Here is a 57,125-nt window from a genome sequence, read left to right as displayed (position 1 = left end):
CAGCGAAGCAACCGTCAGCGCGATATGCCGGTCGCGGCCGCCGTGTTCCGGGCGTCCTGTGGTAGGGTCGGGATTGTCGAGTTCGAGCAGATGGATTTGCTGGATTCCGGACTCGCCGACTTGCAACCAGGCGCCTGGAAACGGCAACGGGGGGCGTTCGATTTGTTTGAGCCCGAGCACCTTGTTGTAGAATACCAATGATTTTTCGGTATTCGAAACAATGACGCTGGCATGATGTAAGTTTAAAAATTGGATTGGCATGAGAATGGGGAGAATAAAAAGGAAATGTCCAGAATTATACTTTTCCGGTAGGAATTTTAGAACCGGCATATTTTGTGCGTAGGTCAAAAATCGATAATCTGAACTGCTCCCACGCGAGAGCGTGGGGTTTTCGCGGAATAGTTAGGATGATGTTGGGTTGGCAGATATGAGTTCTATAAACCTCGGGCAATATCTTTCTTAATATCCTCAATATTCTCAAGTCCCACCGAAACCCTGACCAGTCCGTCCTTGATTCCGGCCGCGGTGCGGGCTTCGGGCGTCAGGCGGCCGTGCGTGGTGGTTGCGGGATGGGTGATCGTGGTCTTCACGTCGCCGAGATTCGCGGTGATCGAGATCATTTCAGTCGCATCGATCAGTCTCCAGGCGTGATCCTTGCCGCCGGTCAGTTCGAAGCTGACGATGCCACCGAAATGAGTCTGCTGCTTTTTTGCCAGTTCGTGCTGAGGATGAGACGAAAGGCCGGGATGATGGACTTTCGCGACACCGGGTTGCTGCTCCAGCCATTCGGCAAGCGCCAGCGCATTGTCGCAATGCGCCTTCATTCTGACCGCGAGCGATTCGAGTCCGGACAGGAAAGTCCATGCGTTGAACGGGCTCATTGTCGCGCCCCCGGTGCGGAGATAAGGATAGATGGATTTTTCGATGATTTCATGGTTCGCAACGACCGCGCCGCCGATGCAGCGGCCGTGGCCGTCCAGATATTTGGTCGCCGAATGCACGACGATGTCCGCGCCGAGGGTCAACGGTTTTTGCAGGGCAGGGGTGCAGAAACAGTTATCGACGACCAACAGGCAGCCGTGCCGGTGCGCGATGCCGGCAAGTTCGGCGATGTCGGCGATGTCGGTCAACGGGTTGGACGGCGTTTCGAGGAATAAAAAGCGCGTGTTAGGCCGGATCGCCGCCTCCCAGGCGGCGGGATCGGTCAGCTCGATAAAATCGGTCTCGACGCCGAATTTACCGAAATAATTCTGGAACAACAGCACCGTATTGCCGAACACGCCGCGCGAGCAGACCACGTGATCGCCGGTTTTAAGAAGCCCCATACCGACCGCCATGATCGCGGCCATGCCGGAAGCAAACGCGAGGCAGCGTTCGCCTTTTTCCATCAACGCCAGCCGTTCCTGAAATGCGGTAACGGTCGGATTCGTGAAGCGCGAATAGACGTTGCCGGGAAGTTGGCCGGTAAAACGAAGAGAGGCTTCTTCAGCGCTGTTGAAGACATAACTGGAGGTCGGGAAGATCGGGATGCTGTGCTCGCCTTCCTGCGTGCGGTGATGGCCGGCGCGGATGGCTTGGGTTTCGAGAGCGTAGTCGTTCCAGTCGATGTCTTTCATGGGATGTCCGTTATTCACAATTCTGCATTTCAATGATGAAATTTTCGGCATTGCGCTCGCTTTGCGCATGGTCATTACGCAAGCCTTCGATATGGTCGAGATAGGCATCGTCTATATCGCCGGTAATGTATTCCTTGCTGAAGCAGGATGTGTCGAAATGCTTGATGTGGGGATTGCCTTTGCGGACCGCATCGATCAAATCTTGTAGATCTTGATAAATCATTCGGTCCGCGCCGATTGCTTTGCCGACTTCTTCCTCGGACAGATTATGCGCGATTAACTCATGCGCGGCGGGCATGTCGATGCCGTAAACGTTCGGGTAGCGGACCGGCGGCGCGGCGGAAGCGAAGTAAACTTTTTTTGCGCCGGCGTCACGCGCCATCTGGATGATTTGTTCGGAGGTGGTGCCTCTGACCACAGAATCATCGACCAGCAACACGTTTTTACCCTCGAATTCCAGACCGATCGCATTCAATTTCTGCTTGACCGATTTCTGCCGCATTTTTTGGCCGGGCATGATGAAGGTGCGGCCAATGTAGCGGTTCTTGATGAAGCCTTCGCGGAATTTGACGCCGAGCCGGTTGGCCATTTGCAGCGCCGCAGTACGGCTGGTATCAGGAATAGGAATCACGACGTCGATGTCGTGATCGGGCCATTCGCGCTGAATTTTTTCGGCCAGTTTTTCGCCCATCCGTAGACGCGCTTTGTAGACCGAAATGTCGTCGATGATTGAGTCGGGGCGTGCGAAATAAACATATTCGAAGATGCAGGGACAATGATCGACCGTGTCGGAACATTGCCGGGTATGCAGTTCGCCGGATTCTTCGATGAAGACCGCTTCGCCGGGCTCGATATCGCGGATCAGTTCGAAGCCGAGCACATCGAGCGCGACGCTTTCGGAGGCGATCATGAATTCGGAGCCTTTATCGGTTTTGCGTTCGCCGTACACGACCGGCCGTATGCCGTGCGGGTCGCGGAAACCCAATATGCCGAAGCCGGTGATCATGATTACGACTGCATAGGCGCCCCGGCAGCGGCGATGTACGCCGCGTACCGCTGCGAAGACATCGTCGACAGTCAAATTTAGCTTGCCGAGGTTTTGCAGTTCGTGCGCGAACACGTTCAACAGCACTTCCGAATCGGAGTCGGTGTTGATATGACGCTGATCCTCGACGAATAATGCTTTTTTCAGCTCATCGGTGTTGGTCAGGTTACCGTTGTGCGCAAGCGTCAGGCCGAATGGCGAGTTTACATAAAACGGTTGCGCCTCGGCCGAGCTGGTGCAACCGGCGGTCGGATAGCGCACATGCGCGATGCCCATGTTGCCGCGCAGTTTCAACATTTGCGCATTGGTGAACACGTCGCGGGCCAAGCCGGTTTCTTTGCGTAAATGCAGGCGTCCGTTTTCGCAGGTTACGATCCCGGCGGCATCCTGTCCTCGGTGTTGCAGCACCGTGAGCGCGTCGAACAAATCCTGGTTGACGTATTGATGGGAAACGATTGCAGCAATACCACACATGATGATAAATCTTAGCCTTAGAAATTAACGGTAATGGAGATAACCGGAGAGTCCGGACGGAAAATGATGCATGAACCAGGTTGTGCTGATTTGAAAGGGCGGGATCATTCTGGATTCATGCCACCAGTTTTGATTCGGCAACGGCGTCAGGCCGGCGATGATCACGCCGAGATTGACCAGAATCAGCCCGCGCAGAAAGCCGACCGGAAAGCCCGCGATATGGCTGGCGAGCGAAATGCGGCTTTTCTTTTTTTCGTAAGCTATCAAAAAACACACTAAACCGCTTATCATCAGTGTGATCAAAAACATGATCACAAAGGCGGCGGCGATTTGGGCGTTCGGGTCGGCGATCGACGAAGCGATCAGCCGGGTAAAGTCGCCGGCAAAAAACCAGCCGATTGCGCTCGCCAACGACCAATTGAACAACGACAGCATTTCCGCCCCGGCGCCGCGCAACAGGCCGATCAATAAGCATATCGCCACTAGACTGGAGATCGCGTAGTCTATCCAGATCATTTGGGTGAAGAGTTGCTGCGCGAATTGGCCCGGCGTCATTATTCGGTAATGATGATCGACTTGATGTTCTGCTGGCTCAGGCGACTCTTGATATCGACCGCGCGTTGTTTACTCAATTCAGGGCCGACTCTCAGTCGGTAAATTGTGCCTTTGTCGGTGGCCTGGGTTTCCAGTGTCGCCGGCAGACCTTGCTTGCGCAGAGCTTCCCATTGCGACACGGCGTTTTCTTTCTTGGCGTAACTGCCGGCCTGTACATACCAGCGTTCGAATCCCGCAGCTGTTTTCGCCGCCGGTGTTTTCGACGTTACGGCCGGTTTAGTCGGAGCCGGCTTGGCTTTACTCGAATCAACCTGAGGTTTGATCGGCGCGGGCGTCGTCTTTACCGACGTTTTTTTTGTTGCAGCGACGGGGGGCGCACTTTTTATTTCAGTAACAGCGGCGGGTGGGGGCGCCTCCAGCACTGGGGCGTCTTCCACGGGTTCGTCTTGCGCGCCGGCGCTGTCGATAGCGCCAGCCTTTTCAAGGCTTTTTTGATCTTCGAGATCTGTCACCGGTTGACCCTCGGCCGCTTGATCGAGATGTTTTTCCAGGGTGGGGTCAACTTCCGCGGGAGGTTCGTAATCGACAGGGGGTTCTTGTAACCCAGGTTCGACGCGTTCAATATCTGCCGCATTGACAGGCGATGCGTTGGGTGTTGGGTTGTCGGTGGACGGATTTCCAGGGCCGGCGGCGTTATCGACGTCGGCCGCATTGGCCGGCAATTTGCTTTCGGGGCCATTCGGCGCGTTGGTCGGCGGTTCCGGAATCGTCATTTCGCTGACCGCCTGACCGCTTGTGTCGACCGGATCGTCGAACAGCATCGGGATAAAAATGGCGGCGAGCGCGGTGACGACAGCCGCTCCGATCAATCGTTGTTTCAGTTCTTGATCCATTTCGTCATTTACCTTTGTCTAGCGCAGAGAGGCAATCGGATACCAAAAAAAATGATCCAAAAACCAGGAGCAGATCGCCTTCTTGCAGCTGATTTTTTGCGGCGGCAAACGCCTCGTTAAAATTTTGAAAGCCAAAATGCGCAGTAGCGATGCCGCATTGTTCGAAAACGGCGCGCATCTGCGCCTCATTGGCCGCTCGGGGATTCGTCAGCGGCGCGAAAAACCAGTCGTAGACGAGAGGGCTCATCAGCTCGAGCACGCTTTTGATATCCTTGTCTTTCATCATCGAAAATAGCGCGCGTACTCGTTTCTGCTGACAATGTTCCCGCAGATATGCGACTAAGGTTTTTACGGCCTCAGGGTTATGCCCCACATCCAGCAAAAGAGGAATTTTACCATCAATTAATTGAAAACGGCCCGCCAGTTTTACATTTTCGAGGCCCTGGCGGATAGCTTCGATATCGACGGGCAGGGTCGCCGATAATTGCTTGACCGCAAGGATCGCCGATGATGCGTTCCGGTATTGGTGTTCGCCTTTCAGAGCCGGCGGCGGCAAGTTCTCCAGCCGCTGGTTTCCGAAACGCCAATTCCAACTGTTTGTGGTTTTTTGATAGCCGAACTCCTTGCCAATGCAAAACAGTCTGGCGTGTTTGTCTTGGGCGCATTGTATCAGCGAGACGGGCGGTTCCGGGTCACCGACGATCGCCGGCGTCGCGGCGCGGAAGATGCCGGCCTTTTCGGCGCCAATCGCTTCGCGGGTCTGGCCGAGCCAATCGACATGATCGATGCCTATGCTGCTGATCAATGCGACATCCGGATCGACGATATTCACCGCATCGAGCCGACCGCCCATGCCGACTTCCAAGATCTGAACATCGACAGCGCTACGCGAGAAGATATCGAGCGCGGCCAGCGTGCTGAATTCAAAATAGCTGAGTGAGATGTTTTGACGAACTGTTTCGATTCGGGCAAATGCTTCGCAAATCAATTCGTCGGCGGCCGGATTGCCGTCGATTTTTATGCGTTCGTTGTAGCGTAAAATATGCGGCGAGGTGTAGGCGCCGACCTTGTAGCCCTGCGTCCGGTAAATCGTTTCGAGATAGGCGACGCAGGAGCCTTTGCCGTTGGTGCCGGCCACGGTAATCGTGACCGGTTTCCGGTAATCGGGAGCGAGCGCATCAAAAACGCGCGCAACGCGCTCCAGGCCCAGGTCGATTGCTAAAGGATGCAGGCTTTCTTGCCAGTTCAGCCACTCTTTTAGCGTATTGAAACGCGGCATCAACGATCCGGCCGTAACCGATTACTCGTCTTGTTCCGTGATTTGGCTTTCTCCGGTTGCGTCATCAACGCTTTCCGGTTCGGGTTCCTGCAGATATTCCAGGCGCGCCAAGGGCTCGATTTTGACCGGTGACAACATGCTCAAGACACTAGCGATTTTATCGCGGATGTCGCGGCGATCGATGATCATGTCGACCGCGCCGTGTTCCTGCAAAAACTCGCTACGCTGAAAGCCTTCCGGCAGTTTTTCGCGCACGGTCTGCTCGATCACGCGGGGACCGGCAAAACCGATCAGCGCGTTCGGTTCGGCCGCGTTGATGTCGCCGAGCATCGCGAGGCTCGCCGATACGCCGCCCATGGTCGGGTCGGTCATGAACGAAATATAGGGAATGCCCGCATCGGACAATTTGGTCAGCGCGGCGCTGGTTTTTGCCATCTGGAACAGCGAATGCAGCGATTCCTGCATTCGGGCGCCGCCACTCGCGGTAAACACGATGAAAGGACAGCCGAGTTCCAGGCTTTTATTGACGCCGCGGATGAAGCGCTCGCCGACGACAGAACCCATCGAACCGCCCATGAAGTTGAAATCGAACGCGGCCGCGACGATGTCGGCACCCTTTAGCTTACCTTTCATCACCACCAACGCATCGCTTTCCTTAGTTTGTTTCTGTGCCTGGATGATGCGGTCCTTGTATTTTTTACTGTCTCGAAATTTCAACGGATCGGTCGGCTTGACGCCTTTGCCGATTTCCTCGCGGCCGTCCTCGTCCAGAAAAATCTCCAGGCGAGTTCTCGCCGAAATGCGCATATGGTGTTCGCACTTCGGGCAGACGTGCAGATTTCTTTCCAGTTCCAGATTGTAAAGAATCGCATTACAGTTCGGGCACTTATTCCATAACCCTTCCGGCACGGTGCCTTTCTTGTTGGAGGACTCCGTTCTGATCGTCGAAGGAACCAGTTTCTGAAACCAACTCATTAGTTATATGCCTCGTAGTTGCGTCGTGACGCGGTTGTCTTCTAATTATCCATCGCCTGGCGCATCGCGGCCAACATCTCGACGATTTCGTTTTTTGCTCGTTCGGGATTGTCCAGATTCGCCTCGATACGGCTGATCAGTGCGCTGCCGATCACTACGCCGTCGCCCAGGGCCGCAACGATTTTCGCGGTTGCGGCATCCTTCACGCCAAAGCCGATACCGACCGGTAGGATCGCATTTGCGCGGATTTCTTTCAGTTTTTGCGCCACGTCGGCGGCATTCAGATGGCCCGCACCGGTAACGCCTTTGAGCGACACATAATACAGATAGCCTGCGCCGATTTCGCCCATTTTTTTGATCCGCTCGGCGCTGCTGTTCGGCGCCAACAAAAATATCGGGTCTATGCCGCGCGCTTTCAGCAAGGCGCCGCATTCCTCGCCTTCCTCGGGCGGCAGATCGACGGTCAATATACCGTCGACTTCGGCGCGCTGAGCCGCATTTGCGAAGTCTTCGTAGCCCATCGCTTCAATCGGGTTCAAATAACCCATCAACACCAATGGCGTGGCCGAATCGGTTTTTCTAAACTCGATCGCCATCGCCAACGTGCGCCGGAGGCTCATCTTGTGCGCGAGCGCACGCTCGCTGGCGCGTTGAATCACCGGGCCGTCAGCCATCGGATCGGAAAACGGCACGCCCAGTTCGATGATGTCGGCGCCCGCCTTCACCATTGCGTGCATCATCGGCACCGTGAAATTGGGGTTCGGATCGCCCGCGGTAATGAAGGGGATCAGCGCCTTGCGGCCGTTTTTGGAAAGTTCTTCGAATTTGGCGGCTAATCGGCTCACAGTAAAATTCCCTCGCGTTTGGCCATCGTTTGCATGTCTTTATCGCCGCGGCCGGACAGGTTGACAATGATGGTCTGGTCTTTGTTCATCGTCGGCGCCAGTTTCATCGTATAGGCCATTGCATGGCTCGATTCGAGCGCCGGAATGATGCCTTCCATCCGGGTCAGCGCATAGAAGCCTTCGAGCGCTTCGTTATCGGTGATGCTGACATAATTGGCGCGGCCGGTGTCTTTCAGCCAGGCGTGTTCGGGGCCGACGCCCGGGTAATCGAGTCCTGCCGAAATCGAATGGGTTTCGATGATCTCGCCGTCGTCATCGGCCATCAGATAAGTGCGGTTGCCGTGCAACACGCCGGGTCGCCCCGCCGAGAGGGGGGCCGAATGGCGTCCGGTTTCGATGCCGTCGCCGGCCGCTTCGACACCATACATTTTGACCGTCTCATCATCGATGAAAGGATAGAAAAGGCCGATTGCATTTGAGCCGCCACCGACGCAGGCGACCAGAGCATCGGGTAGGCGACCGGTTGCATCGAGACATTGCTGCTTTGCTTCGCGGCCGATTACGGTCTGAAAGTCGCGGACCATCGCTGGATAGGGATGCGGTCCCGCGACCGTGCCGATGATGTAAAAGGTATTGTCGACATTGGTGACCCAGTCGCGCATCGCTTCGTTTAGCGCGTCTTTCAGCGTTTTCGAGCCGGATTCGACTGCGACGACTTTCGCGCCGAGCAGTTTCATCCGGTACACGTTCAGCGATTGGCGTGCGACATCGACCGCGCCCATATACACGACGCATTCGAGGCCCAGGCGAGCCGCGACGGTGGCGGTCGCGACACCGTGCTGACCGGCGCCGGTTTCGGCGATGATCCGGGTCTTGCCCATGCGCTTGGCCAACAAGGCTTGCCCGATCGTGTTGTTGATCTTGTGCGAGCCGGTGTGGTTCAGGTCTTCGCGTTTCAGATAAACCTGCGCGCCGCCGAGTTCGCGGCTCCAGCGTTCGGCATGATACAAAGGCGAAGGCCGGCCGACATAATGCTGCAGATCGGCATCCAGTTCGGACTGGAAGTCCGGGTCCTGCAAATAGCGATGATAGGCTTCATTGAGCTCTTGAATAGGCCTGATCAGCGTTTCCGCAACGAAGGTCCCGCCATAAGGGCCGAAATGGCCGCGGGCATCGGGCATGTTATATTTGTCTGTCATAATTCGTTCTGTCACCCTTATTAACTTCTGTCAAAAACGCCGCCATTTTGGCCGCATCCTTGATACCTTTGGCCGTTTCCACACCGCTGCTGACATCCAGCGCATAAGGTTTGACCGTCCGTACCGCATCGCCTGCGTTCTCCGCATGCAGTCCGCCCGCCAAAATGATCGGCAAGCCGCACTGCCCGGGAATCATTGTCCAATCGAACAGGCTGCCGGTGCCGCCTTTCGCATCGGGATGCCAGGCATCCAAAAGCAAACCTGCCGCATCGTGATAGCGCCGCGCGAGTTCCGCTATATCGGTTTCAGGTTTTACCCTGACCGCCTTGATATAGCGTTTGTTGTAAATCCGGCACGCTTCGGCCGGTTCATCGCCGTGAAACTGCAAACAATCGATCGGTACTTTCCGCAGAATTTCGCGTATCCTGGCTTCCTGCTCATCGACGAACAGCGCGACGACCGTCGTGAAAGCGGGCAGCGCGGCGGTTATCCGAAGCGCCTGGTCGATATCGATATTCCTGGGGCTTGGCGGATAAAACACCAAACCGATCGCATCGGCGCCGAGCCTGGCCGCTTGCACCGCGTCCACGGTGCGAGTAAAACCGCAAATTTTAACGCGAGTTCGCATAAAGTGATATGGCAATTTAAGAAAAAAACCAAGCCCTATAGGATAACATAAATTGGCGGATTGGCCGGGCTCGATTCTTGGGGAGGTGAGGACGGGCGGATTTTTTCAGTCCGGGCCGAAAATGCTCGGGTTTTTCGGCAGTGTTTGCCGGACTCAAAACGGCTAGCATCGATGACGATTTGCGCAAGAGCGCCATTTGCTTAAATCAACGCTTCCTTTACAATGGACGCTTTGTTGCGTCGGCAAAACGGCCTTGCTAATTACGTGCCGACGAGGATAGCCGGAAAAAAACAGATGAAAAAATTAAAATGCGCGGTGATCGGTACGGGTTATCTCGGCAAGTATCACGCGGAAAAATATGCCTCGCTGCCGGATGCGGAATTGATCGCGGTTGTCGATATCGATCAAACGGCCGCCCGCAACATTGCGGAAAAACACGGCGCACAAGCGTTGACCGATTATCGGGAACTCCTGGGGCAGATCGATGCGGTCAGCGTGGTCGTGCCGACGACGCTGCATCATCGGGTGTCGAAGGATTTTTTGCTTGCCGGGGCGCATGTGTTGGTCGAAAAGCCGATTACCGTCACGCTCGAAGAAGCCGACGAATTGATCGCGATCGCGCATGAAAAAAACCGGATTTTGCAGGTCGGTCATCTGGAACGCTTCAACCCAGCCGTACTCGGGCTCGACAAGGAAGAGAAGCCGCTGTTTATCGAATCGCACAGGCTGGCGCCATTCAATCCGCGCGCGAACGATGTCAGCGTAGTGCTCGATTTAATGATCCATGACATCGACATCATTCTAGCCTTGGTCGATTCGGAAGTCGAACGGATCGACGCGAGCGGTACCGCGGTGCTGACCCAGGGCACCGACATCGCGAACGCCCGTTTGCAGTTCAAGAACGGCTGCGTCGCAAACGTGACCGCGAGCCGGATCAGCATGAAACTGGAGCGCAAGATGCGGCTGTTCCGGCCGTCTTCGTATGTGTCGGTCGATTTCCAGAACCGCGTGCTGACCAAGCACCGCACCGGCGACAAAGAGATGTTTCCCGGCATTCCCGAAATCGTGACCGAAGAGTCGGTATTTGCGACCAGCGATGCCTTGCTCGAAGAAATCAGGCATTTTGTCGCCTGCATCCAAAACGGCGAAAAACCGTTGGTGCCGGGTGAGGCGGGCAGAAGAGCGCTGGCGACTGCGATAAAGATTACGGAACTGTTGAATTAAGATTATGCGTAGGGTGGATAAGCGAAGCGCATCCACCAACGCTGGCCTTTCCGTGGTGGATGCGCTTCGCTTATCCACCCTACTATTTATGAGACATTTAGGCAGATAACATGATACCAATGGTAAATCTGAAGGCGCAGTACGCCGAAATCAAGGATGAGGTCGAGCGCGGCCTGGCCGAAACGATAGCGAACTGCTCGTTCATCCTCGGGCCGAACGTGCAGGCTTTCGAGCAGGAATGCGCCGATTATCTGGGCGTCAAACATGCGATCGGCGTCGCCTCCGGCACCGATGCGCTGCACTTGGCGCTGATCGCGGAAGGCATCGGGCCCGGCGACGAAGTGATCACAACCGCGTTCACGTTCATCGCGACCGCCGAGGCGATCTGCTATGTCGGTGCGAAGCCGGTGTTTGTCGACATCGATCCGCTTACCTTCAACATTTCACCGGATGCGATCGAGCGGGCGATTACCCCTAAAACCCGGGCGGTGATGCCGGTGCATCTGTTCGGGCAGCCGGCAGATATGACGCGGATCGCCGATATCTGTAAACAGCATAATTTGATAGTGATCGAGGACTGCTGCCAGTCGTTCGGCGCCTCGATCGGCGGCAAACAGACCGGCGCGATTGGCGACGCGGGGGCTTACAGCTTTTTTCCAAGCAAAAACCTCGGCGCGTACGGCGACGGCGGCCTGGTCGTAACCAACTCGGACACGGCCGCAGAAACCATCAAGATGCTGCACAATCACGGCTCGAAAGTGCGCTATTATCACGACATCATCGGCTACAACAGCCGTCTCGATGAAATGCAGGCGGTGATTCTGCGCGCGAAGCTGAAACGTATCGATCGATACAATCAGGCTCGCCGCCGCGCCGCGCATCTGTATTCGGAACTGATGGCCGACCTGCCGTTGACCACGCCTTACGAGGACGGCGTCGGAGAGCATGTATACCATCAGTACACCTTGTTATGCGATCGCCGCGACGAGGTGATGAATGCCTTGCAGGAAAAGAAAATCGGTTGCGCGATTTATTATCCGGTGCCGCTGCATCGGCAAAACGTGTTCAAGGAAGAATGCGCCGGCGTCTGTCTGCCGGTGACCGAACAGGTTGCGGCAAAGTGTTTGTCCTTACCAATTTGTTCGGAACTGGATGATGAGACCGTCAGAATGATCGTGGCAGTGATACGCGGCGCATTGCAGGGTTGATTTGTTGGGTGCGTGCGGAGCTTGACCGCACTCAATCGAAGCGGGGTAGGTGGCGTCAAGTGCCAACTGTTCCCCATTGCCGCCAAAGAATTTTGAAGGTCGGCGTCAACAGCATGTCATCAGCCTGCACGCGGGCGTCGATCTCCTCCTGCGTAAACCAGTTGCCGTCGTCAATCTCATCGGCGGCCAAAACAAATGGACCATTATGAGTGACTCGGTAAACCTGGACGAACTCCATGCCGTTTTCAAGTGTCGGCGGAATTTTGAAAAGCAGTATCATCGGATCGCCGCGCTCTATACCGAGTTCTTCGCGCAACTCTCGTAGCGCGCTGGCATCATAATCTTCATGCGCATCGACATGGCCGGCGGCCGAGGTGTCCCAGAGCCCCGGATTCAGATCCTTGCGCATCGAGCGTTTTTGCAGGAACAGGCGGCCGGAATCGTCGAATACCAGGATATGCACCGCTCGGTGCATCATGCCCGAGGCGTGCACGATATGCCGGGCGCAAGTGCCGATTATGTTGTCGTCTTGATCGACGACCGCGAGGATTTCTTGATGGGGGAGCGGCTTCATGATCCTACACCTGCCGGACGTGCGCTTCTGGTAGGCCTTCACGACGGACGCGCGGCGCCATTTTGTTATTTCTGTCAGGCCGATCATGACGGAAAAAGAGTATTAAGGCAACAAAACTGCGTAAAGCCTCCGCCCGCACGACGGGCGGGGCGGAGGGCCGCCGGCCGCCGTTAATCGGCTCTGCCCGCTTCCGTTGCGGAGGGAACTTCGATCAAGCGCCCGCTTTTGCAGTCGTAAATATAGCCGTATACCGGAATGTCGCGCGGCACCAAAGGGTGATTCCTGATGCGGGTAACGTCTTCGAACACGCTTTGTTCCTGGTTCGGGATCGTCAGCCAGTCGATGTAATTGCCTTCGGCGGAGCCCGGACCCTGGCCGCTGTCATGCCAGCCGCTGGCGTCGATCGACGCGGTTTTCAGGCTGCTGTTCAGCAGGCGGCGCATGATGTCGTCGGTAAAGATCTCCATACCGCAATCGGTATGATGCACCACGAACCATTCGCGGGTGCCGAGCAGTTTGTAGGAGATGACCAGCGAGCGGATCGCATCGTCGCTGGCGCGGCCGCCGGCATTGCGGATCACGTGGGCGTCGCCTTCGGACAGGCCTGCATACTTGGCCGGATCGAGGCGGGCGTCCATGCAGGTCAGAATCGCGAAGTGCCGGCCCGGCGGCATCGGCAAATTGCCTTTATCGCCAAAATTGTTGGCATAGTCGCGGTTGGCGGCTAGAACTTCATTCAGTATTTTGCTCATGATTGCCTCTTATCGTTATTATGGGGGATCAAATACCAGTTGATACAAAAAAACCGCTTGGCCTCACCTCTTTCGAGGCGCAGGGCCAAGCGGCTTTAAACTATCTCCGGCACATAATATACTCGAATAAACCCAGGCTTTAAATAGCTATAAGAATTTATAGAATATAAACTTTTTGTTTACGGTTGGTGGCAATGGACAAATTGAACAACATGCAGGTCTTTTGTCGGATTGTCGAGCTTGGTACCTTCGCGGCAGTCGCGCGCGAAATGAACCTGTCCGCGATGATGATCAGCAAATACATGGCGCAACTGGAAGAATCGCTAGGCGTCGCCTTGCTGAACCGGACGACGCGCCAGATTAGCCTGACCGAAGCCGGTGAGATTTACTATCACCGCAGCAAGCAATTGCTCGACGACTTTCTGGAACTGGACGAATCGACCTCGCAACTTGCCAGGAAGGTCCGCGGCGTGCTGAAAATCAGCGCGCCGATCGATTTCGGCGGTTTATTCATGGTGCCGGCGATCGAGGCCTATCAGCGTGAATGCCCCGACGTGAAGATTCTGATGAGTCTGCATAACAGCCGCGTGAATCTGAGCGATGGCAATTTCGATCTGTCGATTCTGGTCACAGATACGCTCGACCTGGGCGTGGTCGCCCGTAAAATCGCCGAAACCCGATTGTGTACATATGCTTCGCCCGGTTATCTTGCACAGTACGGCAGGCCGGAACATATCGAAGAACTGAGCGAACACCGCTGCCTGCATTACATGGATACACCGCACCGGGATTACTGGATTTTCCGTATCGGTAACGAAGAGGTCAAGATCAAAACCAACTGGCATTTCGCCTCGAATAACGGCCGCGCCCTGTGCCAGGCCTCGGCGTTGGGCATGGGCATTACCCAGGCGCCGGAATTCGCGGTCGCGAATTATCTGGCGCAGGGCAAGCTGGTTGAAGTGTTAGAAAAGTTTCGGATTCCGACGCTGGCGATTTATGCGATTTATTTGCAGAGGCGCTTTTTGCCCGCCAAACTGACCACGTTTGTCGATTTTCTTGTCGGATACTTCGCGGAAAACAGTCCATCCGGCGCGATTTGAAAAGCGGGCGAGGCTCTTAAAGTCTCTTTCTCAGGTTTATTTTTTAATCTACAACCAACCCCGACATGGCAAGAAGAAGCCAACACACACTTGCGGAAATCAAGGCGATGGTGCTCCAGGCCGCCGAAGCGCTGGTCGCCGAGGAAGGCAGCAAGGCATTGACGATGCGCAATGTCGCGTTCGAAATCGGCTATACGGTCGGCAGCATTTACATGGTGTTCGAGAACATGAACGATCTGGTGCTGCATGTGAACGCCCGCACCCTCGATGCGCTAAGCGAACGGATCGATAAGCTGCCCTCCCAGCCGCCTGCAGAGGCGATCGAGGCGATCGCGGGTATTTATCTGGATTTTGCCAGCCATCACTTCAATTGCTGGAGCCTGATTTTCGAACATCGCCAGCCGGAAGGCGCGGAACTTCCGGATTGGTACCGCGAAAAGATCGAGTATGCGTTTTCCCGTTTCGAGACGGAGTTCAAGCAACTTGCCGGGGAGAGAACCGAGGTGCAGGCCAAGCAGGCCGCGCGGGCGTTATGGGGGGGTATCCACGGCATCTGCATGCTGTCGCTGACCGGTAAATTCACGGCCGTCGGCGCGGACGGCATGGATGCCAGCGTGCAGCTGCTGGTTAGGCATTTCCTCGCGAGCTGGCGTAATCAGGCCGAGCGGTTGTTGTTTTGATTTGCCGGGCTTTCGGACGGAACCGTGAAAAATCCCTCTCGATGATGACGCGTGTCAGGCATTCTACTATATAATGCGCGGCATTTTACCTCTCAATTTTACAGGAATTGAAACTATGAATCCGTCTGAATGGTTTACCGAACAAGCGCCGGGCGTGGCTTCGGCGTTTTCGTTGAAAATCACCAAAAAGCTGCATGAAGAACAATCGCAATTTCAACATTTGGAAATCTACGAAACCGAGAGTTTCGGCAATTTGATGGTGATCGATGGTTGTACGATGGTGTCGACGCGCGACAACTTTTTTTATCATGAGATGATAAGCCATCCGGCGCTCTATACCCATCCCGATCCGAAAAGGGTCTGGATCATCGGCGGCGGCGATTGCGGCACGTTGAAGGAAGTGTTGAAACATTCGGCGGTCGAAAAGGCGGTGCAGATCGACATTGACGAGCGAGTCACGCGCTTGGCCGAAATTTATTTCCCGGAATTGTGCGAGTCGAACAACGATCCGCGCGCGGATCTGAAGTTTATAGACGGCATTAAATGGGTCAAGGACGCCGCGCCGAATTCGGTCGATATCATCATCATCGATAGCACCGATCCGGCGGGTCCCGCCGAAGGGCTGTTCAGCGAGGCGTTTTACCGCGACTGCTTCAATTGTCTGTCCGAACACGGCATGATCGTGCAGCAAAGCGAATCGGCGCTGTATTATATGAAGCTGATCGGCGAAATGCGCGATGCGATGCAGGCCGCAGGCTTTGCGCATTTGCAGACCTTGTTCTTCCCGCAATGCATTTACCCGTCCGGTTGGTGGAGCGCGACGATCGCCGGCAAAAGCAGCCTGAAGCAATTCCGCGAACAGGATACGGCGAATAAGCCTTTCGATACGACTTTTTATAATGTCGATATACATAAGGCAGCTTTGGCCCAGCCGGAGTTTTTCAAAAAGGCGTTTGGCGGCTGATCGCCGGTTTTTATTGTTTTCGCCGGCGCCTATACTTAAGATATGACAGTATGGGAGCGGCTAAAGCCGCTCTATCCCGTCACAGCGATATTCCTACGGAGTTTACCTATGTTTTTTGATGCAAAGTCAATCGATGAAATTGCCGGCAAGCTGGCCAATACCATCCCGCCGGGTCTGAGTCATTTGAAAGAAGACCTCGAAAAAAACTTTCATGCGGTGCTGCAAGGCGCTTTGAGTAAGCTGGACCTGGTTACCCGCGAAGAATTTGAAGTGCAAAAACTGGTGTTGGCGAAAACCCGCGCCAACCTGGAAGCCTTGGAAAAACGCGTCGCCGCGCTCGAACAGCAAGTGCTGTCCAAGGAAGTGTTGTAATCTCGCAACAGGCACGCTACGATGGCTCTGGCGGTCGTTTACAGCCGAGGACGCACCGGTATCGAAGCGCCGTTGGTCACGGTCGAGGTCGATGTCGCGAACGGTCTCCCCGCGCTGAATATCGTCGGGCTTCCGGAAGCCGCGGTCAAGGAAAGCAAGGATAGGGTGCGCGGCGCGATTCAGAACTCGCGTTTCGAATTTCCGGCTCAGCGCATCACGGTCAATCTGGCACCGGCCGATTTGCCGAAGGAAGGCGGTCGCTTCGATCTGGCGATCGCGCTCGGCATTCTGGCGGCTACCGGTCAAATTCCCGGTGCGAAGCTTGCGGAGATCGAATGCATCGGCGAGCTTTCGCTCGGCGGCGAACTGCGTCCGGTCAACGGCGTGTTGCCGGTTGCAATTCAGGCGCGCAACAGCCAACGCAAGCTGATTTTGCCGAGAGACAACACTGCCGAGGCGGCGTTGGTCAAGGGTATCGAAATCATTCCAGCAATGCATTTGCTCGAGGTTTGCGCGCATCTGGCCGGGCAAAAAGCGATTGCGGCCGAGTATGAGCAAAGCGCTCCCGAGCGAACTTTCGACGATCTCGATTTTGCCGACGTGCACGGCCAGTATCATGTCAAACGCGCCTTCGAAATCGCCGCGGCCGGCGCGCACAATATCTTGATGCTCGGACCGCCGGGTACCGGCAAATCGATGCTGGCCTCGCGTCTGCCGACCATTCTGCCGCTGATGACCGAACAGCAGGCGCAGGAAACCGCGGCGATCGCCTCGGTCAGCGATCAAGGACTCGATGTCGCGAATTGGCGGAGGCCGCCTTATCGCGCGCCGCACCATACCGCATCGGCTGCGGCGTTGGTCGGCGGCGGCAGCAATCCTCGGCCGGGCGAAATCTCGCTCGCGCATAATGGGACTTTATTTCTGGACGAACTGCCCGAATTCGACCGGAAAGTGCTGGAAGTCTTGCGCGAACCACTCGAAACCGGCCACATCACGATCTCGCGCGCGAACCGCCAGGCCGATTTTCCAGCCCGTTTCCAGTTGGTCGCCGCGATGAACCCGTGTCCCTGCGGTTATCTCGGCGATGCGTCGGGGCGCTGCCATTGCACCGTCGAACAGGTGATGCGCTACCGGGCCCGGATTTCGGGGCCGCTGCTCGACCGGATCGACATGCATCTGGAAGTGCCGCGGGTTCCGCATGAAGTGTTGCGCAAAGGCTCGCCGGAAGGGGAGGAAAGCAGCGCGGTCATCCGAGCGCGCGTCGCCGCGGCGCGTAAGCTGGCAGTCGCAAGGAGCGGTAAGGCCAATTCGGCGATGACCGCGAAAGAAGTTAAACAGTTTTGTGTGTTGTCCGAGCCCGGCCATCGTTTGCTGGAGCAGGCGATGGACAAATTCGGCTTGTCGAATCGCGCTTATCATCGGATCTTGAAACTGGCGCGCACGATCGCCGATCTGGCCGCCTCGGATACGATTGAACTCGCCCATTTGAGCGAGGCGATCGGCTATCGGAAGCTGGACCGGCGGTCTTGACGATTCCGCCGGCCCGACATGCGGGTTATTTGATCTTGACCAGTTCCTTGCCGTCGCTGGAGAAATGACAAATGCCTGCCGCAAAATTGTTGCAATGTTCCGATTGTTCGATTTTCGCGCCGTTCGGGCTCAGTTGGATTTTCAGTTCGCAATAATCGGCCTGACCCTCGATATGCTTCTTCATCAGCAATTGGTTTTCACCGGTGCTTTTGGCTTCGCCTGAAACCTCTGCCGAACAGGCCTTGGCGTCTTTTTCATTCGCATTGGCCTCAAAGTCGACATCGGTGCTGACCCTGATTTCATCGTTCAATTTGGTGATTTTCAGGTGATGGACGTGATTGCCATCGCGCAGCAAATAATGATCGGTCGCCGCGAACGCCGAGCCAGAAACCAGCAGGGCTGTTGCCAGAAACAAATGTTTTTTCATAGTGTTATCTCTTTTTGAGTGAGTGGATTCGTAGATTGAGGGCCGGCAGAAACGGCATTTGGCCGGACTTTAGGCTGTCGTGTTTCCAACACGGCAGCGGTTAGCCGATCATTTTACCTCATACTGCGGGTTTGCCCAAAGCCTGCAGCCCCGTGGGTATGGCGTTATCCGGGCTTGTCGCCACAGAGGCCGTGTGGGTTCTACAGCAGGCCGCGGCGGGCTGGGTATCGGTATAAAATTCGACCTGCCCTGTTTCCACATCATACATCGCGCCGACGATGTCGATCTGGCCGGCCTTCGCCATGTCATCCAATAACGGGCTCTGCTTTCTGATTTGTTCGACAGTCAGCTGTACATTGTGTTCGGCGGTCTTCTGCACCAGCACGGACTGTTCAGGCGGATTTTCCGGGCTGAACTCCGCGCGGGCCGTTTTGACCGCCGGCTTGATTTTTTGCAGCAAGCCGGTCAAATGCTCGAGTTCCACATCGGCGCAGGCGCCCTTGATCGCGCCGCACAGGGTGTGGCCGAGCACCACGATCAATTTCGATCCAGCTAGCTTGCAGGCAAACTCCATGCTGCCGAGAATGTCATCATTCACGATATTGCCCGCGACCCGGGCACTGAACACGTCGCCGAGGCCCTGGTCGAAGATCAGCTCGACCGAAGTCCGAGAATCGATACAACTCAGGATGATCGCGATCGGGAATTGGCCCTTGCGGGTATCGTTGACCTGTTCGAGCAGATTGCGATTCGATTTCAGGTTGTTCACGAAACGCTCGTTGCCTTCCTTCAAGATGGTCAGCACCTCGGCCGGCGTCAGCGATTGCTGCGAGTCGTAGGTCTGCGCCCTGGCCGTTTCGAGCGGCGGCAGCACGCCGTAGCCGCGCAGATTTTCGGTCGTCAATTTGATGCCCTTGATTTGCGCTTCCGATCTGAAGTTTTGAATGATTTCAAAGATATCGTAATCGATGAACTTCGACCGGGTCGCATCGATCACGACCTCAGAATCGGCCGGCAACTGTTTCAGGATTCGTTGCACGTTGGCCTTGTTTAAGAACGAAACCTGCTCGGAAAGCCGCAACACGGTCTTATTGCCGATTTGAGCTTCACGCAGATAGAACGAGCCGCGATAATTTTCGATCAGGATCGCAATCAAAGCGAATGCCATGCCGATTGAAATGCCGGTCAACAGGTCGGTCAGGACGAGGCCGAGTACCGTCGCACAAAACGGAATGAAATGATAGCGGCCCGCGAGACACATGTTTTCAAAGACCTGGGGTCTGGCCAGCCGATAACCCGCCAGCAGCAAGATACTGGCCAGGCTCGCCAGCGGCACCAGATTGAACACGGAAGGGATGAAAATGACGGTAAACAACAGCAATAAACCCTTGGTAAGCGCAGCTGCCCGGCTTTTGGCGCCGGATTCGATATTGATCGAGCTGCGGATGATCAATTGCGTCATCGGCAGGCCACCGATAAAACCGGCGCAGATATTGCCGATGCCTTGTACGATCAACTCACGACTGGTCGGAGTGATGCGTTTGTAAGGATCCATCTTATCCACGGCTTCCACCGTCAGCAAGGTTTCAAGGCTTGCGACCAGCGCAATGGTCAAGGCAAACCAATAGATCTTCGGGTCGAACAGCCGAGCAAAATCCGGCAAATAAAGCTGGCTGAGGATATCCGACGGATGCTCGAAGACCGGAATCATCACCAAGTGAGCGCCGCTCAGCGCCCAGGATGGATAAAATTTGCCGAGCAGAAAATTGCTCAGCACGCCGACCAGCAAGGCCACCAATCCGCCTTGCAGCAAGCGCAGCAGCGGATGCCTGTTCTGGACCCAGAATTCCCAGATCAGCAAACTCGCCAGCGAAAGAGAGGAAATCAACACCGCGCCCGGCGCAATGCTGCCGAGCACATGGAATATTTCTGAAAATGAGGAGTATTGGTCACTTTGGATGAAGTTTACATCGCCTTCGAAATCGCGGTCATAGCCGACCGCATGCGGAATTTGTTTCAAAAACAGGATGAGGCCGATGCCGTACATCATGCCGTTGATCACCGAAGACGGGAAGTAATAGGCGATCACCCCGGCTCTCAAGATACCCAGCACTACCTGGATCAGACCGGCCAGCACCACGGCTAGCAAAAAAGCATTGAAGCCCAATTGTTGAATTGCCGCCAAAATGATCACGGTCAGCCCGGCTGCCGTACCGCTGATGCCCAGGACCGAACCGCTGAGTTGCGATACGATCAAGCCGCCGATGATGCCGGTAATCAAACCGGATAAGGGGGGGGCTCCCGATGCCATCGCAATGCCCAGTGAAAGCGGAACGCCAACCAAATAAACGGCGATGCCGGCGGAAATATCGTCTTTTAAATTTTTTGAGAATGATGTAAACATTATTTTTTCCGAGAATCGTTGAGTCGCAAAGGTGCAGTAAAGCCCGCAGGCAAAAAAGTATCGATTCGATATCATTTTGCCTGAGATAATCGATTTGTCAATAAAGACCTAAGTTGAAGTGAATTTTCAAAGTCTACGGTGCTAATAGTTTGTAAAGTTTTCCCAATCTGTTGTCATAGAATTAAGAGTGTCTGTCGTGCATCAGTGCTCTTTCACATGCCGACCTGACCGGTAAAGTTGAGAAAAGCCAGGTAATACGGTTTTATTGCGCATGTGGGAAGGCTTTAACGGCAGCGAGGCGTAAAGAGCGTGTGTACGCAACCGGACATAGTCGGGAAGGAAACCGAGAAACACTGCTACACGGGAATTTCGTGTCGGCGCTTAAGCTGTTGAATTTGAAATCTGGCCGGGATGAGTTCTGGAATTTCCCTTACACGCCCGGTTTGAGTCAGCGCGGCGTGCGTCCGGTTTTAGCGATTGGCCGGCATGCCTTTCAGCAGCCAGCTCAGGAAGTTTTCACGGTTGCGCGAGCAGATCACGACTTTGCCCTTGCCGGAAAATTTGAGCACCATGCCTTCGCCGCTGGTCACACTGTTGACCAGTTGACCGAGCAAACCGGCCCCCTGCTGTGTGGCGACCGAGATTTCGTGACGCAAGCGATTATCCCAAGCGACCACGTGGGCGTTGTCGATGATCATCTCCTTGCCCGGTTCGACATCGAGTACGAAGCTGGAGCCGAAGCCGGAGACGGCCAGTTTGCCGCGGCCGCTCGCTTCGCAAATGAAAAAGCCGCCGGTCTGTCCGAACAGCGCCGAACCGACTCCCTGTGTGCGGACATTCAGATTGACGCCGTATTCGGCGGCGACGAAGGCGCCATCGCTGATCATATAGCTGATCTCCCCGACATCCAGTACTTGAATCGCGCCTGGCAGCGTTGGCGAGAGCAGGCAATCGCCGGCGCCGCGGACCGCTTCGATATGCTGCTGAAAAAACGACTCGTCATTGGCCAGACGCCGCATCAAGGCGCCGCCGAAGCCGCCGGTCATCTTGCCCTTCAGCTCGAGGTTGCTTTCCATCATCACCATCGCGTTCGATTCGCAATAAATCTTTTCGCCGCTGGCCAGGCTGATATGCAAAAAGGGATCGACATCCCCGGTGACGGTGAATTGGGCCATACGCTTGTTACCTTCAGATCGTATTAATGGGGATCATTTTTTCGCGATCGCGTTCCATGCGGCTAGCCAGGTTTGCGGCTGGTAGGTATTCGCTGTCTTGTCCAGCGCGCCGGTCAACACCAGTCGCAGGGTATGATTGATGATGCCGAAAAAATAAGCGAAGCACAATTGCGGCGGCAGATTCCGAAGATCGCCGTTTTTCGTGCCTGTCTGGAAGATTTTAAGGATTTTGACGAACGGTGGTGTTTCGATGAGCGGTTTTTCGTCCGGCAATATCTCGTTGATGTTTAATACCAGCAACAATTGCATCACATTCGGCGCGTCGTCGGTCAGTCTGAACAACAGATCGACGATGCCGCGCAGTTGCTCGGAGGGCTTTTGATTCTTGCGGCGAATATCATCGATCGACACGTTCAAGCTGTCGAAAATGTTCGCATAAAGCGCCGCAGCGATCATTTGCTTGTTTTTAAAGTGATGATAGATGCCGCTGGTGCCCTTGACGCCGGCTGCGTCGGCAATGTCGGTCAGCGAGGTGTTGAAATAGCCTTTTTCGGCGAACAGTTTTAGCGCCGCGAGTAAAATCTCATCCTGCGCGTCGGCTTTGGTTTGTGTATCTTCTTTTTCCTGATCCATTGTTATTCTTTCACAGCCGATTCAATGGGCTGTATCTTGGGTTGATTGTGTCCCGGCACATAAATAACGTCCGGAATTTAAAAATTCAGTGTTCCTTGATGGCGGCGACCGCTGCGCACAAATAATTGATCATCGACCACAAGGTCAATACCGCCGCGATATACAGCAAGACATAGCCGATTGCATTGATCGGAAGACCGAACAAATCCTCGCGGTAGAGCAGCATGCCGATCGCGACCATTTGCGCGGTCGTTTTCCATTTGCCGAGCGTCGAGACTTTGACTTTCGCACGTTGGCCGATTTCGGCCATCCATTCGCGGAGTGAAGCGATCGTGATTTCACGGCCGATAATGATCGCGGCAGGCACCGCCAGGTATGGATTGGCCTGTTGCTGCACGATCAGCACCAGCACGAAAGCGACCATCAATTTATCGGCGACGGGGTCCAGAAACGCGCCGAACGGCGTCTCCTGCTGCATTTTTCTCGCCAGAAAACCGTCCAGCCAGTCGGTGATACCGGCCGCGATAAAAATCGCGGTGCAGGCGATATTCGCATAGGCCCAGGGCAAATAGAACACGACCATCAATAAAGGAATCAGCGCGATGCGCAACAGGGTCAGATTCGTCGGTATGTTGAATTCAATGGTCATCTGCTTGATGAAAGCTGTCGTATATACGTTGCGCCAATTGACGGCTAATGCCGTCTATGCTGGAAAGCGCATCGACACCCGCCTGGGTCACGCCTTGCAGCCCCCCGAATTGTTTTAATAATAACTGCCGCCGTTTAGGGCCCAATCCTTCGATCGATTCCAATACCGAGCGTTTCTTGACCTTGCCCAACCTTTGCCTATGCCCTGTAATCGCAAAACGGTGCGCCTCATCGCGGATATGCTGGATCAGCAGCAGACCGCTGGCGCCCGGATTTAGCGCAAGAGGTTGATTTTGATCGACCAGGATCAGTTTTTCCATTCCGGGCTTTCTGTCCGGACCTTTCGAAACGCCGACTATCATAACATTGTTTATGTCCAATTCCGCCAATGCCTTTTGCGCCTCATGCACTTGCCCCTTGCCGCCGTCGATAAAGAGAATGTCCGGCGCCTCGTGTTCGCCCTGTTTCAGGCGCTTGAAGCGCCGCGAAACCGCCTGATGAATCGCCGCATAATCATCGCCCGGCGTGATGCCTTCGATGTTGAAACGCCGGTAAGCCGATTTGACCGGTCCCTCGCGGTCGAACACCACGCAGGAGGCGACGGTCTGTTCGCCCTGATGATGGCTGATGTCGAAGCATTCGAGGCGTTTCGGCAGGTCGGTGAGGCCCAGTTCATCCTGCAAGCTGATAAAACGCGCATACAGGCCCTGTTTGTCGGCCAGTTTGTTCTGCAGAGACGTTTCGGCATTCTCGATTGCCATCTGTAGCCATTTGAGCCGTTCGCCGCGGACATTCGCCGAAATCGCGATTTGATGCTTGGCCTGATTGGCCAGCACCTCGGCGATCAGATCGCTTTCTTCGAGCGGATGGCTGACGATCAATTCATGTGGCGGCGGCCGTTCCAGATAATATTGCGCAATGAACGCCTGCAGGATAGACGCCGGATCGTGTTCGTCGGACATTTTCGGGAAAAACTGCTTATTGCCCAGATGCTGGCCGCCGCGGATGAAGAAGACCTGAATACAGGCCATGTTCGCCTTCGTCGCGCAGGCGATGATATCGACGTCGCCGCGTTCCCCGTGGACGAAATTTTTTTCGAGCACCGCGCGCAATTTGACGATCTGATCGCGGTATTGCGCGGCGCGTTCGAATTGCAGCGCCGCGGCCGCCTGTTCCATTTTCACGATCAACTGCTCGATTAGCAGGCCGCCTTTGCCTTCGAGGAACAGGATCGTGTTGTCGACATCCTGGGCATAGCCGGGTTTGTCGATCAGGCCGACGCAGGGCGCGGTGCAGCGCTCGATCTGATATTGCAGGCAGGGACGGGTGCGGTTTTGAAACACCGAATCCTCGCATTGCCGGACCGGAAAAATTTTTTGCAGCAGTTTCAGGCATTCCCTGACCGCGCCGACACTCGGATACGGCCCGAAATATTTGCCCGGCCGCTTTTTCGCGCCGCGGTGAAAGGTGATTTGCGGAAAATCGTGCGCGCTGGACAGATAGATATAAGGGTAGGACTTGTCATCGCGCAAACAGATGTTGTAGCGCGGCTTGTGGCGCTTGATCAACTGCGATTCGAGCAGCAGCGCTTCGCCTTCGGTATGGGTCACGGTCACGGTGATCGAGGCGATCCTCGCGACCATCGTGTGCTGCTTGATTGATGCGGCTTTATTGTTGAAATAGGTCGCAACGCGGTTCTTCAGGTTCTTCGCCTTGCCGATATAAATGATCTCGCCCTCGCCGTCGAGCATTTGATAAACGCCTGGGCGAGTGGTCAGGTTTTTGATGAAGGTTTTGGCGTCGAAGGCGTTTTCTGGCTGTTCGGAACTCATGCGTTGTTCAATTCATAGCCGATTTCAAAAATAATTCGCAGATTTCAAAGATCGGGAGATTGTATATAGGCTTGATAGTAAAGGCAATTTTGTGATGCATCTTTTTCCCCCGCTCAGGCGCGTGGGATCAAGAAAAAAGCCGCGTAAGTCAGCGATCCCTGGTGTGCGCAGCCCCGATGTCACAAATCGTCAGGCAGACGCCGGTTGCGGGACCTACGCAAAATCCCGCTACACAGACAATTCGGGAGACTATAGATGGCCAACTCCTGAAAAAAGTCGACAAATCTTTGTTAGCAATTTCGGTGGCAAAAGATCGACGCCGTATATGCAGGCAGTACGTCCAGCGATGCCGCTAACATGCGTTTGCGGTATTATAATGATGAGGGGATGAGGATGAGCCAAAACCAAGCAAATGCATATCCATAACCGGATGGGCAAAGCCGTCGGTTAGGACGGTGCGCTTTTGACGTATATGCAGGCTCAGGTATTTAATGAGGTAGGGAATAAGGCGAGCTTTACCCGAGCATGGGTTTAGCATATGATTACTCTGATTTGCTCTTTGAATTATTATAAAAAATATAAAGGTAACTTTGATATGGCAAAAAATTTATTAGAACAGTTTCTTGATTTTGCAACAAGTAAACTGACCGGACCCATAGGCGATGATATTTACATGAAGGAAAAAGTGGAAGTGAACTCTGAATTGACCGGCGTAGCAAGATATTTGGCTAAACAAGAGCAAGCCGCACAAGCGGCTGCGGTAACGATGACCGGCGTCGCAAAATATTTGGCGAAACAAGCACAAGTCGCGCAACCGGCCGAACAGGAAAGCGCGGCTCCTATGTCGCGTGTCGATAGATATCTTGCAAGCCAAGCTGCGGCTAAACCGGCAGCAGCGAAAACGGTTGCGGAGCCTGCGGTAGCAGTTCGAGAGGCCGCGGCGCAAGAGCCTACCGCGCCTTTGTCACGCGTAGCGAGATACCTGGCGAGCCAAGCGGAGGCGAAACCCGCGGCAGCCGCAGAAGCAGCGGCCGAGCCTGTTGCGACGATTCAGGAAACTGCGGCGCCATTGTCGAGGGTGGCAAAATACCTGGCCAGCCAACAGGCGGAGTCAACACCGGCAACCGCCGAGGCAATTGCTGAAAAATCCGTAGCCGCTGCTCATGAGACTGTTGCGGAAGAGTCTGGCGCGCCGGCGTCTCGGGTAGCGAAATATCTGGCGGCGATTAGCAAAGAGTTTAAACCGAATGTAGCGGTGCAACCTGAAGTATCTGCGGCTGAATCCGAAGTAGCGCCAGCGCCGCGCTCTAGAGTGAGCAAATATCTGGAGAGCCAAAATAAAGCCGTCGCTGAGCCAGCAGGTATCGCGTCTGTTGCGCAAGTGGCAAAAGTCGAGGCACCAGTTGAAGATGAGTCCGTCGGTGGCTCTGACGACATTATACGGATAGATGACGGCAAGCAGTGCCAGGCCAGTACCGCCAAAGGAACGCAGTGCAGAAACAAGGCTAATTTGGGGCATATCCAGTTGACGGTGAATGATAAGAAGTATCAGTTCAGCGTTTGCACCCAACACAATAGCGACAGTTTCACACCTTTCGCGGATCTGCTGGAATCCTAATCCGGTTTGTTCTACGAATAAGGGGAGGGGCGGCTTTGGCCGCCCCATAAACGACTCCGGATGAGGGGATTTAAGAAATAGCTGTCAATCAATATCCCATCTACACAGCTTATTTTTTGACCGGGTTATAACCTAAAACCTATCCTTCAAACGCCGTACTTCGGCAAATATTTGCACGGGTGTAGCGTTCACCAAGCCGATCGCTTTTTGAAGCGATGGGCTGTCTTCTCTGAAAAACGGATTGGTGGCCAACTCCTCGCCAATCGTCGATGGCACGGTCGGCCGATTGTTTGCGCGTAGCGCGGCGACCCGCTGCATTCTTTCACGTAATGCCTGATTGTCTGGCTCCAAGGTTAACGCGAATCTGCCGTTGTTTTGCGTGTATTCGTGCGTGCAATAAAATTGTGTGTCGGCAGGCAATGCTTTCAAGCGTTGCAGCGAGTGCCACAGTTGTTCGGCGGTGCCTTCGAACAGGCGGCCGCAACCCATTACAAACAGGGTGTCGCCGCAGAATAGCAGGCGGTCGTCCACGAAATGAAAGACAATGTGTCCCAGCGTATGGCCGGGCGTGAACAAAACGCGGGCGCTATGTCTGCCAAGAGTTACCGTATCGCCTTCGGAAACGCCCCGGTCGATGCCGGGTATCCGATGGCGATCCGCTAACGGGGCTATCACCTGACAGCCGGTATGCTGCTGCAATTCCAAATTGCCGCCGACATGATCCCTGTGGTGATGGGTATTCAAAATACAGGCCAGCTTCCAGTCTTGGTTTGCCAACACCTCCAGCACCGGCCGCGCCTCCGCCGGATCGACCGCCGCGGTGTCCTTCGACACCGGGTCATGGATCAGGTAGATATAGTTGTCGGTCAGGACCGGTATCTGGATGATTTCGAGCATGGAGCTCAAGCGCTGAAGGCTTCGATGCTGGCCGCAATACCCTGCACGTCGAGCCCGCAGATCTCAAGCAACTGCTCGCGGGTGCCTTGTTCGATGAACGCATCGGGCAGTCCGAGATTCAGCACTGGCATCAGGATGCGCTGCGATTGCAGGAACTGATTCACCGCGCCGCCCGCGCCGCCGGATAGCACGTTTTCTTCGATTGTAACAAGCATTTCATGGCTTTCGGCCAGTTCCAGAATCAACGCTTCATCGAGCGGTTTGACGAAGCGCATGTTCGCGACCGTCGCACCGAACTGTTCGGCGACTTTCAGGGCCGGCACAACCATGCTGCCCCAGGCCAAGATCGCGATTTTTCCGCCCTGGCGGCGGATTTCGCCCTTGCCGATCGGCAACTCTGTCATCGTTTTTTGCACTTCGACGCCGGGGCCTTTTCCGCGCGGATAGCGCACCGAGGCCGGGCCTTCATGAAGGAAGCCGGTATACAGCATTTGCCGGCATTCGTTTTCGTCGGCCGGGGCCATGACCAGCATATTCGGAATGCAGCGCATGAAGCTGTAATCAAAGCTGCCGGCATGGGTCGGGCCGTCCGGCCCGACCAAACCTGCACGGTCGAGCGCAAACAACACGTCCAGATTTTGAATCGCGACATCGTGAATCAACTGATCGTAGGCGCGTTGCAGGAATGTCGAATAGATCGCAACAACCGGCTTCGCGCCCTGGCAGGCTTGTCCGGCCGCTAAGGTTACCGCGTGCTGCTCGGCTATCGCGACATCGAAATAACGCTCAGGAAAGCGTTCGGAAAACTTGACCAGACCTGAGCCTTCGCGCATCGCCGGGGTAATGCCCAAGAGACGCTCGTCCTGTTCGGCCATGTCGCAGAGCCAGTTACCGAAGACTTCGGTATAGGTAGGGTGCGGCGAGGGCGCCGATTTAGGCAGCGAATCCTTGCACGGATCGAACGCCGGTACGCCGTGATAAGCGAGAGGGTCTTTCTCGGCCGGCGCATAACCCTTGCCCTTTCTCGTCACGATGTGCAACAAGCGAGGGCCGGGCATCGCCTTCAGGTTTTCAAGCGTCGGCACCAGAGTATCTAAATCGTGACCATCGATCGGTCCGATATAATTGAAGCCGAGTTCCTCGAACAGCGTCCCTGGCACCACCATGCCTTTAATGTGCGATTCGGTGCGGCGCGCGAGTTCCCAGACGCTCGGCATGTTGCTGAGCACTTTCTTGCTTTCTTCCCAGGCGGAGACATAGAGCCGGCTGGATAATATCTTCGCCAGATATTTGTTCATCGCGCCGACATTCGGCGAGATCGACATCTCATTGTCGTTCAGAATCACCAACAGATTCGCGTCGAGCGCGCCGGCATGATTCATTGCTTCATACGCCATGCCACCGGTGATGCTGCCGTCGCCGATGATCGCGACCATCTGTTTGTTCTCGCCTTTCCGCGCAGAGGCGATTGCCATGCCGAGCGCTGCGCTGATCGATGTGCTCGAATGGCCGACGCCGAATGCGTCGTATTCACTCTCCGCGCGTGACGGAAATGCCGCAATGCCCCCTAGCGTGCGGATCGTGGTCATGCGTCCTTTGCGGCCGGTCAGAATCTTGTGCGGATAGGCCTGATGGCCGACATCCCAAACCAACTGATCTTCGGGGGTGTTGAACACATAGTGTAGAGCGACGGTCAACTCGACCGTACCCAGACCGGCCGAGAAATGGCCACCGGAGACGCTGACCGTATGGGTCAGATAATCACGCAGTTCTTTCGCAAGCGGCTTCAGTTGGTCCTTGCTGAGTTTGCGCAGGTCCGCGGGCAGATTGATCTGATCGAGCAACGGGAATTCGGTGTTGAGTTTCATAATTTAGTATAGGGGTTCGCGGTAGAACATCAAAATAAGCCCCATTTGAAACAGAGCCGCAACGGAAATAAAACCGGCAATGTCCTTGCCGGGCTTGTCGAGTTTCAATTCGAGCCAACGGCCGGAGGCCAGAATCAGAGCGAAAATGCCCATCGTGGTGTGCCCGACCTGAATCAAAAAAGCGCTCTTGGCCTGAAAGCCAATATGCGAATGCGTCAGCAGCATCAGGCCGCCGAATGCCGCCAGCACCGGGAATACCAGAGGCAGGCGTGCGTTTTCCTGAACCTGCATGCGCGCTCTGATTTCGATTACGCCGAGCACGAAGACTAACAACGTCGCGATCCGGTGCTGCAAGACTTCACCGTTATTGAAAGTGCTTTCCCAGAAACCGATCGGCCCCAGCGGCCATGTTTCCGCATCGCTGCGGAAAAACAGAAAGATGCCGAGCAATACGAAACCGATCGGCCAGAATTTGATCAATGCAAAAAAACGGTCGAGGAAAGCGGCCGGCGATTTCAGATAGGACAGCATGGCAAAGACGCTCATCACAGTTAGAAAAATGCCGGCGATGTTGTGGTTATAGTTCGACCATTCGGTTGCGGCGATCGAGGGCACCTGGCCAATGATCGCGACGCGGCCGGCTTCGCCCGCGATCAGTGCGGTATGGGTCGGCGAGGTGGTTTGCGGGATCTGCGGATGAAAGGTGTTCAACACTTCCTGCCAGGTTGCGGTCAAGTTCGGAATGTCGATCGCCGGCGGTTGCGAGGCGAGAGAGGCCGCGGTAAACAGCAGCGTGATCAAGATGAAGGTTTCGGCTTCGATATAATAGGGTACACTGCGGGTCAGGCGGGTCGCATCGCCGCTGATGCCGTAGGCGAGCACCGCGCTGCGGTTCAGCCAGGCGAATCCCAGCGCCAGCGACAGCAGCACGATCTTGACCAGCAACAGGTTACCGTAACCGGTGCCGATCAGTCCGTTCCAGGTTGTGATGTATTGCAGCGCGATCGGGGTACCCGAGATCAGCAGCAAGCTGACCGAGGCGATGCCGAAGATCGAAAAGCGCTTCAGCAAAAACGGCCACAAATTGGCCTGAATCTGCTTGCGGTATTTCAGCAGCCAGACATTCACCAGCTGCAAGACACCGCCGATCCAGGCCGCGGCGGCCAGTTGGTGCGCGACGGTCAGCGTCATCAGCATCGCTTTATTATCGAAGCGTCCGGCCGCATGCACGAGCCAGGCGCCGGAAATGATCATCGGCAAGGCGACGACGTTCGCGGTGATCCAGTGTGTCTTCGAGTCGGCATGCTGATGCAATACCTGCCGGCAATAGCAGGCCAGCGCCAAGGCCAGCACGGTGCGAACCACGCCGCCGATGAATTGCGTGGTCTCGGCAAACTCCGGAAACGGCCAGCGTTCGAGCACGGCGGTCATCAGCCAGATTTTCAGGATGATCTTGAAAAGCTGGGCGCCCGCCAGATAAAAGCCGCCTTTGTATAACAAGGTGGTCGTTCTGTGCAGCAGCGCCGCATTGTATCCGTGTTGCTGTTCCCAGGGACGCAAAACAAAAAGTCCCCAGAACAGGCTACCGATCGTGAGACAAAAACAAATGAGATCGAAACCGCCAATCAGGGAGTCGAGAAAGTCCGCTATACCCGCCATAAAATCAAAAACTTAATTATTGTGCTACAGAAAAATGGATCACGTCTTCGGTCAAATGGCCGTCGGCGGCAAAGACCTTGAACTTGATCGCGTAATCGCCGGGCGTTAACGCCGGCACTTCGACGATGAGCTGGCCTTGTTTCTCGCCGGCACCGATCTTCAGCATGTCGTGCTTATCGCCTTTGCTGACCAGAAAGACCTGCGACAAGCCGATCTCGACTTGCGAGTTGAAGGTCATTACGACCTTGTCAGGCTGATTCGCGCGGATCGGCTGCATTTTCAGCGAATAGTCGGTCACCACTGCATGCGCGGCGGCCGGATGGGCCTGCGTCAACGTCAGGGTTATTAAACACAATTTTAATAATGTTTTCATCATTCAATTCACTCAGTTTCCGGTTTTGCCTTTTAGCGCATGGCTGGCAAGATTTTTGCCCAAGTCCCAGATTGCGCCGGAGATTTGATGGGTGTCGGAGATCGTCTTGTCGAAGGAAGTAATGATATGGTCGCGGTCTTTCTGAGTTAGGTTCAACGGCGGCAGCAGCTTGACCACGTTCATGCCGTGGCCGGCCACCTGGGTCAGAATCCGGTGCTCCTTGAACAGCGGGATCGTGATCATTTGGCAGAACAGGCCCTTGTTGGCCGCTTCGAGCATCGCCCAGGCCGCCTTCAGGGTCAGGCTTTTCGGGGTATGGAATTCGATCGCGATCATCATGCCCTTGCCGCGTGCCTCCTTCAGGAACTCATATTTCGAGGCCATCGTATTCAAGGTGGCGATGATCTCGTCGCCGACTTTCGCGCTGTTTTCGACCAGTTTTTCTTCCCGCATTACATGCAGGGTCGCAAGGCCCGCGGACATCGCCATGTTGTTCTTTGAGAAGGTCGAGCCGTGCACGACCGCACGGTCCATCCGGTTATAGACGCTGTCCATGATCTTGGCGGTCATCGCGACGCCGCCGACCGGCACGAAACCGCCGGACAGGGCCTTCGCCATGCAGATCATGTCCGGCTTCACGTTCCAGTGTTCGATCGCCCAGAACTTGCCGGTCCGGCCGAGTCCGGTCTGTACTTCGTCGGCGACGAACAGGGTGCCGTATTTTTTGCAGAGTTTTTCGACTTCGGGCAGGTAATCGTCGTCCGGGAGGTTTACGCCCTTGCCCTGGATCGGCTCGACGATGAAGGCGGCGACGTCCTTGTTGCTCAAGGCTTTTTCGAGCGCGACAAGATCGTTGAACGGCACCGCGCTGCAGCCCGGCAACAGCGGGCCGAAGCCTTCGCGGAAAATCGGTTCACCGTTCAGCGACAGGGAACCCATCGTCAGGCCGTGATAAGCATGCTCGCAGAACACGATCTTTTCGCGCTTGGTCGTGTAGCGGGCGAATTTGATCGCCGCCTCGACCGCTTCGGTGCCGGAGTTGCAGAAGAACATCTTGGTCAGATTGTCCGGCGTGGTCTTCAGGGTTTCCTGCGCCAACAGGCCGCTCAGCACCGATACGTCCAATTGCACCAGATTCGGCAATTCCAGGGTCAGGGTTTCATGCAGGGCGCTGATCACGGTCGGATGATTGCGGCCGATCGCGAAGACGCCAAAGCCGCTCAACAGGTCCAAATATTCGTTACCCTGTTGATCGTAAAGATATTGGCCGACTGCGCGCTGGTAGTGGCGGTCATAGCCGATCGTTTTCAATACGCGAACCATCTGATTGTTTAGAAACTGTTCGTGCAGATCGAATTTGTCGGTGCTGTGTTGAGCAAAAAGCTCGGCGATACTGAATGACATATATGAACGGTCTTTCGTGGTTAATTATTTGGGTGGGCAAAAAACTTTCAAAAAATGCGCCGGTCAAGAGGCTTGCCGACTGGCAGGTGGACAATTGAACTCAGCGATCGAATCGAGCAGGCCGGCGGCCTGTTTCAAGGTGCGTTTGGCCCTGCTGAAATAGATGCCGAGTTTTATCAGGCCCGGCAGTTGTGCAGGATGTCGAGTCAGATAGCCTAATAATTTGCCGATGGCGACTTCGCCGTCGGTGTTGGTCGCATACACTACCGCTTGCGGCAGTCCCATGTCGGCCGGGTCGGCAATCGCGCGTATCGCGAGAAAAGGCAGTCCGTGTTTTTGGGCAACCTTCGCGGCCGAACAGCTTTCCATGTCCAGCGCCAGTGCGCCTGTTAACGAATGCAGCAGTGGTTTTGTTTCGCTCGAAGCCACGACATGGGTACTTTCGGTCAAAAGACCGACATGTAAAACGGCTTGTCCCCGGCTGTCGGTAAATGCGCCTGCCAGCACAGATCGGGCGTGGTCGAGCCAGTCGGCGCTGACCGTAATTTCTTCGTTGTCGGCAGCGAGCAGACACTCGGCCAGCGCCAGATCTCCCGGTTTCACCGACGGCTCCAATGCGGCGGCACAGCCCCAGCTAATTATTTGGGTTGCGCCTTTCGCAATCAGCAGTTCGGCTGCTGCGGCCGCGTTGGCTGGTCCCATGCCCGCGCAGGCAACCAGAATCTTGTCACCGATTAAAACGCAATGACCTTTGCCTATGCGTTTGGATGTCAGCGTGACAAGTTCTTCGGGCAACGCGACAACGATACCGGTAATCACTGTTTCGCTAACTCGTTGCGGTAACGCGCCAGCGCCCAGAGTGGGAAGAACTTGTCATAACCGTGATATTTCAGATAGAACACGCGCGGAAACCCGGGGGCGGTGAAGCATTTGTCGTTCCAGAAGCCGTCGGCTTGCTGCTTACGGAGGATGAAGTCGATGCCGGCTTTGACTTCCGGGCTTTCCACTTCGCCGGCGGCGATCAGCGCGAGTACTGCCCAGGCGGTCTGAAACGCGGTGCTAAAACGGTATTTCCCGCTGAAGCTGGTGTCGTGGTAGCTGAAGTTGTCTTCGCCCCAGCCTCCGTCTTCGCGTTGGACGCTCTTTAGCCATTTTACCGCTTTCCGGTACATCGGGTCATCTTTCGGCAGGCCGGTCTGTTCCAGGCCCAAAAGCACCGACCAGGTGCCATAAATATAGTTGGTGCCCCAACGGCCGAACCAAGAACCGTCGGTTTCCTGTTCGTTGCGCAGATACGCGATCGTGCGATCAAGCGCCGGCAGGTAGTTCTTGTGCTCCCTTGCGACTTTAGCCATCAGCATCGCACAGCGCGCGCTGACATCGGCGGTCGGAGGGTCCAGCAGGGCGCCGTGATCGGCGAAAGGAATCTCATTCAAATAATAATGGGTATTATCGACATCGAAAGCGCCGTAGCCGCCGTTTTTCGACTGCATGCCTTCAATCCAGCGGGTCGCGCGCTGCACAGGTTCTTCCATGCCGGGCAGATCGGAATCAGCCATCGCAAAGGCGACGACCGCGGTATCGTCAACGTCAGGATAATACGGGTTATTGAACTGGAAAGCCCAGCCTCCACCCGGCAAGTTCGGTCTCGAAACCCGCCAGTCGCCTGGCTCATCCTTCAATTGCTTGCTTTTGAGCCAGGCATAGGCTTTCGTCAGGCTGTTCCGGTTGCCGACCCGATCCGCTTCCTGCAGTGCGAGTGACGCCAAACCGGTATCCCAGACCGGCGACAGACAAGCCTGGCAATAGGCGTCGTCTTCATTGATCACCAGCAGTTTGTCGATCGATTGGCGGGCAATCACGACATTCGGGTGATCTTCGGGCATGCCGAGCAGCAGCATCGATTCATAGGCGTTAACCATCGCCGGGAAAATGCCGCCGAGACCGTCTTCGCCGTTCAGACGCTCGGTGAACCAAGCCAGCGCTTTTTCGATCGCGCGGTCATGCATCTTTTTCGGAATCAAAGGCGCAGTCAGGCGGCCCAATTTATCCAGGCCCAGGAATATCTTGTTCAGCAGAGTTCTTTCCGGGAAATAATGCCGTTCCTCGTCGGGATGCACGGTGAACAATTCGAGAACGCTGATTTTGTGCGGGTTCTTGGCCTTCGCCTGCATGCTGCACAGAATGAACAACGGCACCATCACGGTTCGGGACCAGTACGAGACTTTGTCCAGATGGAAAGGAAACCATTTCGGGAACAACATGATTTCGACCGGGATATAAGGCACGCCGCGCCATGGCAACTGCTCGAAGGTCGCCAGTGCGATGCGGGTGAACACATTCGCTTTCGCGGCGCCGCCCCGGCTCAAAATCCACGCGCGCAAACGCTGCATGTGCAGCGCGTCGATGTCGTCGCCGGCCATTTTCAGCGCGTAATAGACCTTGACGCTACAGCTGATATCGCCCGGGCCGCCGGTAAACAGCGGATAGCTGCCGTCTTCGGATTGGCGTGAGCGCAGATACTTAGCAAGCTTGTTTTGCAGCGTCGTATCAATGTCGTCGACGAAATGCATCATCATGATGTATTCGGCCGGAATCGTGCAGTCGCATTCCAGTTCGAAGACCCAGAAACCGGTAGGGTCTTGTAGTTTGATCAGGCTGTCCTGCGCTTTTTTGATCGCTCGATCGAGATCGTAGGCATGAGACTGTATCGGTGTCGATGAACTAGGAGCAGCGCCGGTATTTATCTGTGTGGCAGCATCGGTAAACATGGAGTGTCCTTAATGATTTATTTGAGCCAATAAGTTAGGTTCGGTGTATTGCCATTCGGGCGTTTTGAGTTCTCGCCCGGCGATATGGAAAAGCAGGCCGAGCAGCAGGTTGCTGCGTACGGTCAGCTTGGTCGCGAAAATCGTCGCCTTTACGCTTTTCCGGGAAATCTTGACTTGCTCTGAGCGGTTGAAATCGAGATGGTGTTTGATCTTTTTCAGTGTTAGCACTGCCATGCCGAGGGCCCACAGGCAGAAATTTCGGAGGCCCGTTTCGTGCGTCGGCAGCAGTTGAGTGTAACGCAAGGCATTGTGCAAATGGCCGTGTGCGATGCCGATTAGGTGCGTCAAACCTTGTTTATAATTCGGGTCGTTCGCATCGAGCGCCAGTTTTTTCAGATCGAAGCCGGCTTCGCGGAAAATATCCTGCGGCAGCCAGCAGACGCCGCGTTCGGCATCGTCCCAAATATCTTTCAAAATATTGGTCATTTGCAGGCCCTGGCCAAAAGAGACCGACAAGCGCAGAAGCTCTTCCTTGTGCTCTGAGATTGCCGGCGAGTAATGGCAAAAGAGTTTGGCCAGCATTTCGCCGACGCAGCCGGCGACGTAATAACAGTATTTGTCGAGGTCCGCGAGCGTGGCCAGACCATGGTGCAGATTTTGCGCCTGGAACGCGGACATGCCTTCGGCCATCGTCGCGACGCAGTCGGCCAGCGCATTGATCTGTTCGGGTTCGAACGAATGCGTGATCTCGATCACCCGCGGCAACACATGGATCAAGGTGTGTTCGGAGGGCAGCGTTTTATCCGACAACAACGGCGCCAATTCGGCAGCGAATGGCTCGGAGTTGATCCCGGTTTTGACCACGTCGATGAACTCGGAACAAAAATAATTTTTTTGCTCCGGCGTCAGCGACACTTCGTCTTCGATCGTATCGACGATGCGGCACAACAAATAAGCATTCGCGACCGGTCCGTACAGAGTTTTCGGCAGCTGCGGAATGGTCAATGCAAACGTTCTGGACACACCTTTAAGCAGTTCCGTTTGAAAGGCGTCGTCAGGCAGTTTGCTTAGTGATTTAGGGTCGTTCAAAAAATCTCGATCTTTATTCATAAGCGGTAATCCATTGGCCTGTTGAATGGGTGCTTCTATTATTCATTAGCGGCAATGATAGCCTGTTTGTTGGTAATTTGCAAAGTAATGTTGTTTTGTTGCCAACGAGTTTGCTTTGGTATTCATTTGTTGTTTAAATATGTATTAAAAACAACATCTTATTATTATTGTAGGGGGCGGGGTGATCATGCTTTTGGTGACGACTTCGTCGCGGAATTTAGATGTTTTGTTGTTAATACTGGAGTCGGTTGAAAAAAAAGAGTATTCTTATCACCAAAATGAAACAGACGCTCGCTGAAATCGTCCGCTTTTTTGGGTTATTTTACTTGGATTGGGGCGGATGGGTTGGTGCAATGATCGGTGTGTTGTTTTATAACAACAGCCGGGTATTGAGTCGGCGTCGGTTTTAGGATGGCGGGTCGGATGGATTCGCAATTTTTTTGAAATTTATGTGGAGGGTTTGCTCGTGGGAGTTCCATTACGTCAACAGTTTACCGTAGGTAGTTATCTGCTCAAGCAAAAAATCAAAGGCGTGAAAAAATATCCCTTGGTGTTGATGCTGGAGCCGCTGTTCCGTTGCAATCTAGCCTGCGCGGGATGCGGTAAGATCGATTATCCCGATGAAATTCTCGACAAACGCCTTTCTTACGAAGAATGCATGCAGGCGGTGGATGAATGCAACGCGCCGATGGTGTCGATTCCGGGCGGCGAGCCTTTGATTCATAAGGAAATGCCGAAAATTATCGAAGGCATCATCGCGCGCAAGAAATATGTCTATCTGTGTACGAATGCGTTACTGTTGAAAAAACGGATCGACGATTATAAGCCGTCTCCCTATCTGACTTTTTCGGTGCATTTGGACGGTCTACGCGAGCGTCACGATGCATCGGTGTGCCAGGACGGGGTATTCGACCGCGCGGTCGAAGCGATCCAGTTGGCGCTCAGTAAGGGTTTCCGAGTCACCGTCAATTGCACGTTGTTTCAGGGCGAACAAGATCATGAGGTTGCCGAGTTTCTCGATTATGTGACGGAATTGGGCGTCGAAGGAGTTACGATTGCGCCGGGCTTCAGTTATGAGCGCGCGCCGAAACAGGACGTGTTCATCAAAGGCAGGGAAGTCAAGGAATTGTTCCGCGGCATTTTCCGGATAGGCAAGGAGAAAAAACGCAAATGGAAATTGAACCATTCGGCGCTGTATCTGGATTATCTCGCCGGCAACCAAAGCTACAACTGCACTCCGTGGGGCAATCCGACCCGCAATGTGTTCGGTTGGCAAAAGCCTTGCTACCTATTAGCCGACGAAGGCAATGCGTCCAGCTTCAAGGAATTGATCGAAACGACTCCGTGGGAGAAATACGGTACGGTCAATAATCCGAAGTGCGCGAACTGCATGGCGCATTGCGGCTACGAAGCGACCGCGGTCGAAGACATGCTGAAAAATCCGATCAAGGGAATTTTGACTGCTATCAAAGGTCCTAGAACTAGTGGCGATATGGTGCCCGAGATCGCGCCGGTTTATGCGGAAGTAAAATCGCAGCCTACTTTTTCAGGCATTCCTATTAGAGTGGAATAAGTCGAAGTCTATTTGACTCGGTTCGCCTGCGGGTGCCTAGCGGGTTAAAAAGCCGCGGGGAATAGAAAGTCCTTCGCTCAATCATTCGAAGAGTGGTTGATCGGGGCGGCGCGGCGTTGCGCCCCCCTGTGGTCCGTGGTAAAGCGTTTAAATTATTTGAAGATTCGAGATTTGATGATGGTGGCAAAACAATCAAAATGGTTGGCGATACTGATGTTGGCGCTGCTGGCGCCGGTTACTGCATTCGCCGGAGCGTCAGGCGGCATGAGCGCGAGGGCGGTCGTCGAAAAATTTCAGGCCGAACTGATCGATGTGATGAAAAACGGCAAAACGCTCGGATATGCAGGCAGATATGATAAACTGGTGAATCCGGTATCTGAGAGTCACGATCTGGTCAAGATCGCTCGCGTGGTGGTCGGCAAGGAATGGGAGAAATTGACTAGCGAGCAGCAGGACAAACTGGTCGATGTGTTCAGCAAATTGAGCGTCGCGTCCTATGCGCATAATTTTAAGGAGTACGGCGGCGAGTCGTTCGTTTTCGAATCCGAAGAGCAAACGACGCGCGGTGGCCTTGTGGTGCATTATCTTTTCAAGGTGCCGGATGAAAAGTCGCATAAATTCGACTATTGGCTGAAAGAAAAAGGCGACAGCTGGCGTATCATCAATATCATTGCCGACGGCGTCAGCGATCTGGCCTTGAGAAGATCGGAGTACACCACCATACTACAACGAGAAGGATTCGACGCTTTAATCGCGAAGATCAACGAAAAGATAGACAATTATTCAAAGTTATAATCCCATGGTCATCAACAAAGCTTGTGGCGGCGCTTGCCCCGGTAAACCTTTTCATACTTTTACCGCGCCATTCGTATTGGGCGCCGTCCTGGCTTTGAGCGGTTGCGCCTCGACCGGCGAAAAGGCTACAACTGCGTCCGCCCCGTCCAACACTGTCGATCCTTATGAAAATATCAACCGCAAGGTCTTTGCGTTTAACGACAAGGTTGATAATTATGTCGCAGAGCCGATCGCAGACGCGTATAAATGGGTCACCCCGCAATTCATGCAGACCGGCGTTTCGAATTTTTTCACCAACTTGAAAAACATCAATGTCGTGCTGAATGATCTGTTGCAGGCGAAGTTTCAGCAAAGCGCCCAGGATACAGGCCGCTTCTTGATCAATACGACCGCTGGTGTTGGTGGCTTGTTCGATGTCGCCAAACATGCGGGGCTCGAGCAAAACGACGAAGACTTCGAACAAACTCTGGCAGTTTGGGGTGTACCGCAAGGGTCTTACCTGGTGATCCCTTTCCTCGGTCCATCGACCGCGCGCGGCATTCCGGGGTCGGTGTTCGATACCGCGGCGAACCCTGCGACCTATGTCGGCTTGCCGGTGCAGTTGGTGTCGATGCTGAATTCGCGCGCGAATGCGGAAGGCGCGCTTAAATTCATTGATGAGGCGGCGCTCGATCCTTATGTGTTTACCCGGGAATCATTCCTGCAATGGCGGCAGAATCTGGCGACAGACGGCAAGTCGGAGGCGACGAACGATTTAGCCGATTTCGAAGACGATTTGCTGGATGATGCGACAAAGTCTACCGATGCCGCGAAACCGCAGTCGGGCATTAAGCCGGCAGCGGCGAAGGAACTTTCGGAAGCAGGCGCAAGCAAGACCGCGCCTGAGGTTCACGGTGCGGTCAATGCTGAACCTCCGGTTCAGCGCGCCACAGCCGAACCGGTTAAAACCGCTTCCGTGTCTCCGGCTCCGGATGTCGCCGCTCCAATAGTTCAGGGTAGCGGCAGCGTTGAAAACGAGGCGTTCCGCGATGCGAAAAGAAAGTATGAATTGGCCCGCTTCGAATATCAGCAATTGAAAGTGGAAGAGGCCAGGAGAAAATCGCGCAAAGCGAAGTAATCTTAATTTTACGCGCGGGAGCCGCGCCGACCCCGCCGTTTAGAAATGCAGAAGGCTGTGCACATGATAGCCCTCCAGTCTTTCCCGGCCGTTCAAAAAATCCAGCTCCACGACGAAAGCGCAAGCGACGACCTTGGCGCCAAGCTTTTCGATCAGTTCACAACTGGCTCTGGCGGTGCCGCCGGTCGCCAATAAATCATCGATCAATAATACCTTGTCATGCGGTTCGAACGCGTCAATATGCGCTTCGAGCGCAGCAGAACCATATTCCAGATCATACGAAACGGTTTGTACGTCATAAGGCAACTTGCCGGGTTTTCTGAGCGGAATGAACGGCAAGCCCATTTCCCAGGCCACCAGCGATCCGAAAATAAATCCGCGCGCTTCCATACCGGCAATCGCGCTGATTTCGCTGCCCAAAAATGGCTGCATCAATTGATGCACCGACAATTTCAGCGCGGCCGGGTCTTTGACCAGCGGAGTGATGTCTTTGAAGAGGATGCCGGGTTTCGGAAAATCAGGGATGTCGCGGATTTTGTGTATTAAGCGGTCCATGGTTTGGTTTTTGGATGAATGGGAAGGGTTCGGGGCAAAATGCGTCGATGTTTTTCCGAATGAATCAACGCGAGCCGGCGGCGATCAGCCGCCGGAAGGCGTATGCAGGCTGACTTTGATTATCCGAATTGATTTTCCCAGTCAGCCGGTGCGAAATCAATGGTCTCTCTCGATGATATAGAGAGACAGGTCGCGGAGCAGGTTGGCTTCGCTGTCGAAGATGCTCAGGCAATCGAGCGCTTTTTCATGCAGTTCCTGGGCTTTTTGCTTCGCTCCGGCGAGTCCCAGCAAGGCCGGATAAGTCGGTTTGTCGTTGTCCTTGTCCTTGCCCTGGGTCTTGCCGAGCGTCGCAGTGTCGCTTTCTTCGTCGAGGATGTCGTCCTTGACCTGGAACGACAGACCGATACATTTGGCATATTGATCGAGTTTGGCCGCAACCGAGGTATCGACATCGGCTCTGGCCAAAGTTGCGAGATTCACGCTCGCGCGGATCAAGGCGCCGGTCTTGTGAATGTGCATGTTTTCGAGTTCGGGCAGATTCAGTTTCGTGCCGACCGAGGCCAGATCGATCGCCTGACCGCCGACCATGCCCAGCGATCCGCTGGCCCGGGCCAGTGTCGTAATCATCCTGATCCGGTTTTCAGGGCTCGCTTTGATCGTTGGGTCGTGCGCCAAGACCTCAAATGCGAGCGCCTGCAGCGCGTCGCCGGTCAAGATCGCGGTCGCTTCGTCGAATGCTTTATGGCAGGTTGGTTTACCGCGGCGCAAATCATCGTCGTCCATTGCCGGCAGGTCGTCGTGGATCAATGAATAGACATGGATGAATTCGACCGCGCAGGACGGACCGTCCAGTTCTTCCGGCGCGATGCCGAGTGTCTTGCCGGTGCAGTAGGTCAGCAAGGGGCGCATCCGTTTGCCGCCGTCCAGCACGCAGTAACGCATCGCCTGGTGCAGTTTTTGCGGTAGGATGTTGTCGCTCGGCAGGCGCGCTTCCAGCGCCCGTTCGACACGGTTTTGGCAGAGGCTCAGGTATTCTTTTAACGCATTACTCATCAGTAAAAGGCTCCAGGGATGGTGTGCCGTTTTTTTCCAATAAAATCTGAACTTTCTGTTCGGCCTCCTGTAAGGCCTGTTGACAGGTGCGGGTCAGAAAAACGCCGCGTTCAAACGACTTCAGCGACTCTTCCAGAGAAATGTCGCCCTGTTCCAGCTGGTTAACCAGCGCTTCAAGTTCGGCGAGCGAGTCTTCGAACAACGTCGGACTTTTCTTTTTCGGCATCGGGAAAAACGGCTTTAAAAAATCGATAAATAAACGTCCCATTATATACGAAAGCGGCCGTGATTCGCTCTGAACTTGCGAGTCTTCCGGCTCTGCACAAAAACTGCACAAACAATCGCCGAATTTTCAAATCACCGCTGCGTTATCTGCAAGGCGTTCGGATAAATTTTGTCATGACGATCAACCATAGGAGTCATCCATCATGAAAAACAATTTTTATCTGAAACTGGGCGTTATTTTCGGCTTGATACTGTTGCTGTTGATTCCGCGCGCCTATATCGGCGGCGTGGTTTATGAGCGGCAAGGCTGGCGGCAGCAGGCCTACGATAGCATCGGACAAAGCTGGCCCGGCGCACAGACGCTGGCGGGGCCAATACTGGTGCTGCCTTATGTGCTGACCTATCACACCAGGGAAAAAATCATCGATGGCAACCAAAAAGAGAAAGAAATCGTGAAGGAGGCGACACTGTCCGATGCGCTCTATCTGATTCCGGAGCAGTTGCATGTCATCAGCGAGTTGACTAGCTCCGAACGCTACCGCGGGATTTACCAGGTGCCGGTCTATCAGAACCAGGTCGAGGTTGCGGGCAAGTTCAACACGCAGCCGGTCCTGGATTTGCTGGCCCGGAACAAGGACAACGCGATTCGCTTCGACAAGCCGCAGCTGAGCGTTCTGGTGCGCGATCAGCGCGGCGTGGTGGCTCCTTCGGCATTGACCTGGGGGCAGTCCAGTCTGCCGTTCAAGCCGGGCGGCAATCTGCATGATGCGGCGGCCGGCATGCATGCGGTCTTGCCCGCTCTGAAGCTGGAGCCCGCCGCAGCGAGTCTGCCGTTTGCGTTCAAAATGGAACTTCGGGGCATGCGCGCGATGAATTTTGCCTTGCTCGCGGAAGCGTTCGAGGTGAGTCTGAAGGCGAACTGGCCGCATCCGAGCTTCACCGGCCAGTTGCTGCCGGAGACGCGCGAGATCGGCAAGGACGGCTTCAGCGCGATCTGGCGCGCCTCGTCTTTTTCATACAATGTCAGCGGCGCCCTGGATACCTGCCGGAAAGGCAATTGCCTGGCCTTGCTCGATGCGGCGGTCGGCTTCGATTTGCTGAAGCCGGTCGATGTCTATCAGGAATCCGAACGCAGCATCAAATACGCGGAGCTGTTCGTGGTGCTGACCTTCGTCGTGTTGATCCTGTTCGAACTGTTGAAAAAATTGCGCGTGCACCCGGTGCAGTATGCGCTGGTCGGCACCGCGCTGCTGATGTTCTATCTGCTGCTGATCGCGCTGTCCGAGCATATCCGGTTTTTCTATGCTTATCTGATCGGCGCGCTCTCCTGTACCGCCTTGTTGACCTGTTATTTCGGCGCGATACTGCGTAGCCGCAGATTCGGTCTCTTGCTGGGTTCGGGCCTGTCGCTGCTGTATGCGGTGCTCTATGTGATCCTGCAGGCGGAAGATTATGCGATGCTGATGGGCAGCCTGTTGTTGTTCGGCGTGCTGGCCGGTTTGATGTTGGCGACGCGGCATCTCGACTGGTATCTGTTGACCGGACAGGGCGATGCGGACGCAACGGCGCAGTTGGCATCAGAAAAGGAGACGGCGCATGCGTAAAATCGGCAAGTTCGCGCTATTGTTGACCATCGTGGCTCTCGGTTTTGTTTTGCCGGAAACCCACCGGATTCCGGTGGCGGACGCAAGGCCCGCCGACTGGAATCCGCATGCCTTCTGGCATTATCCCTGGGGGCGCTCGATCGTGCACAAAGGCATCGATATTTTTGCTAAAGCAGGCGCGCCGGTGCTCGCGGCGACCGGCGGGGTGACGCTGTATGCGGGCGATTTGCCGCGCGGCGGCCGTGTGGCCTTGCTGCTCGGTGCCAAATGGCGGCTGCATTATTACGCGCATTTGCAGAGAGTCGACGTGCGCGCCTTCGAGATCGTGCGCTCAGGCGAGGTGATCGGCGCGGTCGACACCAGCGGCAACGCGCGTGGCAAGCCGCCGCATCTGCATTACTCAATCATGAGCCTGCTGCCTAAGCCTTCGAACTATGGTTTCGGAATGCCGAGCGGATGGCTTAGAATGTTCTATATTGATCCGCATGTTTATTTGACTGCTTAGGACGCCTGATGAGCAAACGCATACTCGTTGCCGACGACGATGCCCATATCCGGGACGTGATCGGTTTTGCGCTCGAAAAGGCCGGTATGCAGGTGTGGCAGGCCGAAGACGGACGGCGCGCGCTGGAGGCATTCCGCGCCGATCCTTGCGATCTGATCGTGCTCGACATCAACATGCCGGAGTTCGACGGCCTGGAAGTCTGCCGCGAAATCCGCAAACACTCCGAGGTGCCGATCCTGTTTCTGTCTTCGCGCGACGATGAAATAGACCGGATACTCGGCCTCGAAATCGGCGGCGACGATTATGTGACCAAGCCTTTCAGTCCGCGCGAGCTGGTTGCCAGGGTCAACGTGATTCTGCGGCGCGCGCAGGCTTTGCCGAAGGCGGACGCGACTGAATTGCTGCTGCGGCACGGCAGGCTCAGCGTTTTACCCTCTCAGCACAAGGTGCTGTGGGACGGCATCGCGGTCGGCCTGACCGCGACCGAATTTGCGATATTGCAGCTGTTGATCCGCCATCCCGCCCGCGTATTCAGCCGTGACCGGATCATGCAGAGCGCTTACGACAACAACGTCTATGTCAGCGACCGCACGATCGACAGCCACATTCGCCATATCCGGCAAAAACTCGGCGAGGCGGGATGCCAGGCCGCGATCGAGACGGTGCACGGCGTCGGCTATCAACTGGCCGGATGCGAGTGAGCTTCAAATTGCCGTTTTGGCGCCGCCGGCTGTTCCGACTGCGCAATATCCTGTTGTGCGTGATGCTGATGGTGCTGGCGCTGCCGCTGGGCGGGCTGTATTTCTTCCGGATCTATGAAAACGAACTGGTGCAGCAGACCGAGCGGGAATTGATCGCGCAGGCGGCGGCCTTGTCCGCGAGTTACCGGCAGCTGCTGCGCAATCTGCAAACGAACGGTAAACCCTACGGACGGGTTCTGCAAGATCGCTCCGAAATCCAGGCCTATGCGGGAACTTATCCGCTGCCGCAGAATGCCCCTTACGCGCCAATCTTTCCGGGATTGAGCCTGTTCGATACTATCCTTTCGCCGCGCCCCCCGGCGGCAGCCGCACAGGCTTTGCCCGACGAGCTGGTGCGCCGCGCCGGTCTGTTATTGCGCCCGGTCTTGCAGGATACCCAGCACATCACATTGTCCGGCATTCGTTTGCTCGACCCGAACGGTATCGTGATCGCCGGGCGCGAGGAAGTCGGCGCGTCGCTCGCGCATATTCCGGAAGTCGAGGAAGCCTTGCAAGGGCGCTATGCGAGCGTGATCCGCCAGCGCATCTCGGACGAACCGCCGCCGCCTTTGTATTCGATCAGCCGCGGCGCGAACATCCGCGTATTCATCGCGTTCCCGGTGATCGAAAACGGCCGCCTGCAAGGCGTGTTCTATTTGTCGCGTACGCCGAACAACATCCTGAAACATCTCTATGCGGTCAAGAGCCGCGTGCTGCTGGCCGGCGTCAGCCTGTTGTTGATCGTGGTCACGATCGTGATGCTGGTCTCCTCGTCGATCGCGCGGCCGATCCGGGAGTTGATCCGGCAGACCGAAAAACTTAAAAGCGGCGAACAAAAGCTGATCGAGCCCTTGCAAAATCCGGTCACTCAGGAAATCGCCCAGCTTTCGGCGAGTTTTGCGGACATGTCACGGGCGCTTTCGGAGCGGACCGACTACATCCGCCGCTTCGCGACCCATGTCTCGCATGAGTTCAAAACGCCGCTGACTTCGATCCAGGGCGCGCTGGAGTTGTTGCAGGATCATCTCGACACGATGCCGGAGGAGCGCCGGCAGCGCTTCATCGCTAACCTATTGGCCGACACGCACCGGCTCAGGCTACTGGTCAACCGCCTGCTCGAACTCGCGCACGCGGATGCGACGCTGCCGAGCAGGCACGAATGCCTATTGCACGAGGTCGTCGGGCACATGAAGAACCGCTATGCCGAACGCGGCCTGCATGTCGAACTGGACACGGCACCGACAGCGCCGTTGCTGATCGCGCCGGAAGTGCTCGAGTTAGTGCTGGTCAACCTGTTCGAAAACAGCCTGCAACACGGTGCGGACCGGGTCAGGATTCATTCGGAGCGGCTGGATGGGGGGCTGAAAATCGGCTTGCAGGACAACGGTGCGGGGATTTCGCGCGAAAACCGCAACAAAATCTTCACGCCTTTTTTCACGACGCGCCGAAATGTCGGCGGTACCGGCTTGGGTTTGGAGATTGCCGCTTCGCTTTTGAAAGCCTACGGTACAGGCATCGAATTGGGCGAGTGCGATCAGGGCGCATTGTTTTTGGTAAGCTTCCCGGTTGATAGGGTGGGTAGCGCAAGAATGCCTGGTGAACCGGAAAAAGCGAAGGCGTGTTGAGACAATTTTTTTCGCGATTTGCCGGACGATTCATGGACTTCACAAAAAATTGCTTTATTCTATTTATCATTGAATATACGCAAGAATGGAATTGTTTCGAGCGATATAACAATTTACAAGAGATGTTATTCGGAGAGATTTATGATGAATAAATCAGTCGTTGTTTTATTGGTCTCGACCGGTCTTGCAGCGTCGGGACCGGCCATCAGCGGCGTGGAGGACGAATTAAACCGCTTCCGCGCCTTATGCAAGACGGATGCCGACGTTGTGGTCAACGGTTATGAATTCAAGAAATCAGGGCTGTCAATCGCGATGATCGCGGAAACGATCAAGACGGCTTTCGGGGGTAAAACACAAACATCGAAGGATGGCGGCGATGATGCGTTATACCTGATCAAAACGGCCTACCGTTTAAAGCCCGAACTCAAGAATGAAATCATTCGCGAAGCAGCCTATCAGTTGTGCATGAAGGAAAAATTATCGACGGACAGGTAAATTCGTTTTTGCCATTGCTGGCTTGCAAAAAGAAGCTAAACTTTTGACTGGATTTGTTAAATGAGAATTGTTATCATTATTTGCAATAAATCAGTCAGGAGATCGATTCATGTATGTATGCGTCTGCAAGGCAGTCACCGACACTCAAATCAAGACAGCCATCGACAGCGGTCTGTGTACGCGCCGGCAGCTTTTCGAATGCTTCGGCGTAGGCGGCGACTGTGGGAAATGCAATCGGCAGGTCAAGGAATTGCTTGACGCGGGTAAGCAAAAGCCCTTTATAATGCCGTCGGTATCGAACCAACCTGCCTATAATGCCTGTTAAAGGGGCGAGGAGCATCCATGAAGGGCGATAAAAAAATCATCGAACTCTTAAACAAGGCGCTGACGAACGAGCTGACAGCGATCAATCAGTATTTTTTACATGCGCGCATGTTCAAAAACTGGGGCTTCAACAAGCTGAATGAAAAGGAATATCATGAGTCGATCGATGAAATGAAGCATGCGGATGCCTTGATCGAGCGGATTCTGTTCCTTGAAGGCTTGCCCAATTTGCAGAATCTTGACAAGTTGTTGATCGGAGAAAATCCGAAGGAAATGCTCGAATGCGATTTGAAGCTCGAGCAGTCCGCGATTCCGCTGCTGCGGGAAGCGATTGCCTATTGCGAGTCGGTGCAGGATTATGTCTCGCGCGAACTCTTCGAAGATATTCTCGAAAGCGAGGAAGAGCATGTCGATTGGCTCGAAACCCAGCTCGAATTGATCGACAAAGTCGGCATTCAGAATTATTTGCAATCACAACTCTGATCATCCCGGTGTTTCCTCGCCTCCCTGCAAATCAGCAACTTATCCATCGTTTGACAGAGACTCTCTAGCCCGGGTGGCTATTCTCGGGCTATAATCCGCCTCTTTTTTGTCCTGGATTTACGTTCCAGCTTACAACTGAGGAATCAAAATGTCTCAAATAGTGGTTTGCGCCATGTATAAATTTGTGGCCCTGGAAAAATATTGGCTGCTCAGGCAGCCTTTGCAATGGGTCATGGAAGATAACGGCGTAAGGGGTACCCTGCTTTTGGCTTTGGAGGGCATCAACGGCACGGTTGCCGGATCGCGCGAAGGTATCGATAAGGTGTTGGCCTGGCTGCGAACCGACTCGCGACTCGCGGATATCGACTATAAGGAATCTTACACCAGCGTGCTGCCTTTCAACCGCACGAAAGTCAAACTGAAGAAAGAGATTGTGACGATGGGCGTTGAAGGTATCGATCCCCGGCGCGTGGCCGGTACTTATGTAAAACCTGCCGATTGGAACAGTTTGATTTCGGATCCGGAAGTGATTTTGATCGATACCCGTAACGACTACGAATATCAGGTTGGCACCTTCAAAAATGCGGTCAATCCGAAGACCGGGAGTTTTCGGGAGTTTCCACAATTCGTCAAAGATCATCTCGATCCTGCCAAGCACAAGAAAGTCGCAATGTTTTGCACCGGCGGCATCCGTTGCGAAAAATCGACTGCTTATTTGAAAGAGCAGGGTTTTGAAGAAATCTATCACCTGCAAGGCGGTATCCTGAAATATCTGGAAGATGTGCCGGCGGATAATACGCTTTGGCAGGGCGAATGCTTTGTTTTCGACGAACGCGTGACGGTCAATCACGATCTACAAAAAGGTCAATACGATCAATGTCATGCCTGCCGCCTGCCGATCACCGAAGCGGATAAGGCCGACTCGCGTTATCAAAAAGGCGTCAGTTGTCCGCATTGCCACGACAAACTGAGCGCTGATCAGAAAAACCGCTTCAGCGAGCGAGAAAAGCAGTTGCAACTCGCGCGGCAGCGCGGCGAAGCGCATATCGGCTCGGATGCGGCCAGAAGCCTGATTGCGAAGCGGGAAGCGAAACAGTTGCGCCGTGAGCAACAAGCGGCAAATCAGCTTGAGGTCTACTCGTCATGACCGACAAACTCGCACAAATCGGACGGCATGCGCCGTTATTGGCCGTCTCGGAATGGGTACAGGGCGGGCCGGTCAATTTCGACCAGTTATTGGGTCGCGTGGTGTTGGTCGAGGTGTTTCAGGTCAATTGTCCGGGCTGCTTTTTACATGCGCTGCCGAAGGCGGTCGAACTACACCGAAAATATGCCGATGCCGGTTTGGCGGTGCTCGGCGTGGCGACCGCATTCGAGAATTTCGATAAAAATACGCTGGAAAATTTGCGCCGCCTGGTCGAACGCCGCGAAGTAATCGGCGAAACCTTCAAGGTGTTGAGCCAGCACGGACAACTCGACCAAGGACTGTTGCCGTACCGTATTCCTTTCCCATTGGCAATGGATCAATTGACCCAACGCCTGGGTGGCGTTTTCGAAGCAGACATTCTTGGCTTCATCCACGGACGGTTGCTCAATTTCGATTCACAGCCGGACGCCTATCGCCAGCAGGTGATCGAACAAGTGCGCGGCTATCTTGAATCGTTGCACTATCGTGCGGAGACTTTTGAACGCTTTCAATTGAAAGGTACGCCGTCGCAGGTCCTGGTTGACAGGCAAGGCGTGCTCCGCGCGAGCGAATTTGGCGCTTTTCCTGATTTGGAAAGCTGCTTGATCAAATTGTTGCAGGAAGGATGAGGGGTAGGCTAGCCGCTGTTTGCTAAAACAATCGCGCGTTTGGGGGCCGGCAGACCTTCAACGGTGAGTTCAGGATTGTTCGGCTTCAGAAAATCGGCCAACGAATGGAAAGGCATCCATTCGGTGCTGCGCTGTTCATCAATGCGGGTCGGCGTGATGTCAACCACGCGGATGTTATCGAACCGACAGCGTTTTAACCAACTTTCCAGCGTCGCAAGGCTGGGGATGAACCAGATATTGCGCATGTTCGCATAGCGGTCTTCCGGCAGCAAGGTCTCGCCTAACTTGCCATCGATGATCAACGTTTCGAGTACAAGTTCGCCTCCGGGTTGCAGGCAGTCCCGAAGCTCCTGCAAATGATCGATCGGCGACCGCCGATGATACAGGACTCCCATCGAAAACACCGTATCGAATGCTTTCAAGCCTTTTGGCAACGCTTCGATGCCGAATGGCAACACATGCACCGGCGCGGGCCCGTAAAGCGTCTTGACCAACTGGAATTGGATCACGTTCAGCAGTAAGGGATCAATGCCGACGACTGTCCTCGCGCCCGCGCCGAACATGCGCCAGCAGTGATAGCCGCTGCCACAGCCGACATCCAGCACCAGCCGGTGCTGCAAAGGCGAGATATGATCTTTGAGTCGCTCCCATTTCAAGTCGGAGCGCCATTCGGTGTCGATTTGAATGCCGTATAAATCGTAGGGCCCTTTGCGCCAGGGGATCAACTCACGCACGATTTCTGACAGAAGTGCCCTGTCTGCTACGGCAATATCCTCGGCCCGGCCAATTTGCACCGAATCGCTGGTCAGGCACCGCAACGAAGGTGACAAGAGCGGCAGGCGGTCGAGTAATGCTTGCCAGCGCGGCAAATTTCCATGACGGGCAGGGTCCAGTGCGGCGGCGATTTGCTCGGGTAATGTGTCCGCCCAGGCATCCGCTTTCGCTTCCCTGAGCGCCGAATATAAATCCTGGTAAGCACTCATTTCAAGACCAGGGGCGAGTCGAAGTTAAAAGATTGAAACCAGACTTCCGCGCTGCCGCATCCGGCTTCGAGCGCACTAGGCTTTTGGCTGATTTCGAGATCGCTGTAGCCCTGTGCCCGTTTAAAAGCGTGATGCATGTCGGTCTGAAAGTCCTGTTGTCAGTACGCGTGAAGTCGCCGGCCAACAGGCCGGTCGTCGCAATGATTGCCTGATAGCCCCGTACCTTGCGCTGGCTAATGTTGGGAAAAACCGCGGCAACTTTCTCGTCGAATTTCAATGCTTCGATGTCGCCCAACGGACTGGCGTAAATGGAATCTTTGGCTTGCGTCACAACAGAAAAGGGTGGTGGTCGACTGCTGTGTGTCAGCCGATCTGGAAATCAGATCAAGCCGGTATCGAAATGACCGCATTTGACTGCAAGACGCGTCAGTTCCACGTCGTTTTTGATCTTGAGTTTATCGTAAAGCCGGTAGCGGTAGGTATTCACCGTTTTGCTGCTGATAGCCAGCATTTCGGCCATTTCAGGTATCGTTTTGCCTTGTAGGATCAGCGTCACGATTTCAGTTTCCCGCTGCGACAGTTTGGCGAACGGCGATTGGTGATGATTGCCGAGCAGATTTTGAGAAGCCAGATGATTCGCGACATCGTTGCACAGATAGCGCTGGCCTTCGACCGCTTTGCGGATCGCGCAAATCATCTCGTCAGCCGAGGACGACTTGGAGATGAAGCCTAGAACGCCGAGTTTCAATAGTTGCTGGGGAAATGGGCCTTCATTGTAAGCCGACAGGCCGATGATTTTGACATTGGGATTCTGTCGCAAAATACGCCGGCTGGCTTCGACGCCGCCGATGCCCGGCATGCTGACATCCATCAATACCACATCTGGCTTTATTTCCCCCACCATATCGACCGCTTGTTCGCCGGTATCGGCGACTGCCACGACCTGAATTTCGTTGGACGAATTCAACAATGCCTGAATGCCGGTCCTGACCAATTGATGATCGTCAACAAGAAGTACACTAATCATAATTATTTATTCTTTATAATTTTATAATCAGTCAATCGGTGCTGTCGTGGATCGGTTAGAGCGCGGCAACGAATTCCATTACTTTGTTATTATAACGCTGATATTTTGGTTTGTCTGTAAGGCTTTAATGTCAATGAATGTGCATCGCATAACCAAAATATAACCAAAGGGAACTTCTAAAAATTAACGGCTGTCCTTCTCTCGGAGGGCGCTATTCGCGATTTTGGTTAAAAATCCTTAACTTATTTACGTGTCCTTAATCATCTTTCTGTGGGTGAGGGAGTTTTTAGAAGTTCTTCAGGGTAGTTTTTATAAATCATTGAGAACTAAGAGCTATAAGTTGAGCCGCTTGAAGGTGTTAATCCGATTGCATTGGGAAATATGAATCTTGTATCCGTCTAACGAATTTCCAAAAGCCAGGCTTGTTATCGTTGAATGGGAGCGTTCGGGTGGTGTTTCCGTCTGGCCGCCGAAAATCAAGTATGTCAATGCCGCCGCTACCGAATTGCTGGGTTTCGATGAGAAAGAACTGGCCGACAAATCCTTCCATGTCTTATGCCCTGAAAGCGAGGAACAGCCCTGGCGGCAAATTTTTTCGCAAGCTGTCGAAACCGGTGCCGATCAGTATGTGATCGCCGGGGTTGCAACCCGGGCCAATCGGCTGATCAAGGCGCAGTTGTCGCTGTCGCGATTAGTTATGAAAGATCCGGAGCGGTTCAATATTTTGATTCTGATCCAGGAATTCAATGGCAAACAACTTGCCGAAATCGACGGGATGGACGAACCCGGTATCGCCGGCATGGGCGTAAATGTGTGCCGGGATGTCGAATCGGCACTGGTGGAAAGCGAGGAGCGGTTTCGGCAAATGGCCGAAATGACCGGTGAATGGCTGTGGGAACAGGACCCCGGCGGCTTTTATATCTACTGTAGCGCCGCGGTTTATCAGATCCTGGGTTTCAGCCCCGAGCAGGTCGTCGGCAAGCATTACACCGAATTTCTGACTGCGCAGGACAAGGCGGAACAACTGTTTTATGCCGCCAGCCACGAGCCGTTTTACAGCCTGATCAATCATTATCAGCACAAGGACGGTCACCCGGTGATCACCGAATCGACCGGTTTGCCGATTATCGATGCGGCAGGAAAACTGCTCAAATGGCGAGGGGTCGATCGCGACATTACCGCCAAGAAGCAATTCGAGGATGCGCTGATCGAAAGCGAAAAACGCATACGCATGATCATCGAAAGTGCGCTGAACGCGATCGTGATCATGGATTCCTACGGCATCATTCGGGACTGGAATCGTCAGGCGGAACAGATTTTCGGCTGGCGCCGCGATGAGGCCATTGGCCGGCGCCTGGATGAATTGATCATCCCGGAACGCTTCCGCAAGGCGCACCGTCTGGGGCTCGACAATTTCCTGCGCGGCGGTAACGGCAGCATCCTGAACCGGGTGATCGAACAGCCGGCCTTACGGCAGAACGGTTCGGAGTTTCCAATCGAATTGAGCATATCGCCGTTGCGGGTAGGCAATGCCTTCATCTTCAGCGGTTTCATCCATGATATCAGCGCGCGCAAAGCCGCCGAACAGCAGATTCGCCAGGCGCAGGTCAAACTCGCGATCGCGCGTAATGAAATCGATATTGCGCGCAAGATTCAAGCGACGCTGTCGCCCTCAACCCCGATCAAAAACGTGCATTTTGAAGTGACTGGCCGCTGTTTGTCAGCCGACCAGGTTGGCGGCGATTATTATGATTATTTCTATCGCGGCGGCCACCATCTGGACATGGTGATCGCGGATGTGTCGGGCCATTCGATCGGTCCGGCGCTGTTCATGGTCGAAACGCGCAGCGCGATTCGTGCGAATGCCGGCGGCGCCGAATCGCCGGCCCCAATACTGGAATTGTTGAATCGTTTTCTGTTTGAAGACCTCAATAGATCAGATTTCTTCATCACCTTGTTTTATCTGCAATACGATATCGACAACCGGTTGATTCGCTATGCCAATGCTGGCCATCCGCCGCCATTGCTGTATCAACGGCGTCGAAACGCCTGTCGGCGTCTGGATGCGGACGGACTGATCGTGGGTGTCCATCGACAGGTCCATTTTGAAGAAAAATCCCTGCCGATGGAGCCAGGCGACATCATTCTTTTTTATACCGATGGTTTGACCGAAGCGGAGAGTGATCAGGACAATTTTTTCGGCATCGACCGGCTTGAAAATCTATTGCTTGATCATTGTCAGGATGCTTCGGATACGATGATCATTGCCATACTGGATGGTTTGAAACAGTTTTGCCGGACCGATTCGTTCAAGGATGATATTACGCTGATGGTTTTCAAGTGCCTTTGAATCGGCATCCGTGCTGAATATTCCGTAATTTTGCGACGCATACAATTTCGGGTGATTTTTGAGGTGCATTGAACTGTTGTGTCTGATGCATGTCTACAACAGTAATTGCACCTAAGCAACAATCTGTTTGCACTGTAAAGGTGCAATTTTGGCGTTTTTTGCTAAGTTAGTTTTCAATCCTTACTCAGATTGCCAGGGTTTATTTAGAAAATTTAAAATAATCAGTTTGTTGCAATCTGTTCTTTAGTTTTTTGTCTGGCGGCTGGTTTTATCTATTTTGGCATCAAATTTGCTTTATCCTTGGCAAAGGGTTGGCGAAAATCCTGCTACAAGCCCGGCGGAAGATTTTTCATCTCACCGTCACATTTACTAATTAAGATAATTCTGTAATGCACTTTCCATCAACTTATTTGGGGTAAAGTCATGTTAAATATCATCGAAATGTATTCAACACTGCAAGCCTCCATGACGGCTTTGAAAACACTCGCTTCAGGAGATTGGCCTTTTATTTGCGTGGTTTTGGGGTTTTCTCTGCTGGCGTTCGTCGAATTTCAACGGCCGAAAATTCCTCTGCGCCCCAAACAACACATCAACGCTTATCGCGTGAATCTGGGATTGTTTGCGTTAAACAGTCTGCTGATGTCGGCGTTGTCGATAGCCGGTTTATTGCTCGCGCTGGAGCATTTTTCCGGCAGAGGATTGCTGAACGGCATGCGGAGTCCTGTTTGGAGAGCACTGATGTCGTTCTTACTTCTTGACTTTCTGCTGTACGCATGGCACCGGATTTGCCATCAATTCGATGGGCTCTGGATGTTTCACAAAGTCCATCACAGCGATCCTTATTTGAACGTATCGACCGCGTTCAGGATTCATATCGCCGAATTGATCATCACAACCGTGCTGAAATCGGCATACATCATTCTGCTCGGCATCGACAAGACCGTTGTGTTTGCCTATGAAACGGTCTATCCGTTGTTCGTGATGTTTCATCACACCAACATCGCGTTTGTAGGCGAAAAATGGCTCGGTCAGGTGATCGTAACGCCGTGTTTGCACCGCACCCATCATTCGATCGAGCGCAAGGAGCACGACAGCAATTATGGCGCTATCTTTTCAATCTGGGACCGGTTGTTTTTGTCGCGCAAGGAAGTCGAGCCGACTGCTGTCGGCATCAAGATTGCCGCGCCGCAAAGCGTGTGGGGACTGGTCAAGTTCGGGTTCGTAAACACTGCGCCGCCGATGCCGGCTCCTGCCTATGCCCGCAGGGTATCGGTCAATATCCATGCGATGATTGCCGAAGCCGCCTACTACAAGGCCGAAAAGCGGGCATTTTCGCCGGGTTATGAATTGTATGATTGGCTCGAAGCCAAAAAAGAAATACTCAGACAGGTCAATGGTAAAGAAAGATCCACGCAGGGCGACCGCTGTATGAATTGCTAAGGGGTTGCCTGAGTCAAGACTAGCGATGCGGCGCAGGCGGGAGCAGACGGATTGATCCCTCTGCTGTCCGTGCTTTTTTAGACCAGATGGGCAGGGTCCAGCAGTGTTTCGAGCTGTTCGCGCGGTATGCCGGTCATTTCTACCGCGACATCGATGACCGGGCGATTTTGTTGATAGGCCGTCTTCGCGATCACCGCGGCTTGGGTATAGCCGATGACCGGATTCAATGCGGTCGCCAGCATCGGGTTTTTCGCCAGCGGCTCGGAGATATTTTCAAGCCGTACGGTGAACCCCGCAATCGCTTTATCGGCGAGTAAACGGCAGGCGTTTCCGAGAATCTCGATACTTTGCAGCAGATTATAGGCAATCACCGGGAGCATTACATTCAGCTGAAAATTGCCGGATATCCCGGCCGTAGTAATCGCCGCATCATTACCGATCACTTGTACGGCGGCCATTGCCGCCGCCTCGGGAATCACCGGATTCACTTTGCCCGGCATGATGCTGCTGCCCGGCTGCAAGGCCGGCAGTTCTATCTCGCCGATACCCGCTAACGGTCCGCTATTCATCCAGCGCAAATCGTTCGCGATCTTGAGTAGACTAACCGCAACCACTTTCAACTGGCCCGATAATTCAACATTAGTGTCCTGACAACTCAGGCTTTCGAAAAACGAGGGGTTCGGTTCGAACGGCAGGGCCGTGTCCCGGCTTAACAATGCCGCAAATTTAGCCGCGAATTCGGGATGTGCATTGACCCCGGTGCCGACCGCAGTTCCTCCTTGCGCTAGGCGGTAAATCCTGATCAGAGCCGCCTCGATTCTTTCTGCACCATTTCGTATTTGCAGCGCCCAGCCGTTCATTTCCTGGCTCATTCGCAGCGGCAGCGCATCCATCAAATGCGTGCGCCCGGTTTTGATCACTCCGTCGAGCGTTGCGGCTTTTGTCTCTATCGTTTCGGCCAGGTGCGCCAGCGCGGGCAGCAGATGGCGATGACAGGCCAGTGCCGCGCTGAGATGAATTGCTGTCGGTACTACGTCATTGCTGCTTTGGCCGCGATTGACATGGTCGTTCGGATGAATTTCGATACCTGCTGCTTGGCTCGCCAGGGTTGCGATCACTTCATTCACGTTCATGTTCGTGCTGGTGCCTGAGCCGGTCTGAAATACATCGATCGGGAACTGACCGTTATGACGTCCGTCGATGATCTGCCGCGCGGCATCGATGATTGCCTCGCTGCGCACCGTATCCAACTCTCCCAATTCCCCATTCGCTTCCGCCGCAATCTTTTTGATCAGTGCAATCGCTTGGATGAAAATTGGCGGCAAGGTCAGGCCGCTGATCGGAAAGTTCTCGACCGCGCGCTGGGTTTGTGGACCGTACAAAGCATAGGAGGGTACCTTGACGTCGCCGAGGCTGTCTTTTTCGATACGATAAGATGGGTTCATTGGTTGGCCTCGTCAAAAGGGTTTCGCAAAAATCGATCTTTTATAAGCTCTTGGAGTCGACTTTGTAGAGAAGGTTTCTGGGGCAGGTTTGAATGTTTCGGCGGAAGAACTCGCATTATGCTAAGTGCTTAGCAGAAAGTAAATTGGTATTGAGAGCCAAAACCAGCGCCGATTTCATCGATAGCCTCCTCAAGTTCGGTAGGTGTAAACGATTGGAATGGCAGCCACTCGTATTTCAT

At 54.4% G+C, this 57,125-nt stretch carries 55 protein-coding genes (1 of these 55 running past the window's edge); 22 read left to right on the top strand and 33 right to left on the bottom strand.

Going from position 1 to position 57,125, the window contains the following annotated elements; translation table 11 throughout:
• The 10 genes from U2W12_RS07650 to U2W12_RS07605 all read right to left on the bottom strand — a co-directional run.
• Positions 1-261: the 5' portion of a VOC family protein gene (locus U2W12_RS07650; RefSeq protein WP_326500079.1), read on the bottom strand. It extends 126 nt beyond the left edge of the window; only the first 261 of its 387 coding nucleotides appear in the window; the start codon lies at positions 259-261; its stop codon lies off the left edge, out of view.
• 173 nt (positions 262-434) lie between these two features.
• On the bottom strand, positions 435-1,616 hold the full coding sequence (locus U2W12_RS07645) for an O-succinylhomoserine sulfhydrylase (protein WP_326500078.1): 1,182 nt from the start codon (positions 1,614-1,616) through the stop codon (positions 435-437).
• Between the two features lie 10 nt (positions 1,617-1,626).
• Positions 1,627-3,135: an amidophosphoribosyltransferase gene (gene purF / locus U2W12_RS07640; protein ID WP_326500077.1), complete on the bottom strand. Its 1,509-nt coding sequence runs from the start codon at positions 3,133-3,135 to the stop codon at positions 1,627-1,629.
• A 24-nt stretch (positions 3,136-3,159) separates the two neighbouring features.
• Positions 3,160-3,690 (bottom strand): CvpA family protein, encoded by a 531-nt coding sequence (locus tag U2W12_RS07635; protein WP_326500076.1) that lies wholly within the window; start codon positions 3,688-3,690, stop codon positions 3,160-3,162.
• Positions 3,690-4,583, bottom strand: coding sequence for an SPOR domain-containing protein (locus tag U2W12_RS07630; RefSeq protein ID WP_326500075.1), 894 nt, complete (start codon positions 4,581-4,583; stop codon positions 3,690-3,692). Before U2W12_RS07630 ends, U2W12_RS07635 begins: the two co-directional genes overlap by 1 nt.
• 4 nt (positions 4,584-4,587) lie before the next feature.
• Positions 4,588-5,862, bottom strand: a complete 1,275-nt coding sequence (gene folC, locus U2W12_RS07625; protein WP_326500074.1) for a bifunctional tetrahydrofolate synthase/dihydrofolate synthase — start codon at positions 5,860-5,862, stop codon at positions 4,588-4,590.
• A 21-nt stretch (positions 5,863-5,883) separates the two neighbouring features.
• On the bottom strand, positions 5,884-6,837 hold the full coding sequence (accD, locus tag U2W12_RS07620; protein WP_326500073.1) for an acetyl-CoA carboxylase, carboxyltransferase subunit beta: 954 nt from the start codon (positions 6,835-6,837) through the stop codon (positions 5,884-5,886).
• Positions 6,838-6,878: 41 nt separating this feature from the next.
• Positions 6,879-7,682: a tryptophan synthase subunit alpha gene (gene trpA, locus U2W12_RS07615; protein WP_326500072.1), complete on the bottom strand. Its 804-nt coding sequence runs from the start codon at positions 7,680-7,682 to the stop codon at positions 6,879-6,881.
• Positions 7,679-8,881 (bottom strand): tryptophan synthase subunit beta, encoded by a 1,203-nt coding sequence (trpB, locus tag U2W12_RS07610; RefSeq protein WP_326500071.1) that lies wholly within the window; start codon positions 8,879-8,881, stop codon positions 7,679-7,681. Before trpB ends, trpA begins: the two co-directional genes overlap by 4 nt.
• A complete protein-coding gene (locus U2W12_RS07605) occupies positions 8,865-9,509 on the bottom strand; it encodes a phosphoribosylanthranilate isomerase (RefSeq protein WP_326500070.1) in 645 nt (214 codons plus the stop codon). Before U2W12_RS07605 ends, trpB begins: the two co-directional genes overlap by 17 nt.
• Before the next feature lie 294 nt (positions 9,510-9,803).
• Here U2W12_RS07605 and U2W12_RS07600 point away from each other — a divergent pair, with 294 nt between their 5' ends.
• Positions 9,804-10,733, top strand: coding sequence for a Gfo/Idh/MocA family oxidoreductase (locus U2W12_RS07600; RefSeq protein WP_326500069.1), 930 nt, complete (start codon positions 9,804-9,806; stop codon positions 10,731-10,733).
• Between the two features lie 110 nt (positions 10,734-10,843).
• Positions 10,844-11,941 (top strand): DegT/DnrJ/EryC1/StrS family aminotransferase, encoded by a 1,098-nt coding sequence (locus U2W12_RS07595; protein WP_326500068.1) that lies wholly within the window; start codon positions 10,844-10,846, stop codon positions 11,939-11,941.
• Between the two features lie 55 nt (positions 11,942-11,996).
• Here U2W12_RS07595 and U2W12_RS07590 read toward each other — a convergent pair whose 3' ends face one another.
• A complete protein-coding gene (locus U2W12_RS07590) occupies positions 11,997-12,515 on the bottom strand; it encodes an NUDIX domain-containing protein (protein WP_326500067.1) in 519 nt (172 codons plus the stop codon).
• 170 nt (positions 12,516-12,685) lie between these two features.
• Positions 12,686-13,267 carry a carbonic anhydrase gene (locus U2W12_RS07585; RefSeq protein WP_326500066.1) on the bottom strand — a complete coding sequence of 194 codons (582 nt, stop codon included), beginning with the start codon at positions 13,265-13,267 and terminating at the stop codon, positions 12,686-12,688.
• Positions 13,268-13,461: 194 nt separating this feature from the next.
• Here U2W12_RS07585 and U2W12_RS07580 point away from each other — a divergent pair, with 194 nt between their 5' ends.
• The 5 genes from U2W12_RS07580 to U2W12_RS07560 all read left to right on the top strand — a co-directional run bounded on the left by U2W12_RS07580 (position 13,462) and on the right by U2W12_RS07560 (position 17,913).
• Positions 13,462-14,367, top strand: a complete 906-nt coding sequence (locus U2W12_RS07580; RefSeq protein WP_326500065.1) for a LysR family transcriptional regulator — start codon at positions 13,462-13,464, stop codon at positions 14,365-14,367.
• A 65-nt stretch (positions 14,368-14,432) separates the two neighbouring features.
• Positions 14,433-15,047 carry a TetR/AcrR family transcriptional regulator gene (locus U2W12_RS07575; RefSeq protein ID WP_326500064.1) on the top strand — a complete coding sequence of 205 codons (615 nt, stop codon included), beginning with the start codon at positions 14,433-14,435 and terminating at the stop codon, positions 15,045-15,047.
• A gap of 115 nt (positions 15,048-15,162) precedes the next feature.
• Positions 15,163-16,011 (top strand): polyamine aminopropyltransferase, encoded by an 849-nt coding sequence (gene speE, locus U2W12_RS07570; protein WP_326500063.1) that lies wholly within the window; start codon positions 15,163-15,165, stop codon positions 16,009-16,011.
• A 108-nt stretch (positions 16,012-16,119) separates the two neighbouring features.
• Positions 16,120-16,383 (top strand): accessory factor UbiK family protein, encoded by a 264-nt coding sequence (locus U2W12_RS07565; RefSeq protein WP_326500062.1) that lies wholly within the window; start codon positions 16,120-16,122, stop codon positions 16,381-16,383.
• Between the two features lie 21 nt (positions 16,384-16,404).
• Positions 16,405-17,913: a YifB family Mg chelatase-like AAA ATPase gene (locus tag U2W12_RS07560; RefSeq protein ID WP_326500061.1), complete on the top strand. Its 1,509-nt coding sequence runs from the start codon at positions 16,405-16,407 to the stop codon at positions 17,911-17,913.
• 25 nt (positions 17,914-17,938) lie between these two features.
• Here U2W12_RS07560 and U2W12_RS07555 read toward each other — a convergent pair whose 3' ends face one another.
• From U2W12_RS07555 to uvrC, 6 genes are all read right to left on the bottom strand, one after another.
• A complete protein-coding gene (locus U2W12_RS07555; RefSeq protein ID WP_326500060.1) occupies positions 17,939-18,340 on the bottom strand; it encodes a hypothetical protein in 402 nt (133 codons plus the stop codon).
• A 118-nt stretch (positions 18,341-18,458) separates the two neighbouring features.
• Entirely contained in the window at positions 18,459-20,744 is a 2,286-nt protein-coding gene (locus U2W12_RS07550) for a carbonic anhydrase family protein (protein WP_326500059.1), read from the bottom strand.
• A gap of 470 nt (positions 20,745-21,214) precedes the next feature.
• Positions 21,215-21,919: a TIGR00266 family protein gene (locus U2W12_RS07545; RefSeq protein ID WP_326500058.1), complete on the bottom strand. Its 705-nt coding sequence runs from the start codon at positions 21,917-21,919 to the stop codon at positions 21,215-21,217.
• A gap of 33 nt (positions 21,920-21,952) precedes the next feature.
• Positions 21,953-22,552, bottom strand: coding sequence for a TetR/AcrR family transcriptional regulator (locus U2W12_RS07540; RefSeq protein ID WP_326500057.1), 600 nt, complete (start codon positions 22,550-22,552; stop codon positions 21,953-21,955).
• Between the two features lie 85 nt (positions 22,553-22,637).
• On the bottom strand, positions 22,638-23,201 hold the full coding sequence (pgsA, locus tag U2W12_RS07535) for a CDP-diacylglycerol--glycerol-3-phosphate 3-phosphatidyltransferase (protein WP_326500056.1): 564 nt from the start codon (positions 23,199-23,201) through the stop codon (positions 22,638-22,640).
• Positions 23,191-25,032: an excinuclease ABC subunit UvrC gene (uvrC, locus tag U2W12_RS07530; RefSeq protein WP_326500055.1), complete on the bottom strand. Its 1,842-nt coding sequence runs from the start codon at positions 25,030-25,032 to the stop codon at positions 23,191-23,193. Before uvrC ends, pgsA begins: the two co-directional genes overlap by 11 nt.
• A gap of 538 nt (positions 25,033-25,570) precedes the next feature.
• Between uvrC and U2W12_RS07525 the strand changes: the two genes are divergently transcribed.
• The gene (locus U2W12_RS07525) at positions 25,571-26,650 is read left to right on the top strand and encodes a hypothetical protein (protein WP_326500054.1); all 1,080 of its coding nucleotides are present in this window, start codon (positions 25,571-25,573) and stop codon (positions 26,648-26,650) included.
• Positions 26,651-26,782: 132 nt separating this feature from the next.
• On the opposite strand, the gene gloB is transcribed toward U2W12_RS07525, so the two are convergent.
• The 8 genes from gloB to U2W12_RS07485 form a co-directional block, all read right to left on the bottom strand.
• Positions 26,783-27,547, bottom strand: a complete 765-nt coding sequence (gloB, locus tag U2W12_RS07520) for a hydroxyacylglutathione hydrolase (protein WP_326500053.1) — start codon at positions 27,545-27,547, stop codon at positions 26,783-26,785.
• A 5-nt stretch (positions 27,548-27,552) separates the two neighbouring features.
• Positions 27,553-29,415: a 1-deoxy-D-xylulose-5-phosphate synthase gene (gene dxs, locus U2W12_RS07515; protein ID WP_326500052.1), complete on the bottom strand. Its 1,863-nt coding sequence runs from the start codon at positions 29,413-29,415 to the stop codon at positions 27,553-27,555.
• Positions 29,416-29,418: 3 nt separating this feature from the next.
• Positions 29,419-31,074 (bottom strand): CopD family protein, encoded by a 1,656-nt coding sequence (locus tag U2W12_RS07510; protein WP_326500051.1) that lies wholly within the window; start codon positions 31,072-31,074, stop codon positions 29,419-29,421.
• A gap of 16 nt (positions 31,075-31,090) precedes the next feature.
• Entirely contained in the window at positions 31,091-31,447 is a 357-nt protein-coding gene (locus tag U2W12_RS07505) for a copper resistance CopC family protein (protein WP_326500050.1), read from the bottom strand.
• Between the two features lie 12 nt (positions 31,448-31,459).
• Entirely contained in the window at positions 31,460-32,851 is a 1,392-nt protein-coding gene (locus tag U2W12_RS07500) for an aspartate aminotransferase family protein (RefSeq protein ID WP_326500049.1), read from the bottom strand.
• A gap of 63 nt (positions 32,852-32,914) precedes the next feature.
• Positions 32,915-33,670 carry a phosphorylase gene (locus U2W12_RS07495; protein WP_326500048.1) on the bottom strand — a complete coding sequence of 252 codons (756 nt, stop codon included), beginning with the start codon at positions 33,668-33,670 and terminating at the stop codon, positions 32,915-32,917.
• Positions 33,667-35,622 (bottom strand): squalene--hopene cyclase, encoded by a 1,956-nt coding sequence (shc, locus tag U2W12_RS07490; RefSeq protein ID WP_326500047.1) that lies wholly within the window; start codon positions 35,620-35,622, stop codon positions 33,667-33,669. Before shc ends, U2W12_RS07495 begins: the two co-directional genes overlap by 4 nt.
• 9 nt (positions 35,623-35,631) lie before the next feature.
• Positions 35,632-36,732, bottom strand: coding sequence for a phytoene/squalene synthase family protein (locus U2W12_RS07485; RefSeq protein ID WP_326500046.1), 1,101 nt, complete (start codon positions 36,730-36,732; stop codon positions 35,632-35,634).
• A 466-nt stretch (positions 36,733-37,198) separates the two neighbouring features.
• Between U2W12_RS07485 and hpnH the strand changes: the two genes are divergently transcribed.
• The 3 genes from hpnH (at position 37,199) to U2W12_RS07470 (ending at position 40,217) form a co-directional block, all read left to right on the top strand.
• Positions 37,199-38,305 carry an adenosyl-hopene transferase HpnH gene (gene hpnH / locus U2W12_RS07480; protein ID WP_326500045.1) on the top strand — a complete coding sequence of 369 codons (1,107 nt, stop codon included), beginning with the start codon at positions 37,199-37,201 and terminating at the stop codon, positions 38,303-38,305.
• Between the two features lie 213 nt (positions 38,306-38,518).
• Positions 38,519-39,100, top strand: coding sequence for an ABC transporter substrate-binding protein (locus U2W12_RS07475; protein ID WP_326500084.1), 582 nt, complete (start codon positions 38,519-38,521; stop codon positions 39,098-39,100).
• A gap of 4 nt (positions 39,101-39,104) precedes the next feature.
• A complete protein-coding gene (locus U2W12_RS07470; protein WP_326500044.1) occupies positions 39,105-40,217 on the top strand; it encodes a VacJ family lipoprotein in 1,113 nt (370 codons plus the stop codon).
• Between the two features lie 39 nt (positions 40,218-40,256).
• Here the strand turns inward: U2W12_RS07470 and U2W12_RS07465 are convergent, their stop codons facing one another.
• From U2W12_RS07465 to U2W12_RS07455, 3 genes are all read right to left on the bottom strand, one after another.
• Positions 40,257-40,772 (bottom strand): adenine phosphoribosyltransferase, encoded by a 516-nt coding sequence (locus U2W12_RS07465; RefSeq protein WP_326500043.1) that lies wholly within the window; start codon positions 40,770-40,772, stop codon positions 40,257-40,259.
• Between the two features lie 156 nt (positions 40,773-40,928).
• Entirely contained in the window at positions 40,929-41,825 is an 897-nt protein-coding gene (gene ispA, locus U2W12_RS07460; RefSeq protein WP_326500042.1) for a (2E,6E)-farnesyl diphosphate synthase, read from the bottom strand.
• On the bottom strand, positions 41,818-42,051 hold the full coding sequence (locus U2W12_RS07455) for an exodeoxyribonuclease VII small subunit (protein WP_326500041.1): 234 nt from the start codon (positions 42,049-42,051) through the stop codon (positions 41,818-41,820). The genes ispA and U2W12_RS07455 overlap by 8 nt, the downstream gene beginning before the upstream one ends.
• A gap of 202 nt (positions 42,052-42,253) precedes the next feature.
• Here U2W12_RS07455 and creD point away from each other — a divergent pair, with 202 nt between their 5' ends.
• From creD to U2W12_RS07410, 9 genes are all read left to right on the top strand, one after another.
• The gene (gene creD / locus U2W12_RS07450) at positions 42,254-43,654 is read left to right on the top strand and encodes a cell envelope integrity protein CreD (RefSeq protein WP_326500040.1); all 1,401 of its coding nucleotides are present in this window, start codon (positions 42,254-42,256) and stop codon (positions 43,652-43,654) included.
• On the top strand, positions 43,647-44,159 hold the full coding sequence (locus tag U2W12_RS07445; protein WP_326500039.1) for a M23 family metallopeptidase: 513 nt from the start codon (positions 43,647-43,649) through the stop codon (positions 44,157-44,159). The genes creD and U2W12_RS07445 overlap by 8 nt, the downstream gene beginning before the upstream one ends.
• An 8-nt stretch (positions 44,160-44,167) precedes the next feature.
• Entirely contained in the window at positions 44,168-44,860 is a 693-nt protein-coding gene (locus U2W12_RS07440) for a response regulator transcription factor (protein WP_024297873.1), read from the top strand.
• Entirely contained in the window at positions 44,857-46,524 is a 1,668-nt protein-coding gene (locus U2W12_RS07435) for a HAMP domain-containing sensor histidine kinase (RefSeq protein ID WP_326500038.1), read from the top strand. Before U2W12_RS07440 ends, U2W12_RS07435 begins: the two co-directional genes overlap by 4 nt.
• 141 nt (positions 46,525-46,665) lie before the next feature.
• Entirely contained in the window at positions 46,666-47,019 is a 354-nt protein-coding gene (locus tag U2W12_RS07430) for a hypothetical protein (protein WP_326500037.1), read from the top strand.
• 109 nt (positions 47,020-47,128) lie between these two features.
• Positions 47,129-47,344 (top strand): (2Fe-2S)-binding protein, encoded by a 216-nt coding sequence (locus tag U2W12_RS07425; RefSeq protein WP_326500036.1) that lies wholly within the window; start codon positions 47,129-47,131, stop codon positions 47,342-47,344.
• A gap of 17 nt (positions 47,345-47,361) precedes the next feature.
• Positions 47,362-47,826 (top strand): bacterioferritin, encoded by a 465-nt coding sequence (gene bfr, locus U2W12_RS07420; RefSeq protein ID WP_326500035.1) that lies wholly within the window; start codon positions 47,362-47,364, stop codon positions 47,824-47,826.
• A gap of 148 nt (positions 47,827-47,974) precedes the next feature.
• Positions 47,975-48,973 carry a rhodanese-related sulfurtransferase gene (locus tag U2W12_RS07415; protein ID WP_326500034.1) on the top strand — a complete coding sequence of 333 codons (999 nt, stop codon included), beginning with the start codon at positions 47,975-47,977 and terminating at the stop codon, positions 48,971-48,973.
• Complete coding sequence (locus U2W12_RS07410; protein ID WP_326500033.1) at positions 48,970-49,641, top strand: TlpA family protein disulfide reductase; 672 nt, start codon at positions 48,970-48,972, stop codon at positions 49,639-49,641. The genes U2W12_RS07415 and U2W12_RS07410 overlap by 4 nt, the downstream gene beginning before the upstream one ends.
• An 8-nt stretch (positions 49,642-49,649) precedes the next feature.
• Here U2W12_RS07410 and cmoB read toward each other — a convergent pair whose 3' ends face one another.
• The 3 genes from cmoB to U2W12_RS07395 are packed head-to-tail and all read right to left on the bottom strand — an operon-like array spanning position 49,650 to position 51,651.
• A complete protein-coding gene (cmoB, locus tag U2W12_RS07405; protein ID WP_326500032.1) occupies positions 49,650-50,624 on the bottom strand; it encodes a tRNA 5-methoxyuridine(34)/uridine 5-oxyacetic acid(34) synthase CmoB in 975 nt (324 codons plus the stop codon).
• 1 nt (position 50,625) lies between these two features.
• Positions 50,626-50,955, bottom strand: a complete 330-nt coding sequence (locus U2W12_RS07400; RefSeq protein ID WP_326500031.1) for a hypothetical protein — start codon at positions 50,953-50,955, stop codon at positions 50,626-50,628.
• Between the two features lie 48 nt (positions 50,956-51,003).
• Complete coding sequence (locus tag U2W12_RS07395) at positions 51,004-51,651, bottom strand: response regulator (RefSeq protein WP_326500030.1); 648 nt, start codon at positions 51,649-51,651, stop codon at positions 51,004-51,006.
• A gap of 388 nt (positions 51,652-52,039) precedes the next feature.
• On the opposite strand from U2W12_RS07395, the gene U2W12_RS07390 reads away from it, so the two are divergent.
• Both U2W12_RS07390 and U2W12_RS07385 read left to right on the top strand, forming a co-directional pair.
• A complete protein-coding gene (locus tag U2W12_RS07390; protein ID WP_326500029.1) occupies positions 52,040-54,001 on the top strand; it encodes a PAS domain S-box protein in 1,962 nt (653 codons plus the stop codon).
• Positions 54,002-54,424: 423 nt separating this feature from the next.
• Positions 54,425-55,441: a sterol desaturase family protein gene (locus U2W12_RS07385; RefSeq protein WP_326500028.1), complete on the top strand. Its 1,017-nt coding sequence runs from the start codon at positions 54,425-54,427 to the stop codon at positions 55,439-55,441.
• 77 nt (positions 55,442-55,518) lie between these two features.
• On the opposite strand, the gene U2W12_RS07380 is transcribed toward U2W12_RS07385, so the two are convergent.
• Positions 55,519-56,886 (bottom strand): class II fumarate hydratase, encoded by a 1,368-nt coding sequence (locus tag U2W12_RS07380; RefSeq protein ID WP_326500027.1) that lies wholly within the window; start codon positions 56,884-56,886, stop codon positions 55,519-55,521.
• Positions 56,887-57,125 lie beyond the last annotated feature (239 nt).

Source organism: Methylomicrobium sp. Wu6, assembly GCF_035916875.1.
Taxonomy (GTDB): Bacteria; Pseudomonadota; Gammaproteobacteria; order Methylococcales; family Methylomonadaceae; genus Methylomicrobium.
This window is presented reverse-complemented; position numbering and strand designations above follow the sequence as displayed.

Excerpts from the sequence above, each read along its gene's own strand:
- dxs (WP_326500052.1), bottom strand. The coding sequence starts at position 29,415 with ATGAAACTCAACACCGAATTCCCGTTGCTCGATCAGATCAATCTGCCC.
- U2W12_RS07595 (WP_326500068.1), top strand. The coding sequence starts at position 10,844 with ATGATACCAATGGTAAATCTGAAGGCGCAGTACGCCGAAATCAAGGAT.
- U2W12_RS07580 (WP_326500065.1), top strand. The coding sequence starts at position 13,462 with ATGGACAAATTGAACAACATGCAGGTCTTTTGTCGGATTGTCGAGCTT.
- cmoB (WP_326500032.1), bottom strand. The coding sequence starts at position 50,624 with ATGAGTGCTTACCAGGATTTATATTCGGCGCTCAGGGAAGCGAAAGCG.
- U2W12_RS07555 (WP_326500060.1), bottom strand. The coding sequence starts at position 18,340 with ATGAAAAAACATTTGTTTCTGGCAACAGCCCTGCTGGTTTCTGGCTCG.
- U2W12_RS07540 (WP_326500057.1), bottom strand. The coding sequence starts at position 22,552 with ATGGATCAGGAAAAAGAAGATACACAAACCAAAGCCGACGCGCAGGAT.
- bfr (WP_326500035.1), top strand. The coding sequence starts at position 47,362 with ATGAAGGGCGATAAAAAAATCATCGAACTCTTAAACAAGGCGCTGACG.
- U2W12_RS07455 (WP_326500041.1), bottom strand. The coding sequence starts at position 42,051 with ATGCCGAAAAAGAAAAGTCCGACGTTGTTCGAAGACTCGCTCGCCGAA.
- U2W12_RS07440 (WP_024297873.1), top strand. The coding sequence starts at position 44,168 with ATGAGCAAACGCATACTCGTTGCCGACGACGATGCCCATATCCGGGAC.
- U2W12_RS07600 (WP_326500069.1), top strand. The coding sequence starts at position 9,804 with ATGAAAAAATTAAAATGCGCGGTGATCGGTACGGGTTATCTCGGCAAG.
- U2W12_RS07475 (WP_326500084.1), top strand. The coding sequence starts at position 38,519 with ATGTTGGCGCTGCTGGCGCCGGTTACTGCATTCGCCGGAGCGTCAGGC.
- trpB (WP_326500071.1), bottom strand. The coding sequence starts at position 8,881 with ATGACAGACAAATATAACATGCCCGATGCCCGCGGCCATTTCGGCCCT.
- U2W12_RS07590 (WP_326500067.1), bottom strand. The coding sequence starts at position 12,515 with ATGAAGCCGCTCCCCCATCAAGAAATCCTCGCGGTCGTCGATCAAGAC.
- U2W12_RS07550 (WP_326500059.1), bottom strand. The coding sequence starts at position 20,744 with ATGTTTACATCATTCTCAAAAAATTTAAAAGACGATATTTCCGCCGGC.
- U2W12_RS07430 (WP_326500037.1), top strand. The coding sequence starts at position 46,666 with ATGATGAATAAATCAGTCGTTGTTTTATTGGTCTCGACCGGTCTTGCA.
- creD (WP_326500040.1), top strand. The coding sequence starts at position 42,254 with ATGAAAAACAATTTTTATCTGAAACTGGGCGTTATTTTCGGCTTGATA.
- U2W12_RS07565 (WP_326500062.1), top strand. The coding sequence starts at position 16,120 with ATGTTTTTTGATGCAAAGTCAATCGATGAAATTGCCGGCAAGCTGGCC.
- accD (WP_326500073.1), bottom strand. The coding sequence starts at position 6,837 with ATGAGTTGGTTTCAGAAACTGGTTCCTTCGACGATCAGAACGGAGTCC.
- U2W12_RS07630 (WP_326500075.1), bottom strand. The coding sequence starts at position 4,583 with ATGGATCAAGAACTGAAACAACGATTGATCGGAGCGGCTGTCGTCACC.
- U2W12_RS07505 (WP_326500050.1), bottom strand. The coding sequence starts at position 31,447 with ATGAAAACATTATTAAAATTGTGTTTAATAACCCTGACGTTGACGCAG.
- U2W12_RS07425 (WP_326500036.1), top strand. The coding sequence starts at position 47,129 with ATGTATGTATGCGTCTGCAAGGCAGTCACCGACACTCAAATCAAGACA.
- U2W12_RS07395 (WP_326500030.1), bottom strand. The coding sequence starts at position 51,651 with ATGATTAGTGTACTTCTTGTTGACGATCATCAATTGGTCAGGACCGGC.
- U2W12_RS07575 (WP_326500064.1), top strand. The coding sequence starts at position 14,433 with ATGGCAAGAAGAAGCCAACACACACTTGCGGAAATCAAGGCGATGGTG.
- U2W12_RS07470 (WP_326500044.1), top strand. The coding sequence starts at position 39,105 with ATGGTCATCAACAAAGCTTGTGGCGGCGCTTGCCCCGGTAAACCTTTT.
- speE (WP_326500063.1), top strand. The coding sequence starts at position 15,163 with ATGAATCCGTCTGAATGGTTTACCGAACAAGCGCCGGGCGTGGCTTCG.
- U2W12_RS07605 (WP_326500070.1), bottom strand. The coding sequence starts at position 9,509 with ATGCGAACTCGCGTTAAAATTTGCGGTTTTACTCGCACCGTGGACGCG.
- U2W12_RS07545 (WP_326500058.1), bottom strand. The coding sequence starts at position 21,919 with ATGGCCCAATTCACCGTCACCGGGGATGTCGATCCCTTTTTGCATATC.
- U2W12_RS07385 (WP_326500028.1), top strand. The coding sequence starts at position 54,425 with ATGTTAAATATCATCGAAATGTATTCAACACTGCAAGCCTCCATGACG.
- U2W12_RS07485 (WP_326500046.1), bottom strand. The coding sequence starts at position 36,732 with ATGAATAAAGATCGAGATTTTTTGAACGACCCTAAATCACTAAGCAAA.
- U2W12_RS07465 (WP_326500043.1), bottom strand. The coding sequence starts at position 40,772 with ATGGACCGCTTAATACACAAAATCCGCGACATCCCTGATTTTCCGAAA.
- U2W12_RS07525 (WP_326500054.1), top strand. The coding sequence starts at position 25,571 with ATGATTACTCTGATTTGCTCTTTGAATTATTATAAAAAATATAAAGGT.
- U2W12_RS07560 (WP_326500061.1), top strand. The coding sequence starts at position 16,405 with ATGGCTCTGGCGGTCGTTTACAGCCGAGGACGCACCGGTATCGAAGCG.
- U2W12_RS07585 (WP_326500066.1), bottom strand. The coding sequence starts at position 13,267 with ATGAGCAAAATACTGAATGAAGTTCTAGCCGCCAACCGCGACTATGCC.
- U2W12_RS07500 (WP_326500049.1), bottom strand. The coding sequence starts at position 32,851 with ATGTCATTCAGTATCGCCGAGCTTTTTGCTCAACACAGCACCGACAAA.
- U2W12_RS07510 (WP_326500051.1), bottom strand. The coding sequence starts at position 31,074 with ATGGCGGGTATAGCGGACTTTCTCGACTCCCTGATTGGCGGTTTCGAT.
- U2W12_RS07415 (WP_326500034.1), top strand. The coding sequence starts at position 47,975 with ATGTCTCAAATAGTGGTTTGCGCCATGTATAAATTTGTGGCCCTGGAA.
- U2W12_RS07445 (WP_326500039.1), top strand. The coding sequence starts at position 43,647 with ATGCGTAAAATCGGCAAGTTCGCGCTATTGTTGACCATCGTGGCTCTC.
- shc (WP_326500047.1), bottom strand. The coding sequence starts at position 35,622 with ATGTTTACCGATGCTGCCACACAGATAAATACCGGCGCTGCTCCTAGT.
- U2W12_RS07380 (WP_326500027.1), bottom strand. The coding sequence starts at position 56,886 with ATGAACCCATCTTATCGTATCGAAAAAGACAGCCTCGGCGACGTCAAG.
- ispA (WP_326500042.1), bottom strand. The coding sequence starts at position 41,825 with ATGAGTAATGCGTTAAAAGAATACCTGAGCCTCTGCCAAAACCGTGTC.
- uvrC (WP_326500055.1), bottom strand. The coding sequence starts at position 25,032 with ATGAGTTCCGAACAGCCAGAAAACGCCTTCGACGCCAAAACCTTCATC.
- U2W12_RS07410 (WP_326500033.1), top strand. The coding sequence starts at position 48,970 with ATGACCGACAAACTCGCACAAATCGGACGGCATGCGCCGTTATTGGCC.
- gloB (WP_326500053.1), bottom strand. The coding sequence starts at position 27,547 with ATGCTCGAAATCATCCAGATACCGGTCCTGACCGACAACTATATCTAC.
- folC (WP_326500074.1), bottom strand. The coding sequence starts at position 5,862 with ATGCCGCGTTTCAATACGCTAAAAGAGTGGCTGAACTGGCAAGAAAGC.
- purF (WP_326500077.1), bottom strand. The coding sequence starts at position 3,135 with ATGTGTGGTATTGCTGCAATCGTTTCCCATCAATACGTCAACCAGGAT.
- U2W12_RS07635 (WP_326500076.1), bottom strand. The coding sequence starts at position 3,690 with ATGACGCCGGGCCAATTCGCGCAGCAACTCTTCACCCAAATGATCTGG.
- U2W12_RS07645 (WP_326500078.1), bottom strand. The coding sequence starts at position 1,616 with ATGAAAGACATCGACTGGAACGACTACGCTCTCGAAACCCAAGCCATC.
- pgsA (WP_326500056.1), bottom strand. The coding sequence starts at position 23,201 with ATGACCATTGAATTCAACATACCGACGAATCTGACCCTGTTGCGCATC.